Annotated in this window: 40 protein-coding genes and 1 pseudogene; 18 read left to right on the top strand and 23 right to left on the bottom strand. The window is 72.5% G+C overall.

Annotated elements, in window-relative coordinates:
* Window positions 1-64 precede the first annotated feature (64 nt).
* Window positions 65-889 carry a MerR family transcriptional regulator gene (locus ADK60_RS04200; RefSeq protein ID WP_053643317.1) on the top strand — a complete coding sequence of 275 codons (825 nt, stop codon included), beginning with the start codon at window positions 65-67 and terminating at the stop codon, window positions 887-889.
* Between the two features lie 215 nt (window positions 890-1,104).
* A complete protein-coding gene (locus tag ADK60_RS04195) occupies window positions 1,105-1,287 on the top strand; it encodes a PspC domain-containing protein (RefSeq protein WP_045937737.1) in 183 nt (60 codons plus the stop codon).
* A gap of 130 nt (window positions 1,288-1,417) precedes the next feature.
* On the opposite strand, the gene ADK60_RS04190 is transcribed toward ADK60_RS04195, so the two are convergent.
* The 3 genes from ADK60_RS04190 to ADK60_RS04180 all read right to left on the bottom strand — a co-directional run bounded on the left by ADK60_RS04190 (window position 1,418) and on the right by ADK60_RS04180 (window position 4,254).
* Window positions 1,418-1,768 (bottom strand): hypothetical protein, encoded by a 351-nt coding sequence (locus ADK60_RS04190; protein WP_045937717.1) that lies wholly within the window; start codon window positions 1,766-1,768, stop codon window positions 1,418-1,420.
* A 211-nt stretch (window positions 1,769-1,979) separates the two neighbouring features.
* Window positions 1,980-3,128 (bottom strand): adenosine deaminase, encoded by a 1,149-nt coding sequence (locus tag ADK60_RS04185; RefSeq protein ID WP_045937718.1) that lies wholly within the window; start codon window positions 3,126-3,128, stop codon window positions 1,980-1,982.
* 196 nt (window positions 3,129-3,324) lie between these two features.
* Complete coding sequence (locus tag ADK60_RS04180) at window positions 3,325-4,254, bottom strand: LysR family transcriptional regulator (protein WP_045937738.1); 930 nt, start codon at window positions 4,252-4,254, stop codon at window positions 3,325-3,327.
* A 131-nt stretch (window positions 4,255-4,385) separates the two neighbouring features.
* Here ADK60_RS04180 and ADK60_RS04175 point away from each other — a divergent pair, with 131 nt between their 5' ends.
* The 3 genes from ADK60_RS04175 (at window position 4,386) to ADK60_RS04165 (ending at window position 7,020) form a co-directional block, all read left to right on the top strand.
* Entirely contained in the window at window positions 4,386-5,660 is a 1,275-nt protein-coding gene (locus tag ADK60_RS04175) for an MFS transporter (RefSeq protein WP_053643316.1), read from the top strand.
* 93 nt (window positions 5,661-5,753) lie between these two features.
* Entirely contained in the window at window positions 5,754-6,425 is a 672-nt protein-coding gene (locus tag ADK60_RS04170) for an alpha/beta fold hydrolase (protein ID WP_053643314.1), read from the top strand.
* Window positions 6,426-6,465: 40 nt separating this feature from the next.
* A complete protein-coding gene (locus tag ADK60_RS04165) occupies window positions 6,466-7,020 on the top strand; it encodes a Uma2 family endonuclease (protein ID WP_053643312.1) in 555 nt (184 codons plus the stop codon).
* Between the two features lie 26 nt (window positions 7,021-7,046).
* On the opposite strand, the gene ADK60_RS04160 is transcribed toward ADK60_RS04165, so the two are convergent.
* The 7 genes from ADK60_RS04160 to ADK60_RS04130 form a co-directional block, all read right to left on the bottom strand.
* Window positions 7,047-8,324 carry a thymidine phosphorylase gene (locus ADK60_RS04160; protein ID WP_045937722.1) on the bottom strand — a complete coding sequence of 426 codons (1,278 nt, stop codon included), beginning with the start codon at window positions 8,322-8,324 and terminating at the stop codon, window positions 7,047-7,049.
* 130 nt (window positions 8,325-8,454) lie between these two features.
* Window positions 8,455-8,862 carry a cytidine deaminase gene (locus ADK60_RS46150; RefSeq protein ID WP_286185250.1) on the bottom strand — a complete coding sequence of 136 codons (408 nt, stop codon included), beginning with the start codon at window positions 8,860-8,862 and terminating at the stop codon, window positions 8,455-8,457.
* The gene (locus ADK60_RS46145) at window positions 8,859-10,124 is read right to left on the bottom strand and encodes an ABC transporter permease (RefSeq protein WP_045937723.1); all 1,266 of its coding nucleotides are present in this window, start codon (window positions 10,122-10,124) and stop codon (window positions 8,859-8,861) included. The genes ADK60_RS46150 and ADK60_RS46145 overlap by 4 nt, the downstream gene beginning before the upstream one ends.
* Window positions 10,121-11,278: an ABC transporter permease gene (locus ADK60_RS04145; protein WP_045937724.1), complete on the bottom strand. Its 1,158-nt coding sequence runs from the start codon at window positions 11,276-11,278 to the stop codon at window positions 10,121-10,123. Before ADK60_RS04145 ends, ADK60_RS46145 begins: the two co-directional genes overlap by 4 nt.
* 4 nt (window positions 11,279-11,282) lie before the next feature.
* Window positions 11,283-12,824, bottom strand: a complete 1,542-nt coding sequence (locus ADK60_RS04140; RefSeq protein WP_053643320.1) for an ABC transporter ATP-binding protein — start codon at window positions 12,822-12,824, stop codon at window positions 11,283-11,285.
* A 348-nt stretch (window positions 12,825-13,172) separates the two neighbouring features.
* Complete coding sequence (locus ADK60_RS04135; protein ID WP_053643311.1) at window positions 13,173-14,234, bottom strand: BMP family lipoprotein; 1,062 nt, start codon at window positions 14,232-14,234, stop codon at window positions 13,173-13,175.
* A 292-nt stretch (window positions 14,235-14,526) separates the two neighbouring features.
* Window positions 14,527-15,780: an amidohydrolase gene (locus ADK60_RS04130; protein ID WP_053643309.1), complete on the bottom strand. Its 1,254-nt coding sequence runs from the start codon at window positions 15,778-15,780 to the stop codon at window positions 14,527-14,529.
* 333 nt (window positions 15,781-16,113) lie between these two features.
* Between ADK60_RS04130 and ADK60_RS04125 the strand changes: the two genes are divergently transcribed.
* Together ADK60_RS04125 and ADK60_RS04120 are read left to right on the top strand one after the other, a co-directional pair.
* Window positions 16,114-16,857 (top strand): SDR family oxidoreductase, encoded by a 744-nt coding sequence (locus ADK60_RS04125; RefSeq protein WP_043468366.1) that lies wholly within the window; start codon window positions 16,114-16,116, stop codon window positions 16,855-16,857.
* 299 nt (window positions 16,858-17,156) lie between these two features.
* Window positions 17,157-17,702 carry a 2-oxo-4-hydroxy-4-carboxy-5-ureidoimidazoline decarboxylase gene (locus ADK60_RS04120; RefSeq protein WP_502687394.1) on the top strand — a complete coding sequence of 182 codons (546 nt, stop codon included), beginning with the start codon at window positions 17,157-17,159 and terminating at the stop codon, window positions 17,700-17,702.
* A gap of 34 nt (window positions 17,703-17,736) precedes the next feature.
* Here ADK60_RS04120 and ADK60_RS04115 read toward each other — a convergent pair whose 3' ends face one another.
* Window positions 17,737-18,582 carry a hypothetical protein gene (locus ADK60_RS04115; protein ID WP_053643307.1) on the bottom strand — a complete coding sequence of 282 codons (846 nt, stop codon included), beginning with the start codon at window positions 18,580-18,582 and terminating at the stop codon, window positions 17,737-17,739.
* Between the two features lie 264 nt (window positions 18,583-18,846).
* On the opposite strand from ADK60_RS04115, the gene sdhC reads away from it, so the two are divergent.
* Genes sdhC through ADK60_RS04095 form a run of 4 tightly spaced genes read left to right on the top strand, consistent with a single transcriptional unit; the run spans window position 18,847 to window position 22,297 of the window.
* On the top strand, window positions 18,847-19,227 hold the full coding sequence (sdhC, locus tag ADK60_RS04110) for a succinate dehydrogenase, cytochrome b556 subunit (protein WP_037779669.1): 381 nt from the start codon (window positions 18,847-18,849) through the stop codon (window positions 19,225-19,227).
* 8 nt (window positions 19,228-19,235) lie between these two features.
* The gene (locus ADK60_RS04105; protein ID WP_045937728.1) at window positions 19,236-19,727 is read left to right on the top strand and encodes a succinate dehydrogenase hydrophobic membrane anchor subunit; all 492 of its coding nucleotides are present in this window, start codon (window positions 19,236-19,238) and stop codon (window positions 19,725-19,727) included.
* 54 nt (window positions 19,728-19,781) lie between these two features.
* Window positions 19,782-21,524, top strand: a complete 1,743-nt coding sequence (gene sdhA / locus ADK60_RS04100; RefSeq protein WP_053643305.1) for a succinate dehydrogenase flavoprotein subunit — start codon at window positions 19,782-19,784, stop codon at window positions 21,522-21,524.
* Complete coding sequence (locus ADK60_RS04095; RefSeq protein WP_053643303.1) at window positions 21,524-22,297, top strand: succinate dehydrogenase iron-sulfur subunit; 774 nt, start codon at window positions 21,524-21,526, stop codon at window positions 22,295-22,297. The genes sdhA and ADK60_RS04095 overlap by 1 nt, the downstream gene beginning before the upstream one ends.
* 71 nt (window positions 22,298-22,368) lie before the next feature.
* On the opposite strand, the gene ADK60_RS04090 is transcribed toward ADK60_RS04095, so the two are convergent.
* Window positions 22,369-22,626: an SCO4848 family membrane protein gene (locus tag ADK60_RS04090; RefSeq protein ID WP_053643301.1), complete on the bottom strand. Its 258-nt coding sequence runs from the start codon at window positions 22,624-22,626 to the stop codon at window positions 22,369-22,371.
* Window positions 22,627-22,773: 147 nt separating this feature from the next.
* Here ADK60_RS04090 and ADK60_RS04085 point away from each other — a divergent pair, with 147 nt between their 5' ends.
* Window positions 22,774-23,988 carry a D-alanyl-D-alanine carboxypeptidase family protein gene (locus ADK60_RS04085; RefSeq protein ID WP_053643299.1) on the top strand — a complete coding sequence of 405 codons (1,215 nt, stop codon included), beginning with the start codon at window positions 22,774-22,776 and terminating at the stop codon, window positions 23,986-23,988.
* Window positions 23,989-24,019: 31 nt separating this feature from the next.
* Here the strand turns inward: ADK60_RS04085 and ADK60_RS04080 are convergent, their stop codons facing one another.
* On the bottom strand, window positions 24,020-24,985 hold the full coding sequence (locus ADK60_RS04080; RefSeq protein ID WP_234370934.1) for a YihY/virulence factor BrkB family protein: 966 nt from the start codon (window positions 24,983-24,985) through the stop codon (window positions 24,020-24,022).
* 143 nt (window positions 24,986-25,128) lie between these two features.
* A complete protein-coding gene (locus tag ADK60_RS04075) occupies window positions 25,129-26,127 on the bottom strand; it encodes a glycosyltransferase family 2 protein (RefSeq protein WP_045937744.1) in 999 nt (332 codons plus the stop codon).
* A gap of 158 nt (window positions 26,128-26,285) precedes the next feature.
* Here ADK60_RS04075 and ADK60_RS04070 point away from each other — a divergent pair.
* The 4 genes and pseudogenes from ADK60_RS04070 to ADK60_RS04055 form a co-directional block, all read left to right on the top strand.
* A pseudogene (locus ADK60_RS04070) lies at window positions 26,286-29,084 on the top strand (glycosyltransferase family 2 protein); the annotation flags it as partial.
* 10 nt (window positions 29,085-29,094) lie between these two features.
* On the top strand, window positions 29,095-29,619 hold the full coding sequence (locus ADK60_RS46140; RefSeq protein WP_079008033.1) for a CDP-glycerol glycerophosphotransferase family protein: 525 nt from the start codon (window positions 29,095-29,097) through the stop codon (window positions 29,617-29,619).
* Window positions 29,532-29,918 (top strand): CDP-glycerol glycerophosphotransferase family protein, encoded by a 387-nt coding sequence (locus ADK60_RS41470; protein ID WP_234370935.1) that lies wholly within the window; start codon window positions 29,532-29,534, stop codon window positions 29,916-29,918. The genes ADK60_RS46140 and ADK60_RS41470 overlap by 88 nt, the downstream gene beginning before the upstream one ends.
* Before the next feature lie 201 nt (window positions 29,919-30,119).
* The gene (locus tag ADK60_RS04055) at window positions 30,120-32,654 is read left to right on the top strand and encodes a CDP-glycerol glycerophosphotransferase family protein (RefSeq protein ID WP_053643292.1); all 2,535 of its coding nucleotides are present in this window, start codon (window positions 30,120-30,122) and stop codon (window positions 32,652-32,654) included.
* Here the strand turns inward: ADK60_RS04055 and ADK60_RS04050 are convergent.
* From ADK60_RS04050 to ADK60_RS04025, 6 genes are all read right to left on the bottom strand, one after another.
* A complete protein-coding gene (locus ADK60_RS04050) occupies window positions 32,639-33,193 on the bottom strand; it encodes a 2'-5' RNA ligase family protein (protein WP_234325793.1) in 555 nt (184 codons plus the stop codon). The genes ADK60_RS04055 and ADK60_RS04050 overlap by 16 nt on opposite strands.
* Window positions 33,190-34,230: a tryptophan--tRNA ligase gene (gene trpS / locus ADK60_RS04045; protein ID WP_045937750.1), complete on the bottom strand. Its 1,041-nt coding sequence runs from the start codon at window positions 34,228-34,230 to the stop codon at window positions 33,190-33,192. Before trpS ends, ADK60_RS04050 begins: the two co-directional genes overlap by 4 nt.
* A gap of 30 nt (window positions 34,231-34,260) precedes the next feature.
* Window positions 34,261-35,586, bottom strand: coding sequence for a hemolysin family protein (locus tag ADK60_RS04040; RefSeq protein ID WP_053643290.1), 1,326 nt, complete (start codon window positions 35,584-35,586; stop codon window positions 34,261-34,263).
* A gap of 79 nt (window positions 35,587-35,665) precedes the next feature.
* A complete protein-coding gene (locus ADK60_RS04035; protein WP_053643289.1) occupies window positions 35,666-36,658 on the bottom strand; it encodes a malate dehydrogenase in 993 nt (330 codons plus the stop codon).
* A gap of 202 nt (window positions 36,659-36,860) precedes the next feature.
* Window positions 36,861-37,280 carry a DUF3017 domain-containing protein gene (locus ADK60_RS04030; protein WP_053643287.1) on the bottom strand — a complete coding sequence of 140 codons (420 nt, stop codon included), beginning with the start codon at window positions 37,278-37,280 and terminating at the stop codon, window positions 36,861-36,863.
* A gap of 79 nt (window positions 37,281-37,359) precedes the next feature.
* Window positions 37,360-38,214, bottom strand: a complete 855-nt coding sequence (locus tag ADK60_RS04025) for a bifunctional methylenetetrahydrofolate dehydrogenase/methenyltetrahydrofolate cyclohydrolase (protein WP_045937754.1) — start codon at window positions 38,212-38,214, stop codon at window positions 37,360-37,362.
* Window positions 38,215-38,730: 516 nt separating this feature from the next.
* On the opposite strand from ADK60_RS04025, the gene ADK60_RS04020 reads away from it, so the two are divergent.
* The gene (locus ADK60_RS04020) at window positions 38,731-39,477 is read left to right on the top strand and encodes an RDD family protein (protein WP_045937755.1); all 747 of its coding nucleotides are present in this window, start codon (window positions 38,731-38,733) and stop codon (window positions 39,475-39,477) included.
* 135 nt (window positions 39,478-39,612) lie between these two features.
* Here the strand turns inward: ADK60_RS04020 and purH are convergent, their stop codons facing one another.
* Complete coding sequence (purH, locus tag ADK60_RS04015; RefSeq protein WP_053643285.1) at window positions 39,613-41,193, bottom strand: bifunctional phosphoribosylaminoimidazolecarboxamide formyltransferase/IMP cyclohydrolase; 1,581 nt, start codon at window positions 41,191-41,193, stop codon at window positions 39,613-39,615.
* Window positions 41,190-41,849 (bottom strand): phosphoribosylglycinamide formyltransferase, encoded by a 660-nt coding sequence (gene purN / locus ADK60_RS04010; RefSeq protein ID WP_053643283.1) that lies wholly within the window; start codon window positions 41,847-41,849, stop codon window positions 41,190-41,192. Before purN ends, purH begins: the two co-directional genes overlap by 4 nt.
* Before the next feature lie 365 nt (window positions 41,850-42,214).
* Between purN and ADK60_RS04005 the strand changes: the two genes are divergently transcribed.
* Window positions 42,215-42,868, top strand: coding sequence for a DUF308 domain-containing protein (locus ADK60_RS04005; protein ID WP_053643281.1), 654 nt, complete (start codon window positions 42,215-42,217; stop codon window positions 42,866-42,868).
* Window positions 42,869-42,874: 6 nt separating this feature from the next.
* Here ADK60_RS04005 and ADK60_RS41465 read toward each other — a convergent pair.
* Window positions 42,875-43,375 (bottom strand): cell division protein PerM (locus tag ADK60_RS41465; protein WP_353651725.1); only part of this gene is annotated, 501 nt, incomplete at its 5' end.

Genomic DNA, 43,375 nt, shown 5'->3' with positions numbered 1-43,375 from the left:
CCCGCCTCCTCCCCCTCCCCCCGCCGCTTGCCCCTGCCCCAGGGGCAGGCCCCAGAGTGGAGCCGTGCACGAGGACTTGATCACCATCGGGGAGCTGTCCGCCCGGACCAGGCTCAGCCCCAAGGCGCTGCGCCTCTACGGGGACCGGGGGCTGCTGGCGCCCGCCCGGGCCGACCCGGACACCGGGGTCCGCCGCTACGGCCTCACCCAGGTCGAACGGGCGCGCCGGATCGCGCTGCTGCGCGCCGTCGGCATGCCGCTGGCGCGGATCGCGGCGGTACTCGACGCGGACGGCGGGGCGTCGCCCGGGCTGCTGGACGCCTACTGGCGCGAGCAGGAGTCCTCGCACCGGGCCCGCCGACAGGCAGTGGGCCACGCCCGGGCCGTACTCGCGGGGAGGACCTCGACCATGTACCGGATCGCGGAACGCGACGTGCCTGAACAGAAGGTGGTCTGCGTGCGGCGGCAGGTGACGGCCGCCGAACTCGCCGGCTTCCTCGCCGAGGCCGGCGAACTGCTGCTCGCCCATCTGGGCTCGACCGGCGCGCGCCTCTCCGGCCCGCTGTTCAGCGTCTTCCACGGCCATGTGAGCGAGGAGTCCGACGGCCCGGTCGAGGTGTGCGCGCCGACGCCGGACGCCGTGGAGCCGACCGCCCTGATCTCGGTGCGGATCCACCCCGCCCACCGCGAGGCGTACGCCGAACTGACCGGGGAGCAGCGGGACTTCGCGGCGGTGGCGGCCGTCCACGACGCCGTCGGCGGCTGGGTCGCGGAGCGGGGGCACGAGCGCTGCGGCGGCAACCGGGAGGTGTACTACCCGAACTTCGGGACCGCCGGGCCGCGCGAGCACAGCTCGGACGTCACCGTCCCGTTCCGTCCCCGCGGGTAGCGGCCACCCCGCGCGGCGGTTCCCGGTTCCCGCCCCCGTCAATCTCCGGGGCGACCCTGAGCGGAACCCCGAGAGCGACTACCGCCCACCGATGACGCAGGTCAGGGACAGGATCGGCTTGCGGGCTGAGGACTCGGGCGGCCCGAGGACGGAGCATGGAGGTACGCCAGCCGGAGGGACCGGTCACCGGCGCCACCAGAGCAACGGAGTTCACCATGAGCCGCCTCGCCCGCCCCCGCCACAACCGCGTCATCGCCGGCGTCTGCGCCGGGATCGCGGAGCGCTTCGGACTCACCCCGTGGACGGTCCGCACCATCTTCCTGGTCTCCTGCCTGCTGCCCGGCCCGCAGTTCCTGATCTACCTGGCGCTGTGGCTGCTGCTCCCCCAGGAGGCGTGACGCCGGAGCCCGGGAGCACCGGGACAGCGCGCCGGGCGACACCGGACCACCCGCGGAACGGCCGGAAGGGGCCGCCCACTCCCGTCGAGGAGTGGGCGGCCCCTTCCGGCCGTGCGGAGCCGGGGCGGGATCAGCCGCCGAGGCCCGGGAGCGGGAGGGTCTGGGTGAGCCCTCCCAGCGGGGTCTTGTCGAGGCCCGGCACGCTGGGCACACCGGCCCGGTTGCCCGCGGCCGGGGCGGCGGCCTGGCCCGCGCTGGGGGCCAGGGTGCCGAGCGTGCCGCTGACCTTGTCGGCGACCGGCAGCTTGCCCGCGGCCTCGGTGACGGCGCTGGTGGCCGCCGGGTTGGTCAGCAGGGAGGTCGGGAGCCCGAGGCCACCGGTGGCGGCCGCGGGGGCGGCGGACGCGCCACCGGCGCCGACCGCGGCGATGGCGATGCCGAGCGCGGCGGTGCCGGCGGCCTTGAGAGTGGCCTGCTTCATCTGGTTAGTCCCCTTGGGTCCTCGTCGGTGGCCGACCCGCGCGACTGGCGCAACGGGGGCCCGTCCACCACAGCCGGTCAGCAATGACTGGCACACCGTAGTGATTGGATCGCACGAGGATCAACGGCGGTTCACCCACTAGAGGGAGTAGTCGGATGAACGCCGATTTCCTTGGCGGAAAAGGGCGTTCATCCGACCACCGAGAAGCGGTTCAGACGCCGTTGCTGAACAGCCACTCCGCCTTGAGCTCGGCGTAGCCCGGCTTGATCACGTCGTTGATCATCGCGAGCCGCTCGTCGAACGGCAGGAACGCCGACTTCATCGCGTTCACGGTGAACCACTCCATGTCGCCCAGCGTGTAGCCGAAGGCCTCCACCAGGTGCTCGAACTCGCGGCTCATGCTGGTGCCGCTCATCAGCCGGTTGTCGGTGTTCACGGTGACCCGGAACTTCAGCCGGCTGAGCAGCCCGATCGGGTGCTCGGCGTACGAGGCGGCGGCGGCCGTCTGGAGGTTGGAGGTGGGGCACATCTCCAGCGGGACGCGCTTGTCGCGCACGTACGCGGCGAGGCGGCCCAGCTTGACGGTGCCGTCCTCCTCGACGGTGATGTCGTCGACGATCCGCACGCCGTGGCCGAGGCGGTCGGCGCCGCAGCACTGCAGGGCCTCCCAGATCGACGGCAGGCCGAAGGCCTCGCCCGCGTGGATGGTGAAGTGGTTGTTCTCGCCCTTGAGGTAGTCGAAGGCGGCCTGGTGGCGGGTGGGGGGGTAGCCCGCCTCGGCACCGGCGATGTCGAAGCCGACGACGCCGCCCTCGCGGTGGCGGTTGGCCAGCTCGGCGATCTCCTGCGAGCGGGCGGCGTGCCGCATCGCGGTGATCAGGGTGCCGATCCGGATCCGGTGGCCGGCCGCGCGGGCGTTGGCCTCGCCGAGGCGGAAGCCCTCCTGGACGGCCTCGACGACCTCGTCGAGGGTCAGGCCGCGCTCCAGGTGCTGCTCCGGGGCGTAGCGCACCTCGGCGTAGACGACGCCGTCGGCGGCGAGGTCCTCGGCGCAGTCGGCGGCGACCTTGATCAGCGCCTCACGGGTCTGCATCACGGCGCAGGTGTGGGCGAAGGTCTCCAGGTAGCGGACCAGCGAGCCGGAGTCCGCGGCCTCGCGGAACCACTCGCCGAGCTCCTTGGCGTCGGTGGTGGGGAGGCCCTCGTAGCCGACGGCGGCGGCCAGCTCGACCACGGTCTCGGGGCGCAGGCCGCCGTCGAGGTGGTCGTGCAGGAGCACCTTCGGGGCGCGGGCGATCTGGTCGGGGGTGGGAATCCGGGGGCCGGTGCCCGCGGTGGTGACGGGGATCTGCTTCTCCATTGCGGGAGTGTAGCTCCTACGCGCGTAGACAGGCCACCGTTCACAGGGCCGAATCGTCCAATGTCCACCGGGAATTCCATCGAACGGACTATTCGGGCCATCTGCCCGCAGGACACCCGTCCCGACCGCCCGGCCGCACCCCGGCACCGCCGCCCCGACCGCCCGGCCGCACCCCGGCACCGCCGCCCCGCCGACCTCAGTCGTGCGCCAGCAGCCGCCCGCGCCTCGACAGCACGAAGTCCCGGAACGCCGCCACCGGCGGAGTCACCGGCCGACCCGCCGCCCAGGCCAGCCCGATCGCCCGCCGGGTGCGCGGCGCCGTCACCTCCAGCTCCACCACCCCCGGCCGCGGCACCAGCGCCGGCGGCAGCAGCGCCACGCCCAGCCCGGCCGCGACCAGCCCGCGCAGGGTCTCCGTCTCCTCCCCCTCGAAGGCGAGCCTCGGCACGAACCCGGCCTCCGCGCAGAACCCGTCGGTGATCGCCCGCATCCCGTACCCGCGCTCCAGCCCGACGAACGGCTCCTCCGCCACCTCCGCCAGCCGGATCCGGCGCCGCCCGGCCAGCCGGTGGTCCGCCGGGACGGCCAGGTACAGCCGCTGCTCGTCCAGCCGGCGGGCCACCAGCGCCGGGTCGCCGTCCGGCAGCGGCGAGACCAGGCAGAGGTCCAGCTCGCCCGCGCGCAGCCGGTCCAGCATCGCGCCCACGTAGTCCTGCACCAGCTGGAACCTGACCTGCGGATACGCCCGCCGGAAGTCCCGCAGCAGGGCCGGCACCGTGTCCGTCCCCATGGTGTGCAGGAAGCCGAACGCCACCCGGCCGGTCTGCGGGTCGGCCTCCGCCCGCGCCGCCTCGGCGCCGCGCTCGACCTCGGCCAGCGCCCGCTCCACCGAGGCCAGCAGCAGCCGGCCCGCCCTGGTCAGCCGGACCGTCCGGCCCTGACGGGCCAGCAGGTCGACGCCCAGCTCGGCCTCCAACCGGGCCACCGCCCGGGACAGCGTGGGCTGCGGCATGCCCAGCAGCTCCGCCGCCTGCGTCACGTGCTCCAGCCGTGCGACGGCCGCGAACTGGGCCAGCCTCGGGGCCAGTTGAACGGCCGGGAGCTCGGGCCCCAGCTCCGCCGGCAGGGTCGGCTCGGTACCACCGGTCGTCACAGCACCCCGTCCCTCGTCCGTACGCTCCGCTCATGCGTCCAGGTATGGATTATTGCCCGTTCATGCATTGGACGCATCAGTACGACAGTTCTACCTTCGACGTCATGCAGCCCTCCAGTACCGGGGCGTCCGTGGCCACCTCGGACGCCCTCGCCCAGCCGACCCTCCGTCCGGACGACCGCCACCGCCCCGGGCAGCGCTCCTTCCGCCGCGCCAACCTCGCCCTGTTCGCGGCCGGCGTCGCGACCTTCGTCCTCCTCTACTCCACCCAGGGCCTGCTACCGGTCCTCTCCGACGACCTCGGCCTCACCCCCGGCCGGGCCAGCTGGACGGCCTCCGCCGCCACCCTCGGCCTCGCCCTCGGCCTGCTCCCCGCGAGCGCGCTCTCCGACCGCTACGGCCGCACCGCCGTGATGACGGCCTCCACCCTGACCGCCGCCGCCCTCGCCCTCGCCCTGCCGTTCGCGCCGAACCTCACCACCCTGGTCGTACTGCGCGCCCTCCAGGGCGTCGCGCTCGCCGGACTGCCGGCCACCGCGATGGCCTACCTCGCCGAGGAGGTCCACCCCTCCGCGCTGGCCTCGGCGATGGGGCTGTACGTGGCGGGCAACAGCATCGGCGGCATGGGCGGCCGGCTGCTCTCCGGCTGGGTCGCGGCCGGCCTCGGCTGGCGCTGGGGGCTCGCCGCCTCCGCCGCCCTCGCCCTGCTGGCCGTGCTGGCGTTCCGGCTGCTGATCCCCGCCGCCCGGCACTTCACCCCGGCCCCGGTGGACGCCCGCGCCCTGGCCCGCACCGTCGGCCGCCACCTGCGCAACCCGCTGCTGCTGCGGCTGTACACGCTGGGGCTGCTGTTCATGGCCGTCTTCGGCGCCGTCTACAACACCATCGGCTACCGGCTGATCGCCGCACCCTTCCACCTGCCGGAGTCCGCCGCCGCCTCGATCTTCGTGGTCTACCTGGTCGGCACCGCCACCTCGGCCGCGGCGGGACGCCTGGCCGGCCGGCTCGGCCGCCGCGGCGCGCTGTACGTCGCGATCGGCACCACCACCCTCGGGCTGCTGCTCTCCCTCGCCGACTCGCTGACCTTCGCGCTGCTCGGCCTGGTCCTGATCACCGCCGGCTTCTTCGCCGGCCACGCCACCGCGTCCTCGGCGGTCGGCCGCACCGCGACCGAGGGGCGCGCACAGGCCTCCGCGCTCTACCTGATCGCCTACTACCTGGGCAACAGCCTCGGCGGCACGATCGGCGCCGACGCCTACCACGCCACCGGCTGGCCCGGCGCCGCCACCATCGGCCTGACCGCCATGGCCCTGGCCGCGGGCGTCACCCTCTACGCAACCCACCGGGCCCACGCCGGCGCCCTCCGCGTGGCCCGTTGAACTCCACCACCTACGGCGGATACCTGACACTCGTTGTCAGGTATCCGCCGTAGCGTTCCTCGCGTCCCACCGGAACGACCAGAGGAACGCGCGATGGCCACCTTCGTTCTCATCCCCGGCATGCTGCACGGCGGCTGGTGGTACCAGCCGCTCACCGACGGGCTGCGCGCCGCCGGGCACGAGGTGCACCCGCTGACGCTGACCGGGGTGGCCGAGCGCGGCCACCTGAACGACGGCACGGTCAACCTGGACACCCACGTCCAGGACGTGGTGTCCGTCCTGGAGGCCGAGCGCCTCACGGACGTCGTGCTGGTCGCGCACAGCTACGGCGGGATGGTCGCCTCCGGCGTGGCCGACCGGGTGCCGGAGCGGATCGGGAAGCTGCTGTACGCGGACTCGTTCGTCCCGCGCGACGGCGAGTCGGCGTACGGGATCGTCACCGACGTGTGGAAGCAGCGCTACCTGGCCGGTGCGGCCGCCGACGGCTTCACCACGGTCGGCCGCAACCCCGCGCTCGACCCGCGCGCCACCGTCCACCCGCTGGCCACCCTGCTCCAGTCGGCCACCCTCACCGGCGCCCTCGACGCCGTCACCGACCGCAGCTACATCCACGCCACGGGCTTCGAGGAGAGCCCGTTCCTCGACACCGTCGCCCGGCTGCGCGAGGACCCGTCGTGGACGGTGCTCGAACTCCCGGTCGGCCACGACCTCGTCCGCGAGGCCCCCGAGGAGTTCCTCAAGATCGCCCTCACTGCCGCCGGCTGACGGACCCGGAGCGTCGGCGGCAGTCGGTACGCTCCGGCCCATGAGCACCACCCCCACCGCGTACGCCCGGCTGCGCGAGATCGCCGATCGGCTGCCGCGGCTCCCGGGAGCGGGGAAGGTCGAGATCGCCGACGGCGGGATCGTCGTGACGATCCCGCCGGTCAAGCGGCACGAGCTCGCGATCGTCCGCATCGCCCGGCAGCTGAACGCCCAGCTCCCACGGACCCACCCCGGCCACATCGCCCACGGCGGAGCGGACTTGGAGGACGTCGGCCTGGGACTGCTCCGGAATCCCGACCTGATGGTCTTCTCCCAGGAGGCGCTCGACGACGAGCGGCCGGCGTTCCTCCCGCACGAGGTCCTGCTCGTCGTCGAGATCGTGTCCGGGCACAACCCCGAGAACGACTACCGCGCCAAGGTCCGTGACTACGCGGCCATGGGCATCCCGCTCTACCTGCTGGTCGATCCCCGCAAGGGCACCGGCATCGTCCACGACGAGCCCGGCTACACCTCGCGCAAGGAGTTCGCCTTCGGGGACACGATCACCGTGGGCCCCTGGACGCTCGACACCGGCGTCCTGCGCACGTACGCCTGAGCGGCGCACGTGCGCGGGAGCGGTCGTCAGGCGATGCGGTCCAGCACGATCGGGTTCGGGGTGAACGCGGTGCCGGCCGGGGAGACCTCGATGCCGCCGGTCAGGGCCTCGATGGCGTACTCGAAGCGCTCCGGGGTGTCGGTGTGCAGGGTCAGCAGCGGCTGGCCGGCCACCACGGTGTCGCCCGGCTTGGCGTGCATCTCGACGCCGGCGCCGGCCTGCACCGGGTCCTCCTTGCGGGCGCGGCCGGCGCCGAGGCGCCAGGCGCTGACGCCCACGGCGTAGGCGTCCAGGGTGGTGAGCACGCCGGAGGCCGGGGCCGGGATGACGTGCTGCTCGCGCGCGACCGGCAGCGGGGCGTCCACGTCGCCGCCCTGGGCGGCGATCATGCGGCGCCAGTGGTCCATCGCGGAGCCGTCCCGCAGCGCGTCGGCCGGGTCCTTGCCGTGCACGCCCGCGGCGGCGAGCATCTCGCGGGCCAGCGCCAGGGTCAGCTCGACGACGTCGGCGGGGCCGCCGCCGGCCAGCACCTCGACCGACTCCCGGACCTCCAGCGCGTTGCCCGCGGTGAGGCCGAGCGGGGTGGACATGTCGGTGAGCAGCGCCACCGTGTTGACGCCGGCGGTGGTGCCGAGGCCGACCATGGTGCGGGCCAGCTCGCGGGCGTCGTCGAGGTTCTTCATGAACGCGCCGGAGCCGACCTTGACGTCCAGGACGAGCGCGCCGGTGCCCTCGGCGATCTTCTTGGACATGATCGAGGAGGCGATCAGCGGGATGGCCTCGACGGTGCCGGTGACGTCGCGCAGGGCGTAGAGCTTCTTGTCCGCCGGGGCGAGGCCGTCGCCGGCCGCGCAGATGACCGCGCCGGCGTCCCGCAGCACCTGGAGCATCTCCTCGTTGGAGAGCAGGGCGCGCCAGCCGGGGATGGACTCCAGCTTGTCGAGGGTGCCGCCGGTGTGGCCGAGGCCGCGGCCGGACAGCTGCGGGACCGCGGCGCCGCAGGCGGCGACCAGCGGGGCGAGCGGCAGGGTGATCTTGTCGCCGACGCCGCCGGTGGAGTGCTTGTCACTGGTGGGCTGCGCCAGCGAGGAGAAGTCCATCCGGACGCCGGAGCGGATCATCGCGTCCGTCCAGCGGCTGATCTCGCCCGGGTTCATCCCGTTCAGCAGGATGGCCATGGCCAGGGCGGACATCTGCTCGTCGGCGACCTCCCCGCGGGTGTAGGCGTCGATGACCCAGTCGATCTGAGCATCGCTCAGCTCTCCGCGGTCGCGCTTGGTCCTGATGACGGAGATGGCGTCCATGGATGCTCCATTGCTCCAAGAGAGGTTCAACATGCGAGGTGGAAAAGGCGAAGAGTGCCGCGAGTCGACCCCGAAGGGCCCCACTCGCGACACTCTACGCGCGTAACAATCGGCAGTGCCAGAGCCGCGCCTACAGGCGCTCCGGCCCGAACGCGTCGGGCAGGACCTCACTCATCGGCAGCACCCCGGAGGGCAGCTCGACCAGCAGGTCCGGACCGCCGTGCTCGTACAGCAGCTGGCGGCAGCGGCCGCACGGCATCAGCAGCTCGCCCGCCCCGTCCACACAGGTGAACGCGGTCAGCCGGCCGCCGCCGGTCGCGTGCAGCATGGAGACCAGGCCGCACTCGGCGCACAGCGCCAGGCCGTACGAGGCGTTCTCCACATTGCAGCCGGTGACCGTCCGGCCGTCGTCCACCAGGGCGGCGGCGCCGACCGGGAACTTGCTGTACGGCGCGTACGCGTGGCTCATCGCCTCGCGCGCCGCCGCCCGCAGCGCGTCCCAGTCGACCGTCCCGGCCGCCCCGGCCGCGGACGTCACTTGCCCTGGCCCTTGCGGTAGATCTGACCGTCGGCCTTCGGCGGGCGCAGCCGCTGCGAGGCCAGCGCGAGCACCACCAGGGTGATCACGTACGGCGTGGCGACGATCAGCGGACGCTGCACCTCGTCGGTGGTGAAGTACCAGGCGAACAGGCCGCCGGAGACCACCAGCGAGATCAGGGCCGCGGTGTACTTGCGGCGGTACAGGTGCCAGGCCGCCAGCAGCGCCATCGCGATGGCGACCACCAGGATCAGCGCGTGCACCGACTCGGGGTCGCGCAGCTGGAGGCTGTCGGTGAAGCCGAACAGGCCGGCGCCCATGGCGAGGCCGCCCGGCATCCAGTTGCCGAAGATCATCGCCGCGAGGCCGATGAAGCCGCGGCCGTTGGTCTGGCCGTCCTTGTAGAAGTGCGCCGCGACCAGCGAGAGGTACGCGCCGGCGAGGCCCGCGAAGGCGCCGGACATGATGACCGCGAGGTACTTGTACTTGTAGACGTTGACGCCCAGCGACTCGGCCGCGGTCGGGTTCTCGCCGCAGGAGCGCAGCCGCAGGCCGAACACGGTGCGCCAGAGGGCGAAGTAGCTCGCCACGATCAGCGCGCCGGCCAGCAGCACGACCACCGAGATGTTGGTGACCAGACCGCCGAGCACACCGGCGACGTCCGAGACCACGAACCAGTGGTGCGCCTCGATGTCCTTCAGCCCCGAGGAGAGGCCGGGGATGGTGATGTACGGCAGCGGATCGGCCGGCGGGGACTGGTTCGCGCCGGCGCCGGCGGAGATGTAGTCCTTGTAGTAGATCCGGTTGACGTAGGCGCAGATGCCGGGGATCAGCAGGTTGACGCCGACACCGGAGACGATGTGGTCGACGCCGAAGGTCACCGTGATGACGGCGTGCAGCAGACCGCCCAGCGCACCGCCGAGCATGCCGGCCACCAGGCCGAACCACGGGCTGACCAGGTAACCGCCCCAGGCGCCGCAGAAGGTGCCGGCGACCATCATGCCTTCGAGGCCGATGTTGACCACGCCGGCCCGCTCGGACCAGAGACCGCCCAGACCGGCCATGCCGATCGGCACGGCGGCGCTGAGCGCAGCGGTGACCTGACCGGAGGAGGTCAGCGAGTGGTTGCCGGTGATGACGCCGACGACCGAGAAGAGGACCAGGGCGCCCGCGATCAGCAGCAGCACCACCGGCCAGGACATCTTGCGCTTCTTGGCGGGAGCACCCGGCGCCTTGGCGCGGGCTGCGGTGGCCGTGCTCATGCGGACACCTCCTTCTTCTCGGCGGCCGCGGCGGCCTGGGCGGCGAGCTCCGCGCCGACCTTCTGCTGCTGGCGCTTGAGGCCGTAGCGCCGCACCAGCTCGTAGGCGACGACGACACAGATGACGATGGTGCCCTGCATGACCGGGACGATCTCGAACGGGAAGCCGCCCTGGAGCGGCAGCTGGGCGCCGGTCGCGTCGAGGAAGGCGAACAGCACCGCCGCGAAGGCCATGCCGATCGGGCTGTTGCGGCCGAGCAGGGCGACCGAGATGCCCAGGAAGCCGAGGCCGCCCTGGAAGCTCTGGCCGAAGTTGTACGAGTTCTGCAGCAGCTCGGGCAGGCCGATCAGACCGGCCAGCGCGCCGGAGACCACCATCGAGATGACGATCATGCGCTTGACGTTCACACCGGACGCGGTGGCCGCGGTCTCCGAGCGGCCGGTGGCGCGCAGGTCGAAGCCGAAGCGGGTGCGGGTCAGGGTGAACTGGAAGGCGACGCCGACCAGGATCGCGATGAAGAGGAAGCCGTAGAGCGGGCCGCCGTCGGTGTTGATCGCGAAGAAGTGGCTGGACTCCGAGACCGGGGCGGTCTGGATCGCGTTGCCGGTGCCCTTCTTGTCCGGCGCGAAGATGCCCGGAACGAGCAGCAGGCCGACGATGGCGACCGCGATGGCGTTCAGCATGATGGTCGAGATGACCTCGCTGACGCCGCGGAAGACCTTCAGCAGACCGGCGATGCTCGCGTACAGACCGCCGACCAGCATGGCGGTGATCAGCAGCAGCGGGATCTGGATGAACGACGGCAGGTCGAGCTTGCTGCCGACGAAGGCCGCGAACAGCGCGGCGACCTTGTACTGGCCCTCGACACCGATGTTGAAGAGGTTCATCCGGAAGCCGAAGGCGGCGGCCGCGGCGGCCAGGTAGTACGTGGTGGACCGGTTGAGGATGGCCACCTGGCCGTCCGACTTGGTCGCGTACGTGATCATCACGTTCCAGGCGTCGAACGGGTTCTTGCCCGAGGTCGCCAGGAGGACGGAACAGATCACGACGGAGAGCAGCACGGCGAGCACCGGTGCTGCGAGGGCGAGGACGATCTTCTCGCCGTCGAACCGCTTCGCCCGCGCGGGCTTGGCGGCGGGGTTGGGACTGGTCATGTGGCTACTCCCCCGCCTGCTGGTCGTCGGCGGTGTCGGTGGGGGCGGTGTCGGTCGGGGCCGAGGACTGCGCCTCGGTGCCCTCGGCCGCCAGGGCGCGTGCCGCGGCGACCGCCTCCGGCGAGGAATCGATGTGTTCCTGGGTGGCGGCACCGGTCATCGCGGTGCCGAGGTCCTCGGCGGTCACGGTGGCCGGGTCGGCGTCGGCGACCAGCCGGCCGCGGTAGATCACCCGGATGGTGTCGGAGAGGCCGATCAGCTCGTCCAGGTCGGCCGAGATCAGCAGCACGGCGAGGCCGGCCCGCTGGGCGACCCGGATGTGCTCCCAGATCTGCGCCTGGGCGCCGACGTCCACACCGCGGGTGGGGTGGGCGGCGATGAGCAGCTTGGGCTGGTGGCTCATCTCGCGGCCGATGATCAGCTTCTGCTGGTTGCCGCCGGAGAGGGAGGCCGCGGTGACCTCGATGCCGGGGGTGCGGACGTCGTACGCCTCGACGATCCGCTGGGTGTCCTTGCGGGCGCCGGCCGGGTCGAGCAGCACGCCCTTGGAGTTGGGCCGCTCGGTGACGTGGCCGAGGATCCGGTTCTCCCAGAGCGGGGCCTCCAGCAGCAGGCCGTGCCGGTGGCGGTCCTCGGGGATGTAGCCGATGCCGGCCTCGCGGCGGGCCCGGGTGAGGGTGCCGGAGAGGTCCTTGCCGTCCAGGGTGACGGTGCCGCCGTCCAGCGGCAGCATCCCCATCACGGCCTCGACCAGTTCGGCCTGGCCGTTGCCCTCGACCCCGGCGATGCCGAGGATCTCGCCCTGGTGGATGCGCAGCGAGATGTCGTCCAGGACGACGCGCTCGATGCCCTCGGCGTCGGTCTTGGCGATCCGCAGGCCCTCGACGCGCAGCATCTCGTCGGTGGTGACGGTGGACTCGCGGCTCTCCGGGGAGGGCAGCTCGGCGCCGACCATCAGCTCGGCGAGCTGGCGGGCGGTGACGCTCTTCGGGTCCGCGTCGCCGACGGTGGTGCCGCGGCGGATGACGCTGATCGCGTCGGCCACCGAGAGCACCTCGTGCAGCTTGTGCGAGATGAAGATGACGGTGACGCCCTCGGACTTCAGCTCCCGCAGGTTGTCGAACAGGGCGTCGACCTCCTGCGGGACGAGCACGGCGGTGGGCTCGTCGAGGATCAGGATCTTGGCGCCGCGGTAGAGCACCTTGAGGATCTCGACCCGCTGGCGGTCGGCCACGCCGAGGTCCTCGACCAGGGCGTCCGGGCGCACGCCCAGGCCGTACTGGTCGGAGATCTCCTTGATCTTCGCCTTGGCCTTGCCGCCGATGCCGTACAGGTGCTCGCCGCCGAGGACGACGTTCTCCCACACGGTGAGGTTGTCGGCGAGCATGAAGTGCTGGTGCACCATGCCGATGCCGCGCGCGATGGCCTCGCCGGGGGTGTTGAACTCGCACTGCTCGCCGTTGATCGCGATGGTGCCCTCGTCCGGCTTCTGCATGCCGTAGAGGATCTTCATCAGCGTCGACTTGCCGGCGCCGTTCTCGCCCATGAGGGCGTGCACGGTGCCGGTGCGGACGGTGAGGTTGATGTCGTGGTTGGCCACGACGCCGGGGAAGCGCTTGGTGATGCCGCGCAGTTCGACGGCCGGTGTCGCCGTCCCCGCGCTGGGGTTACCGCCCGTGGTCGGGGCGGGGTCGGATGCGGTGATGGCGATCTCCTGGTGGTCTGGAGGCGCGTCGTTGCGCTGGAGGGCCAAAAGCGAAAAGGCTGGGGGGACGGGACGGGGCCCGGGGGTACGCACTGAGCGCACCCTTCCGGGCCCCTCCCTGATGTTGCGTCCATCATCGCGCTGCCGGGCAGGCGGCAGCGGCAGCGACGTCCGGTCGAACCGTGGGCCTTACAGCTTGGACGGGTCGGTCGGGACGGTGATGGCGCCGTTCTTGATGCCGGTGGCGGCCTCGTCGAGCTTGGCCTTGATGTCGTCGATCTTGCCGCCGGTGGTGGCGAGCGAGACACCGTCGACCTTGAGGTCGAAGTTCTTCACACCGGTGAAGACCTGGCCCTTCTTGGCGGACTCGATGTAGGCGAAAACGGCCTTGTCGACGTTCTTGACCATCGAGGTCATGATGCTGTTCTTGTACTTCGCCAGGGCGGGCTGCGCGGCCTGGTCGGAGTCGACACCGATGGCCAGGGCGCCGGCGCCGGCGGCGGCCTCGATGGCACCGTTGCCGGAGGAGCCGGCGGCGGTGTAGATGACGTCGGCCTTCTTGTCGAGCTGGCCCTGCGCGGCTTCCTTGCCCTTGTCGGGGGCGGCGAAGCCGGAGAAGTCCGGCGGGGTGGTCAGGTAGGTGACCTCGACCGGGATGTTCGGGTCGACGGACTTGACGCCCGCGCGGTAACCGGCCTCGAACTTCTTGATCAGCTCGGTCTGCACACCGCCGATGAAGCCCACGTGCTTGGTCTTCGTCTTGAGGGCGGCGGCGACACCGGCCAGGTAGGAGCCCTCCTGCTCGGAGAACGTCAGCGAGGTGACGTTGCTCGGCTGGGTGTCGGACGCCGAGTCGATGATCGCGAACTTGGTGTTCGGGTTCTCCTTGGCGACCTTCTCGACGGCCGCCTGGTAGACGAAGCCGACCGCGATGACCGGGTTGTAACCGGCGGTCACCAGGTTCTTGAGACGGGTCTCCTTGTCGGCCTCGGCCTCGCCGGTCTTGGCGTCGGCCTCGGTGACGGCGACACCGAGCTGGGACTTGGCCTGGTCGAGACCGCGGGCGGCGGAGTCGTTGAAGGACTGGTCGCCACGGCCGCCGATGTCGTAGGCCATACCGACCTTCAGCGCACCGTCGGAGGCGCCGGAGGAGGCGGAAGTGTCATTGCTCTTTGCGCCGCAAGCGGCGAGCGAGGCGATGCCCAGGGAACCCGAGAGCACAACCGCAGCGAGCTTAGTAGAACGGCGCAAGGGAATATCTCCTTCTCACACGCACCCGTTTAGCGTGGTCGGACGCCACCGTAACGCGCGTAGAACACGGTTGGGTTACGGGCCGCCGGAGCATTCGGGTTGTTATCAAACCGTGGTCTCACGGTCCACCCGACACCCCTTTCCCCTTCACTGAGGGTGATTGGAACTGGCCCAGCCCAGTGTACGTAACCCGAAATAAAGGGGGTATTGCGACAAACCGGACACCCTGTGTGGGTGTCCGGTTCAGGTCGGTACGAGGGAGTGTGTCAGGGCGCCCCGGAACCCGGCGCGCTCAGGGCGTCCCGGGCTCCAGCGCCAGCGCGGCGAACAGCTCCACGCCGACCGCGATCGCCCGCTCGTCCACGTCGAAGCGGCCCTGGTGCAGGTCCCGGACGGCGCTGTCGCCGGGGGTGCGCACGCCCAGCCTGGCCAGCGCGCCGGGGGCGTGCTCCAGGTACCAGGAGAAGTCCTCCCCACCGAGCGACTGCTCGGTGTCCTCCACCGCGGTCGCGCCGGGCCCGCCGAAGCGCGCGGTCATCGCGGCGTCCAGAAGGCCCACCGAGCCCGCCTCGTTGACCACCGGCGGCACGCCCCGGTGGTAGTCCAGCGTCCACTTGGCGCGGTGGGTCTCGGCGAGCCGGGCGATCAGCTCGTGCAGCAGGTCCGGCGCCTCCCGCCAGCCGTCCAGCTCCAGGCAGCGGACGGTGCCCTCCAGTTCGGCGTGCTGCGGGATGACATTGGGCGCGGAGCCGGCGGCGATCCGGCCCCAGACCAGCGAGACGCCCCAGCGCGGGTCCATCCGGCGGGCCAGCGCGGCCGGCAGCTCGGCGGCGGTCCTGGCGACCGCGGTGACCAGATCGGTGGTCAGGTGCGGCCGGGCGGTGTGGCCGCCGGGGCCGTCCAGGTGCAGCACCAGGCGGTCGCAGGCCGAGGTGATCGCCCCGACCCGCAGGCCGATCCGGCCCACCTCCACCTTGGGGTCGCAGTGCACGGCGAAGATCCGGCCGACGCCCTCCATGCCGCCGGCCGCGATCACGTCCAGGGCGCCGCCGGGCATGACCTCCTCGGCGGGCTGGAACACCAGTCGGACCGGGCGGCGGAGTTCCCCGGTCCGGGCCGCCTCGGCGAGCACCAGCGCGGTGCCGAGCAGCACCGAGGTGTGCACGTCGTGGCCGCAGGCGTGGGCCCGGCCGGGCACGCTCGACCGGTAGGGCACCTCGGTCTTGGCGTCGTCGATCGGCAGGGCGTCGATGTCGGCGCGGAAGGCGAGGAACTCCGCCCCGCGCGGGGCGGACTCGGGAACGATGTCGACGAGCATTCCGGTGCCGCCCGGGAGGATCCGGGGGGCGAGGCCGGCCGCGACCAGACGGTCGCGCAGTCGGCCGGTGGTACGGAACTCCTGGCGGCCCAGCTCCGGGTGCCGGTGCAGGTCCCGCCGGAAGGCGATCAGCTCGGGCTCCAGCTCGCGTACCCGGTCACGGAGACCGGCGGCGGGGCGTGCAGCAGTGAGGGTGACGGCCGACTGGGCGGACTCACGACGGTTCATCTCAACAAGGGTAGGCCCGTTGGGGGGATTTGGCCTGACTTCCCGAGAATCACTGCCCGGATGGGCGCATACCGGCCGCGCCGGTGGGTATGACATCTTGTTTCAGCCGCCTTCCCCATGGTGCCTGCCCAGTGCAACGACAATCGGCGACCGCGGTAACGACGCTCCCGGCCGGGGCGGTTCGCGAACGCTCCGGGCGGCGGCGCCCGGCTCCCGGCAGTTCGAATCCTGGCTCAAAGTGTTCGACCCGGGCCCCGCGGCCCCGCGCCTGCGCCCCTCGTCGGCGGTCTTGAGATGATCGGCCGAACCGACCGGGCTATCCCAGGAGTGGCAATGACCGAGCAGAAGGTGGCCGTCGTCACCGGTGCGAGCAGTGGGATCGGCGCGGCGACCGCCCGCCGGCTCGCCGCCGAGGGCTTCGAGGTGGTGCTGACCGCCCGCCGGACCGACCGGATCGAGGCGCTGGCCAAGGAGATCGGGGGCCGTGCCCACACCCTGGACGTCACCGACCGGGCCGCCGTGGACGCCTTCGCGGCCGGGCTCGGCCGGGTGGACGTCCTGGTGAACAACGCCGGCGGCGCGATCGGCGCGGAGACCGTGGAGCACGGCGACCCGGCCGACTGGCTCGCCATGTACCAGGTCAACGTGCTCGGCGTGCTGCACATGACCCAGGCGCTGCTGCCGGCCCTGCGGGCGAGCGGCGACGGCACGGTCCTGGTGATGTCGTCCACCGCCGCGCTCGCCGCGTACGAGGGCGGCGGCGGCTACGTCGCGGCCAAGCACGCCGCGCACACCATCGCCGCGACGCTCCGGCTGGAGCTGTGCGGGGAGCCGATCCGGGTGATCGAGATCGCCCCGGGCATGGTGAAGTCCGAGGGCTTCGCGGTGACCCGCTTCCGCGGCGACGAGGAGAAGGCCGCCGCCGTGTACGCCGGCGTCGCCGAGCCGCTCGACTCCGAGGACATCGCCGACACCGTCGCCTGGGCCGTCACCCGGCCCCCGCACGTCAACATCGACCTGCTGGTGGTCCGCCCCCGCGCCCAGGCCGCCAACCACAAGGTCCACCGCGAGCTCTGACCCGGCGCCGGGCTGACGGTCCGGGCACCGGGCCGACGGGCACCGGGCCGGCGGAAACGGCACCGGAGGCGGTGCGTCCTAGCAGACGAAGAAGGGGAGGGCGCTGACACGAAGGTGTCAACGTCACAACTTGATAGCTCGTTCGGATGAAATCCGCGTGCGCCCTCCCCAACTGATGACGGCTCAACTACCGTTGAGCCGCTGCCGGGCGGGCGTTGGACGCCGTTCCGCAGCCTCATACTTCACCTGCCGTCACCGCCACTTCACCGGCCCCTTCCCGCCCTCACGAGGAGGACCCGCTGGCCAGCGACATTCCGCCACCGAGACTCGACCCCCGGGACGAACCGACCCTCCTCGGGTTGCACCGTTTCAACGAGGCCGACGCCGGAGCCGCGGAGGAGGCCCTGCTCGCCTGCTGCGGCAGTCACCGGTGGGCCCTCCGGCTCACCGCCCACCGGCCCTACCCCGACATAGAGTCCCTGCGCGCCGCCGCCAGCGAGGCCTCGTACGACCTGCGTCCGGCCGACCTGGCCGAGGCGCTGGCGGACGAGAGCTGGATGCCGCAGCCGCTCCTCGGCATGCGCGCACCCGGCAGCCAGGCGGCGCACACCGCGCTCCGGGCGGCCCACGCCGCCTACGAGGCACGGTTCGGCCATGTCTTCGTGGTCTGCCTGGAGGGCATCGACCCCGAGGAGATGCTCGACGCCGTACTCAGCTCGATCCGCACCCGCCTCGCCAACGATCCCGACGAGGAGCGCCTGGTCGCCGCCGACGAGCTGCGCCGGATCGCCCTCACCCGACTGGAGCACCTGGTCGCCACCCATTCGGGGGCCGGCGCCCGCTGATCCCCGCCCCGGGCGCCCTCGGCGCCCGGGGCCTTCAGCTTTCCCGGGCCTTCTGGGCCGCGCGCAGCTTGGCCACCTGGTGCCGGACGACCCGCTCGTCCGGCACCGGGGCCGGCTCGGCGCCGACGCCCACCGTGCTGAACACCACCAGGGCCGGTCCGACCCGCGCCAGGACGGCACGCTGCGCGAGCACCACCGCTCCGGATTCATTCGTGAGGGTGAAACCCGTCGCCGCGTCGGCTCCCTCGGGCGTGGGCGTGTCGTTCCGGCTCAGCCGGTGCCCGGTCCGGGTCACCCCCCGGCTCCGGTCCGCCGGGGGCGGCGGCGCGGTCGAGCCGAACTCCGCACACGGACCGAACAGTCCCTCCAGCTCCGCCTGCAGCCGGGCCGCCCGGTCGCCCCGGTAGCCGAGCAGCCCGCCGTACAGGCTCCCCGAGGGGTCGGCGGCCAGGGCCACGCTCAGATCGGTCTCCGCGTACGGCACCGCCGACACCGGCGCCGGGGAGGCGGAGGCCCGGGCGGCCTTCGCCGGGCCCGCCGCCGGCGCCACCGCGTCCAGCAACGGCTGGCAGACCGGCTTGTCGGCGGTCTCCCGGCCGCCGTCCGGGCCGGTCTCGCCGTGGCCGGGGGCGATCACGGTGACGGTGAAGCCGGGCCCCAGCTCGGCATCGGTGACCGCGGCGGCGCGCAGTTCGGCGGCGGACAGCTCCCGGGCCGGGGCGGCGGCCCGGTCGGCCGAGCCGCCCGCCGGGGCGGCGCAGCCGGCGGCGAGCAGCAGTGCCCCGGCCAGCAACGGGGCGGCCAGCAGTGGGGAGGCCGGCAGTGGGACGGCCGACAGCGGGGCGGAACGGCGGGACGGACGCGGGACGCGGTGCGGCACGGGGGCCTCGGCGGGGTGTCGGCGGCGAACGGGTGGGCCACCGTAGCGCGACCCGGAGCACCCGCGCGGTCACCCTGCGTCGTGATTCACGCCCCGGTTCCTGTCCGACTAGGCCAGTCGTGCCTGATTGATCACACCTCGGACCCCCGGAGGCGGTTCCCGACGACGCGTCGATAGGATGCTCGCGGCCGGTGGACCGTACCCGGCCGGGCTGACCGACACCGAAGCCGGCCGAGCCCCCAATCGCTTCCGGAGGGTTTTTCCGTGCCGGCTGGAACGCTGTACCGCGGCCGGGAAGGCATGTGGAGCTGGGTGGCTCATCGAGTCACCGGCGTCCTCATCTTCTTCTTCCTGTTCGCCCATGTCCTGGACACCGCACTGGTGCGGGTGTCTCCCGAGGCGTACGACACCGTCATTCAGACGTACAAGACGCCGCTCGTGAACCTGATGGAGTACGGCCTGGTGGCCGCCATCCTGTTCCACGCCCTGAACGGACTGCGCGTCGTCGCCGTCGACTTCTGGTCCAAGGGCCCGAAGTACCAGAAGCAGATGCTCTGGACCGTGGTCGGAGTCTGGGTCGTCCTCATGGCCGGCGCCTTCTACCCGATCCTGCAGCACACGCTGACCTCCTGGTTCGGGAAGTGATCTGAGACATGTCCACGGAAATCTCCGACGCTGTGGTGGTCCCCTCCGCCCAGGCGCACACCGGCAAGGGTCTCGGCACCGGCAACCCGGCCGACGCGTTCGTGATCGAACCGGCCCGGCAGCGGTCGAAGAAGACCCCGCGCCGCACCCGTACCAACTTCGAGATGCTCGCCTGGCTCTTCATGCGCCTGTCCGGCATCGTCCTCGTGGTGCTGATCCTCGGCCACCTGCTGATCATGCTGGTGCTCGACGGCGGCGTCTCCAAGATCGGCTTCGCCTTCGTGGCCGGCCGCTGGGCCTCGCCGTTCTGGCAGGTCTGGGACCTCACCATGCTCTGGCTCGCCATGCTGCACGGCGCCAACGGCATGCGTCAGGTCATCAACGACTACGCCGAGAAGGACTCCACCCGGCTCTGGCTGAAGGGCCTCATGGGTACCGCCACGGTCTTCACCGTGCTGCTCGGCACCCTGGTGATCTTCACCTTCGATCCCAACATCTGAGCCGACAGCATCCACATCGGACATCGGCAGAGGCCAGAGGCGAGTTAACCCCCCATGCAGATTCACCAGTACGACACCGTCATCGTCGGCGCCGGCGGCGCCGGGATGCGCGCCGCCATCGAGTCGACGCAGCGCAGCCGCACCGCGGTCCTGACCAAGCTCTACCCGACCCGGTCCCACACCGGCGCGGCCCAGGGCGGCATGTGCGCCGCCCTGGCCAACGTCGAGGAGGACAACTGGGAGTGGCACACCTTCGACACGGTCAAGGGTGGTGACTACCTGGTCGACCAGGACGCCGCCGAGATCATGTGCAAGGAGGCCATCGACGCGGTCCTCGACCTGGAGAAGATGGGTCTGCCCTTCTCCCGCACCGAGCAGGGCCGGATCGACCAGCGCCGCTTCGGCGGCCACTCCCGCAACCACGGCGAGGCCCCGGTCCGCCGTTCCTGCTACGCGGCCGACCGCACCGGTCACATGATCCTCCAGACGCTGTTCCAGAACTGCGTCAAGCACGGCGTCGAGTTCTTCAACGAGTTCTACGTCCTGGACCTGCTGATCAACGAGGGCCGCACGGCCGGCGTCGTCGCCTACGAGCTGGCCACCGGCGAGATCCACGTCTTCCAGGCCAAGGCCGTCGTGTTCGCCTCCGGCGGCACCGGCAAGATGTTCAAGGTCTCCTCGAACGCCCACACCCTCACCGGTGACGGCCAGGCGGTGGCCTACCGCCGCGGCCTGCCGCTGGAGGACATGGAGTTCTTCCAGTTCCACCCGACGGGCATCTGGCGGATGGGCATCCTGCTCACCGAGGGCGCCCGCGGCGAGGGCGGCATCCTCCGCAACAAGGACGGCGAGCGCTTCATGGAGCGCTACGCCCCCGTCATGAAGGACCTCGCGTCCCGTGACGTCTGCTCCCGCGCGATCTACACCGAGATCCGCGAGGGCCGCGGCTGCGGTCCGGACGGCGACCACGTCTACCTGGACCTGACCCACCTGCCGCCGGAGCAGCTGGACGCCAAGCTCCCGGACATCACCGAGTTCGCCCGCACCTACCTCGGCATCGAGCCCTACACGGACCCGATCCCGATCCAGCCCACCGCGCACTACGCGATGGGCGGCATCCCGACCAACGTCGAGGGTGAGGTGCTGCGCAACAACACCGACGTCGTCCCGGGCCTGTACGCGGCCGGCGAGGTCGCCTGCGTGTCCGTGCACGGCGCCAACCGTCTGGGCACCAACTCGCTGCTGGACATCAACGTCTTCGGCCGTCGCGCCGGCCTCGCCGCCGCGGGCTTCGCCGACGCCAACGAGTTCGTGCCGCTGCCGGAGAACCCGGAGCAGCTGGTCCAGGACCTGGTCGACTCGCTCCGCGAGTCCACCGGCACCGAGTCCGTGGCGCAGATCCGCAAGGAGCTGCAGGAGTCCATGGACGCCAACGCGATGGTGTACCGCACCGGCGCCACCCTGAAGCAGGCGGTCGAGGACATCGCCGCGCTGAAGGAGCGCTACAAGAACGTCTCGATCCAGGACAAGGGCTTCCGCTACAACACGGACCTGCTGGAGGCCATCGAGCTGGGCAACCTGCTCGACCTGGCCGAGGTCCTGGCGGTCTCGGCGCTCGCCCGCGAGGAGTCGCGCGGCGGTCACTACCGCGAGGACTTCCCGACCCGTGACGACGTGAAGTTCATGCAGCACACCATGGCGTACCAGGAGGTCGCCGCCGACGGCAGCACCTCCATCCGCCTCGACTACAAGCCGGTCGTCACGACCCGCTACCAGCCGATGGAGCGTAAGTACTGATGAGCACTCCGACCGTGGAGAAGCACTCGGCCGCTCTGGACGCGGCCGAGGCCGGCGGTACCAAGCTGATCACCGTCACCGTCCGGATCCGCCGGTTCAACCCGGAGGAGCACCCGGACCCGGTGTGGGTCGACTACCAGCTGGAGATGGACCCGAAGGAGCGCGTCCTGGACGCGCTCAACAAGGTCAAGTGGGAGCAGGACGGCACCCTCACCTACCGCCGTTCCTGTGCCCACGGCATCTGCGGCTCCGACGCCATGCGGATCAACGGCCGCAACCGGCTGGCGTGCAAGACCCTGATCAAGGACGTCAACCCGGAGAAGCCGATCACGATCGAGGCCATCAAGGGCCTGACGGTCCTCAAGGACCTGATCGTGGACATGGACCCGTTCTTCCAGGCGTACAAGGACGTCATGCCGTTCCTCATCACCAAGGGGAACGAGCCGACCCGCGAGCGCCTGCAGTCCGCCGAGGACCGCGAGCGCTTCGACGACACCACCAAGTGCATCCTGTGCGCCGCGTGCACGTCGTCCTGCCCGGTGTTCTGGAACGACGGCCAGTACTTCGGCCCGGCCGCGATCGTCAACGCCCACCGCTTCATCTTCGACTCGCGCGACGAGGGCGCGGAGCAGCGGCTGGAGATCCTCAACGACCGTGAGGGCGTCTGGCGCTGCCGGACCACCTTCAACTGCTCCGAGGCCTGCCCCCGCGGCATCGAGGTCACCAAGGCGATCCAGGAAGTGAAGCGCGCCCTGGTCACCCGCCGCTTCTGATCCCGAGCCCCACGCCGAAGGCCCCCGTCCACTCCGGACGGGGGCCTTCGCGTTGCCGATCGGCGCGGAGCTCAGCCGGTGGCCGGTGCGCGGCGGGTGGCGCGGAGGCCGCGGAGGCCGAGGGTGCCGATGGCGAGGCCGAGGGCGAGGGAGGTGAGGGCGAGGAGGAGGTGGACCCAGAAGAAGGCGGTGGGCTGGGAGTGGTCGCCGCCGGTGAAGGCCTGGCCGCCGGAGTCCTTCCAGAGGTTCTTGACGAAGGTGGTCCAGATGACCAGGGACCAGACGCCGAAGGCGGTCAGGAACCAGGAGGTGCGGCGGCTGAGCTTCATGGGGCGGTCCTCGGTGGGGCGGGGAGGTGAAGGCGGTGTGCTTCCCCAGTATGCGCGGGCGTCCGTTCGGCGTACGGCGGCCCCCTCCTGCGGCGGACCGGGGCCCAGGGGCGGACGGCGGGGGTCCCGAGTGGGTACCGTCTCCTGGTGCCCACTAGCTCGAAGCTCGCACGCCTGATCGCCGCGCCCGCCGCGGCCCTTCCGCTCCTGTTCGCCGTCCCGGTGGCCGTCGCGGCCCCGCCCGGGTCGCCGCCGTCGGCCTCGGTCGGGGGCGACCGGATGGGGCTCCCGGGGGTCCAGGTGGATCCGCTGGCGGGCGCCCCGGCGCTGCCGGGGGACCTCACCGGGCAGTCCTGGATAGTCGCCGACGCCGCGTCGGGAGAGGTGCTGGCGGCCAGCAACCCGCATCTGCGGCTCGCCCCGGCCTCCACGCTGAAGATCCTCTTCGCGGACACCGTGCTGCCGAAGTTCGACCGCAACGCCGTGCACCGGGTCGCGGACGAGGAGATCCAGGGGATCGGCGCGGGGAGCAGCCTGGTCGGCATCAAGGAGAACCTGGACTACCGGGTCGAGGACCTCTGGCGCGGGGTGTTCCTGAGTTCGGGGAACGACGCGGTGCACGTCCTCGCGCACATGAACGGCGGCGTGCAGCAGACCGTGGCCGAGATGCAGGCGCGGGCGGAGGCGCTGCAGGCCCGGGACACCCGGGTGGTCTCGCCGGACGGTTACGACGCGGACGGCCAGGTGTCCTCGGCCTACGACCTGACGCTGTTCGCCCGGGCGGGGCTGCGCAACCCGGACTTCCGGAGCTACTGCGCGACCCGCGACGCGGTGTTCCCGGGCGCGGTGGACCGGAACACCGGGCAGCGCGGCAGCTTCGGGATCGCCAACACCGACCGGCTGCTCGGCAAGTACCCGGGCCTGATCGGGGTGAAGAACGGCTTCACCACCAATGCCGGCTCCACCTTCGTCGGCGCCGCCGAACGGGACGGCCGCACCCTGCTGGTGACGGTGATGCACCCGAGCACCTATCAGAAGGTGTACGACGAGACGGCCGCGCTGCTGGACTGGGGCTTCGCCGCGGCCGGCAAGGTGGCCCCGGTCGGGAAGCTGGTGGAGGAGGGCGAGAGCGCCGCGCCGACGCCGACCGGCCAGGCGGGCGGTGCCGCCGGGGTGCCCGCCCCGCCGCCGCACCCCTCGCCGACCGCCACCGACCGCTCCGCGCCGGCGGCCGCCCGGGCGGCGGACTCCGCCGGGGGCGGCCTCGGGCCGGTCGGCTGGGTCGTCCTCGGGGTGGTCCTGACGGCGGGCGGCGCGGGTGCCGTACTGCTGCTGAACCGGCGGCGGGCGGCCGCCCGCTGAGGCCGGTCCGCCGGGGCGCCCCGGTCCGGCCTCAGCCCTCCCCGTCCCGGGAGCGCCGGGGCCGGGGCCGGTCCTCCTCCTCGGCCGCCTCCTTCGGGACGGCGGCCCCCTCCTCGTCGGCCGCCTTCGGGACGGCCGCCTCCTCCTCGTCCGCGGCCGCGACCAGCGCGGCGGCGCGCTCGCGGGCCCGCTCCCGGGCCGCCGCCGGGTCGGCGGTCGCCGTCCAGGCCACGCAGTACATCAGCAGCCGGCAGACGAAGTTGATCCACAGCAGCAGCGCCACCGGCACGCCGAAGGCGCCGTAGAGGCTCTTCCCGGCGACCGAGCCGAGGTACGAGGACAGCAGGATCTTCAGCAGCTCGAAGCCGACCGCGCCGATCAGCGCGGCCCGCAGGACGTCCCGCCGGTGCTGGTGCGCGATCCTCGGGAACGGCGCCAGCAGGTAGGCGAAGAGCAGCATGTCGCAGCCGACGGCGATCAGCAGCCCGGCCGCGGTGAGCAGGTAGCCGCCCGAGCCCAGGCCGATCCAGTCGGCGATCCGGCCGGCCAGCGTCGTCCCGGCGGCCGAGGCGCCGAGCGAGACCAGCGAGACCAGGCCGAGGCCGCCGAGGACCAGGAAGTCCCAGCCCTTGCGCAGCAGCGGGTTGCCCTCCTCGTCGGGCAGCTGCCAGATGTCCCGGATCGAGGTCCGCATGGTGTCCACCCAGCCGAGGCCGGAGAGCACCAGCAGGACGCCGCTGACGAGTCCGACCGCCCCCGCGTTGGCCACCAGCGAGGGCAGGTTGAGGGCGTCCGAGATGCCCGGCAGCTGGTCGGAGATCCGCTTCTGGATGTCGTCGACCCGGCTGTCGCTGAGGGTCGCGACGGCGATCGCCAGCGCGACCGTCAGCAGCGGGAAGAGCGCGAGGAAGCCGAAGAAGGTGACCGCGCCGGCCAGGCGGTTGCCGCGCAGCGCGGTGAAGTGCTCGTAGGCGCGGTAGGGGCGGCTGCGCAGCACCCGTGTCACGATCGGGCCAATCACCGGGAGGCGGGTCAGAAAGTCCACCGTCCGGTTATACCGGCCCGTCCCCCGAACGGCCGTCAGGCCCGCCGTCATACCCGCAGCCAGACCTACTGTCAGACCGGCCGTCAGGCCCGCCGTCAGCGGCGGACCATCCGGCGGGCCCGGGCCAGCGCGCGGACCGCCTGGTAGGCGGTGTACCGGCCGTGGCCGAGCAGTTCGGTGCGCAGTGCGGACACCCCGCCGGACGCCCGGTAGCCGGCCGGGCGCAGCCGGGCGCAGTGCTCGGCGGCCCGGCGGAAGAACTCCCGGCGGTCGCCGGGCGGGACCCGGCCGGGCCGGGAGACCACGGTGTTGAGGTGGTGCAGCATCCGGCCGTAGACCACCGGGCGCCAGCGGTCGAGCTCGGGGCGGTCGTCGAGGAACGCGAAGACCAGGTCGTACTGGCCGAAGACGTCGAAGTGCTTGCGGCTGGCGGTGGCCAGGATGTTGCCGCCCTCCTGGCGCTGCCGGTAGTGGACGCCGACCCGGTCGAGCAGGGTGATGCCGCGGGCGGCGAGCAGCGCCGGGTACGTCCAGGGGGTGTCCTCGTAGTACCCGGCCGGGAAGGTCAGGCCCTGGGCGGTGACGAAGTCGCGGCGGTAGGCCTTGTTCCACACCACCTGGAGCAGTTCGAGCAGCTCGGGGCGCTCGGCGAGGTCGAAGACCTCCCGGGAGGGGGCGCCGAAGACCTTGGCGGAGGCGGCCCGGACGGTCCGGCCGTCCGCGTAGGTGCGGGCGTAGTCGTAGACCAGGACGTCCGGGTCGCCGACGGCCCGCAGCCGGTCGTCGACGGCCGTCAGCAGACCGGGGGTCAGGGTGTCGTCGCTGTCGAGGAAGAGCACGTAGTCGCCGGTGGCGACGGCGAGGCCGGCGTTGCGGGCCCGGCCGAGGCCGACGTTCTCCGGCAGGTGCAGCACCCGCACCCGGGGGTCCTCGGCGGCGGCCGTGTCGAGCAGCGCGCCGCAGCCGTCCGGGGAGCGGTCGTCCACCGCGATCAGCTCGATCTCCGGACCGTCCTGGCCGAGCACCGAGGCGAGGCACTCGGCGAGGTACTCCTCGACCCGGTAGACCGGGACGATCACACTGAAGCGGGGCATGGCCCCAGGGTAGTGGGCCTGCGCAGGGGCCCCCGGACGGCCCCCGGCGGGGCCATGGGCCGGGGGTAGGATCGACGCGCACGTACGCACCGAATCAAAGTGCGGTCAGACCCCGAGGGGGCTGCCACGCTCCTTCCCGAGAAAGGCCTGCGTAGCCGATGGCTCCCCGCCTCTCCATCGTCGTCCCGATCTACAACGTCGAGCGCTACCTCGTGGAATGCCTCGACTCGATCGCCGCCCAGACCTTCACGGACTTCGAGTGCGTCATGGTCGACGACGGTTCGAAGGACGACAGCGCCGCCCTCGCCGAGGCGTACGCTGCCAAGGACTCCCGGTTCCGGCTGGTCCGGCAGGTCAACAAGGGCCTCGGCGCGGCCCGCAACACCGGCATCCGGCACATCGACCCGGACGCCGAGTTCCTGTGCTTCGTCGACAGCGACGACTCGATGCCGCCCAGTGCGTACGAGCTGATGATCAACACGCTGGACGAGACCGGCTCGGACTTCGCCACCGGCAACGTGCTGCGCTTCCGCGCGATCGGCTACTACCAGTCCGGCGGCCACAGCCGCCCGTTCGCCAAGACCGTGCTCAAGACGCACATCACCGAGATCCCCTCGCTGGTCACCGACCGCACCGCGTGGAACAAGGTGTACCGCCGCTCCTTCTTCGACGCGGCCGGGATCATCTACCCCGAGGGCATCCTGTACGAGGACGCCCCGGTCAGCGTGCCGCACCACTACCTCGCCAAGAGCGTGGACGTGCTCTCCGAGCCGATCTACCACTGGCGCGAGCGCGAGGTCGGCGAGATGTCGATCACCCAGATGCGCACCAACCCCAAGGGCCTGGTCGACCGGGTCGCCTCGGTCGAGCTGGTCCGCGCCTGGCTGCGGAAGCAGACCGAGCCGCGTTTCGCCGAGTACCTGAAGACCTACGACGAGAACACCCTCGTCGAAGAGATCCCGATGTTCTTCTGGTCCGTCGTGGACGGCGACAAGGAGTACCGGGACGCGTACATCACCAGCGTCAGCCGGCTGCTGCGGGCGATCGGCCCCGAGCAGGTCAAGAAGCTGCGCGCGCCGCTGCGGCTGAAGTACCACCTGACCCTGCAGGGCCGGATCGACGAGTTCGTCGAGCAGATCAAGTACGAGGGCGAGAGCAACGGCGGTGTCGTCGCCAAGGGCCTGCTGCGCCCGTACGCCGACTACCCGTTCCTGCGCGGCGGCCGCAAGAGCGTGCCGGCCGGCCTGCTCAGCCTGCGCAACTCCACCGTCATCCGCAGCCGGCTCTACGACGCGCGCTGGGAGGCCGGCCGGCTGCGGCTGACCGGCCACGCGTACCCGGAGCAGCTGGGCGCGGCCAACAAGCACGACATGGTGCGCACCCTGGTGCTGCGCGAGGCCAAGGGCCGCCGGGTCATCGCCGTGCCGATGAAGACCCAGTACAGCCCCGAGGCCACCGCCACCAACCACCACGACCTCTACAACTGCGACTGGGCCGGCTTCACCGTCGCGCTCGACCCGGAGAAGCTCAAGCACCGCGGCCAGTGGAAGGACGGCAACTGGCGCGTCCTGGTCGCCGGCGCGGGCAAGGGCGGCGTCTACAAGGGCCGGGTCTGGGCCGGCTGGGCGGACACCGCGCTCTACCAGCCCTCGCACTGGGTCGAGCCGGACGTGCGGATCGTCCCGTTCGTCCGCGACGGCAGCGTCTACCTGCGGGTGGAGAACGCCAAGGTCCGGGTGACCGGGCTGGCCGCGAACGGCGACACGGTCGAGGTGTCCGGCGCCGCCCGCTCCGGCGTCCGGCTGGCCGGGGCCCGGCTGCGGATGACCCATGTGGAGTCCGAGCGCGAACTGACCTTCCCGGTGGCCACCGGCTCCTCGGTCGGCAGCCTCCAGCAGTTCCACGCCGTCGTGCCGATCGCCGAGCTGACCGAGGTCCGGGAGTCCTGGGCCGAGCTGGACCCGATCGCCGAGGAGCGCGCCCGCGACCGCTGGGACACCACCCTGGAGCTGGCCGACGGCACCACCGTCCCGCTCGTCTGGGACGACCGGAACGCGCCGGAGCAGCTCAACCTGGTGCTGAACCCCGACGCCGAGCCCGAGCAGCGGCGCGCCCTCTACTCCAAGCCCTCCCCGGGCGGCTACCTGCAGTTCCTGGACCAGCTGCTGCAGCCGGTCGTGCACGAGGTGACCGCGCGCGGCGCGGACGGCTTCCTGCTCAGCGGCACCTTCCCGCTGCCCGGCACCCACCGCTGGGAGCTGGTCGTGCGCCACCACTGGGGCGAGGAGCAGCACGTCTACCCGGTGGAGATCGCGGACGGCCGGTTCCGGACCGCGCTGCCGGCCGTGCCGACCGCGTCCTTCGCGGGCAACGTGCCGCTGGCCCAGGGCGGCTGGAACGTCTCGTTCCGCCCGGTCGGCGCCGTCTTCCACCCGGACATGGCCTCGTACGCGCTGATCGCGCCCGAGTGCTGGAACGCGCTGCCGCTGGAGGTGGAGGCCCGCGGCAAGCGGATCGTGCTGGAGCGGCGCCACCACGACGGCCTGCAGCTGGAGTCCGAGAACATACTGCATCCGGACGAGCGCAGCGGCTGGCGCCAGCGCAAGCTGCGGACGGCCGACTACCCGGCCGCCCGCCGGCTGCCGCTGCGCGACACGGTGCTCTACAACGTCGCGCTCGGCGGCCTCTACTCGGACTCGCCGCGGGCGATCCACGAGGAGCTGGTGCGCCGCGACCTGCCGCTGGAGCACCTGTGGGGCACCGACGACCTGCAGGCGGACCTGCCGCAGTCGGTGGGCTCGGTCCGGCTCTGGAGCCCGGAGTGGTTCGAGACCCTGGCCACCGCGAAGTACATCGTCACCAGCGCGCACCTGCCGGACTTCTTCGTCCGCCGGCCCGGCCAGATCGTGCTGCAGACCTGGCACGGCTCGCCGCTGAAGCAGATCGGCCACGACTTCGAGAAGGTCTGTGAAGCAGATCGGCCACGACTTCGAGAAGGTCTGGTTCACCGACGCGCACTACCTGAAGGGCCTCGCCAAGGAGGTCCCGAACTGGAGCCTGCTGCTGGCCGGCAGCACCTGGGCCGCCCCGGTGCTGCGCCGCGCCTTCGACTTCAAGGGCGAGATCCTGGAGAGCGGCCTGCCGCGCAACGACGTGTTCTTCGCCGCCGACAAGGAGAAGACCGCCGAGCGGGTGCGTGAGCGGCTCGGCCTGCCCGAGGGCAAGAAGGTCGTGCTGTACGCGCCGACCTGGCGCGAGGACCGGCGCCGCCACTACGGCGGCTACCAGCTGCACCTCCAGCTGGACCTGGAGGCGGCGCAGGCCGCGCTGGGCGACGACCAGGTGCTGCTGGTCCGCCGGCACGCCTGCTGCTGGTCCGCCGGCACGCCAATGTCCGCGAGCAGATCCCGGCCGCCGGCAACGGCTACGTCTGGGACGTCAGCAGCTACCCGGACATGGGCGAACTGCTGCTGGCCGCGGACGTGCTGGTGACCGACTACACGGCGGCGACCTTCGACTTCGCCGTGACCGGCAAGCCGATCCTGTTCTTCACCTACGACCTGGCGCACTACCGCGACAACCTGCGCGGTTTCTCGCTGGACTTCGAGGCGGACGCGCCCGGCCCGCTGCTGGCCACGTCCGAGGAGCTGGTGGCCGCGCTCGGCCGGGTGGACGAGGTCACCGCCGAGTACGCCGGGAAGTACGCGGCGTTCCGCGACAAGTACTGCGACCTGGACGACGGCCACGCCGCCGCCCGGGCGGTGGACGCCATGCTGAGCCGCGAGGCCTGACCGGGAATTCCCGCCCGGTGGAGGGCGCCCGACGCACATTCCGCGTCGGGCGCCTTTCGCATTCCCGGCCTCCGCATTTCCCGGCTTTCGAACTGGAGTTTCCCGAACGAACTCGCCAGCTAATTCACAGTCAATTCTCAAATTGACCTCGGATACTTTTCCGGGTGAGATGGAAATTCTCGCCGAGAAAGGTCCGTGGAAATGGCTGTCCTCACCCGGTTCGTCCTCCCGCACGCCGCCCCCCGGTTCGGCGACCCGCGCTTCGGCACCCCGCTGCCGGGCGAGCAGGAGCACGCCGCCTTCGGACTGCTGCGCGCCCGCTGGTCCTCCCGCGGCCTGGAGCTCACCGGCTTCGCCCGCCCCGACGACCGGTCCACCGCCCGCCCCGGCTCGGCCTGGACCTGGCTGACCCTGCGCCCCGGCGACCTCGGCACGCCCCTCCACCTCCCCACCAGGCCCCGCCGGCTCCCCGAGATCACCGACGACAGCGCCCAGCCCGAGCACAACCACGACTGGGCCGGCTTCACCGCCCTGGTGGAGCCGCGCCGGCTGCGCACCGCCGACGGCTGGCTGCTCGGCGACTGGACCGTCGAGGCCACCCTGTTCACCCTCGCCCGCCCCACCCGGCTGCGCCGCCAGTACGGCGGCCTCGCCCCGCACTGGTGCGGCTCCGGCGAGTACCCGCCCGCCCGCTGGGTCGACCACGACGTGCGGCTCCAGCCGTACTTCGCCGACGGCCGGCTCGCCGTGCGGCTCGAACGCCCCGCCGTCCGCCTCACCCGGGCCGTCCCCGGCCCCGACGGGATCGACCTGCACCTCACCGCCGCCGAGCCGCTCCCGGACCGGACCGCGTTCCGGCTGCGCCACCGCGAGAGCGGCACCGTCCTGATCCGGCCCGCCACCGGAACCGGACGGACCCGCGGCGTCCGGCTGCCGTACGCGCCGTTCACCGCCGACGGGCGCGGCGCCGCCGAACTGGAGCACTGGGACGCCGCGTTGCTCCACCCCGACGGCACCGCCGAGCCGCTCGTGCTGGACGAGCGCGGCGGGCCGGTCTCCGGCCAGCACCCGCTGCCCGGGGCCGAGGACCGGGCCCTGCACCTCAAACACCTCGCCGACGGCCGGCTCCAGCTCTGCGTCCGGCCCGCCGCCGGCTGGGTCGAGCGGCTCACCACCCGGGCCGGCGGCTTCGAACTCACCGGCCACTGCAGCGCCGACGGCCCGCTGGAGCTCGTCCTGCGGCACAACGGCACCGGCGGCGAGGTCCGCCACCCGGTCGAGACCGGCCCGGGCCGGCGGTTCACGATCCGGCTGCCCGCCACCCGCACCGGCTCCGACGGCACCGCGCTGCCCCTGCGCAAGGGCCTGTGGGAAGCCACCCTGGAGCCCGTCGGCCGGCCGGGACCGGCCCGCCCGCTGACCGCCTCGCCCGCCGTCCTGGCCGCGCTGCCCGCCGCCACCCTGGCCGGCGGCAAACGGATCCTGCTGGAGCGCCGCTGGCACGACACCCTGCTGCTGGACTCCACCCCCGTGCTCACCGCCACCGAGCGCAGCGCCTGGACCCAGGCCCGCCAGCGCACCGCCGGCTACCCGGCCGCCTGCCGCGAACCACTGCGCGAGGCCGTGCTCTACGACGTCTTCGGCGGCCGCGGCTACGCCGACTCACCGCGCGCCGTGCACACCGAACTCGCCCGCCGGGGCACGCCGCTGGAGCACCTGTGGGTGGTCGACGACGCCCAGGCCGAGCTGCCGCCCGGGGTCCGCGCCGTCCGGGTCTGGAGCCCCGAGTGGTACCGGGCCCTGGCCACCAGCCGCTACCTCGTCGGCAACACCCACTTCCCGGACTTCCTGCGCCGGCGCCCCGGCCAGGTCGTCGTGCAGACCTGGCACGGCGCCCTGCTCAAGCGGATCGCCCACGACGTCGAGAACCCCTGGCTCGCCGACCACGGCTACCTCGCGGCCCTCGACCGGGAGACCCCGCACTGGAGCCTGCTGCTCTCCCCCAGCCCCTTCGCCACCCCGATCCTGCGCCGGGCCTTCCGCTACCGGGGCGAGATCCTGGAGTCCGGCTACCCGCGCAACGACGTGCTGGCCCGCCCCGACCCGCGCCGGGCGGCCGCCGTCCGGCGCCGGCTGGGGATCCCGGAGGGCCGGCGGGTGGTGCTCTACGCGCCGACCTGGCGGGAGGACCGGCCGCGCCCGGACGGCGACGGCTTCCGGCTCGACCTGCGGCTCGACCTCGACCGGGCCCGGCAGGCGCTCGGCGGGGACCATGTGCTGCTGCTGCGGCCGCACGCGCACGTCCGCGAGCCGCTGACCGGCACCGGGGACGGCTTCGCGATCGACTGCGCCGACTACCCCGACGTCCAGGAACTGCTGCTGATCGCCGACGTCCTGGTGACGGACTACTCGTCGATCCTGTTCGACTTCGCGGTCACCGGCCGGCCGGTGCTGTTCTTCACCTACGACCTGGCGCACTACCGGGACGGCCTGCGCGGCTTCGCCTTCGACTTCGAGGCCCAGGCCCCGGGACCGCTGCTCGACGACTCGGCCGGCCTGGTCACGGCACTGCGCGCACTCGCGGACGACGGTGGCGGGCTGCCGGCCGGGTACGCCGAGCGCTACCGGCGCTTCCGGGACACCCACTGCGTGCTGGACGACGGCGCCGCGGCCCGCCGGGTGGTCGACCGGATGCTGGAACTCGGCGGCCGCCCCGGGGGTCAGGAGAAGGCGTAGGACCGCCAGGGCCGCCAGACCTCGTCGAGGTCGAAGCGGGAGAGGCTGAACCCGGGGACCGGGAACGCCGCGTGGAAGGACCGGGCCTGCTCCTGGGCCCGGTCGAGCACGTCCTCCTCGAGGCCGTGCGCCACCGTCACGTGCGGGTGGTACGGGAAGGCCAGCTCCCTGGCCAGCGGGCCGGAGCGGACGTCCGCCTCCAGCAGCCGGCACTCCCGCTCGCCCTCCTCGACCCGGACGAAGACCACCGGGGAGACCGGGCGGAAGCTGCCGCCGCCGCGCAGCACCATCCGGAACGGCCGGTGCGCGGCGGCCACCGCCGCCAGGTGCTCCTCGATCTTCGGCAGCGCCTCGGTCGGCACCTCGGTGGGCGGCAGCAGGGTGACGTGCGTGGGTATCGACCGGGCCAGCGGATCGCCGTGCCCGGCCCGCGCGTCCTGGATCGCCGTGCCGTGCGGATCCGGGACAGTGACGGACACGCCGATGGTCAGGAACTCGGGGAGCTCCTGACCACCGGGCAGGCTCGTCAGCGGATTCACCGCGCGGAGGCCGGGAGGAAGCCGATCCGGTCGTACACCGTGGCCAGCGTCTCGGACGCCACCGCGCGGGCCTTCTCGGCACCCACCGCGAGGGCGCGGTCCAGCTCGGCCGGGTCGTCCAGGAAGGTCCTGGTGCGCTCCTGGAAGGGCAGCACCCACTCGGTGAAGAGCTCGGCCAGCTCGGTCTTCAGGGCGCCGTACATCTTGCCCTCGAAGTGCGCGACCAACTGCTCGACCGACTGCCCGCTGAGCGCCGAGTGGATCCGCAGCAGGTTGGAGACGCCGGCCTTCTCCTGCTCGTCGTAGCTGACCACGGTGCCGGTGTCGGTGACGGCGCTCCTGAACTTCTTGGCGCTGGCCTTCGGCTCGTCCAGCAGGCTGACCAGGCCCTTGGCGGAGGACGCGGACTTGCTCATCTTGACGGCCGGGTCCTGGAGGTCCTGGATCTTCGCCGTCTCCTTGAGGATGTACGGCTTCGGGACCGTGAAGGTCGGGCTGTAGCGGGAGTTGAAGCGCTCCGCGAGGTCGCGGGTGATCTCCACGTGCTGGCGCTGGTCCTCGCCGACCGGGACGGCGTCCGCCTGGTAGAGCAGGATGTCCGCGATCTGCAGGATCGGGTAGGTGAACAGGCCGACCGTGGTGCTGTCGGCGCCGTACCGGGAGGACTTGTCCTTGAACTGGGTCATCCGGGAGGCCTCGCCGAAGCCGGTGAGGCAGTTCATCACCCAGGCGAGCTGCGCGTGCTCGGGCACGTGCGACTGCACGAACAGGGTGCAGTGCTCCGGGTCCAGACCGGCGCCGAGCAGCTGCGCGGCGGAGATCCGGGTGTTCTGGCGCAGCGTCGCCGGATCCTGCGGCACGGTGATCGCGTGCAGGTCGACGACCATGTAGAAGGCGTCGTTCTCCTTCTGCAGATCGACCCACTGGCGCACCGCGCCCAGGTAGTTACCGAGGTGGAACGAACCGGAGGTGGGCTGGATGCCCGAGAGCACCCGGGGACGGTCCTTGACCGGACCAGTGACCGCTGCGTTGACCATGCGGGCCATTGTTCCAGTTCCACCGACCGGTCAGGAAACCTCCTGCCCCGCCGGTTCCGCCAGTGTGACCGCACTCACCCTCACCCGGGCGATCCGCCGGCCCTCCAGCTTGGCCACCGTCAGCAGCACCTCCTCGCCGGGACCGGCCGGGATCCGCACCCGGTCGCCGTCGGCGGGCAGCCGGCCGAGCGCGGCGACCAGGCAGCCGGCCACCGTCTCGTACGGACCCTCGGGGAGGGTGACGCCGGTCTCCTCGACGAAGTCCGCCAGGTTGAGCAGCCCGTCGAGCTCCACCCCGCCGCCGGCCAGGCGCCGGGTCGGGGAGGACTCCGGGGTGTCGTACTCGTCCCGGATCTCCCCGATCACCTCCTCCACCAGGTCCTCCAGGGTGACGATGCCGGCGGTGCCGCCGTACTCGTCGACCACGATCGCCAGGTGGTGGCCCTCCCGGCGCATCTCCCCCATCGCCTCCAGCACCCGCTTGGTGCCGGGCAGCAGCTTGATCGGGCGGGCCAGGTCGCGGACCTTGGCGGCCCGTTCGCCGCGCACCCCGTACAGGTCGCGGACGTGCACGAAGCCGGTCACCGCGTCGTAGCTGCCCTCGATCACGGGGTAGCGGGAGTGCGGCGAGGACTCCGCCTGGGCGCGGACCTCGGCGAGCGGGCGCTCGGCGTCCAGGAAGGTCACCTCGGTGCGCGGGACCATCACCTCGCGCAGCTGGCGCTCCCCCGCGGCGAACACATCGGCGATCAGCGTCCGCTCGTCGTTCCCGAGTTCGGTGTTGGCGGCGACCAGGCCGCGGAGCTCCTCCGAGCTCATCGAGCCCCGGCCGGCGGTCGGGTCGCCGCCGAACAGCCGGACCATCAGGTCGGTGGAACGGCCGAGCAGCCAGATCGCCGGGCGCAGCACCACCGACATGACGTCGACCACCGGCGCCGCCAGCACGGCGATGGAGTCGGCCCGCTGAAGGCCGATCCGCTTCGGGGTGAGCTCGCCGAGCACCAGCGAGACGTAGCTGATCACCAGGGTCAGTCCGACCAGGGCGGTGGCGTCCGCGACGCCCTCGGACAGCCCGGCCCGGACGAACAGCGGGGCCACCTTGCCGGCCAGGGTGTCGGCGCCGAACGCGGCGGAGAGGAAGCCCATGCAGGTCACGCCGACCTGGACGGCCGCCAGGAAGCGGTTCGGGTCGGCGGCGAGGTGCGCGGCCCGGGCCGCCCGCCGGGTGCCGCGTGCCTCCAGCGTCCGGATCTGTCCCTCGCGCAGCGAGATCAGCGAGATCTCGGCGACGTTGAACAGGCCGCCCAGGACGATGAAGACGAGGACGAGCGCGGCGTCCTCGATGGTTTCGTTCACAGCGGGCCAGTGTAGGACGACGGCCCGCCGCCCCCGTGGAACGGGGACGACGGGCCGTCGTGGAGGCGTCGGGGCCGGCTCAGATGAGGCCGAGCTCCTGGACCGCGTCGCGCTCCTCGGTCAGCTCCTGCACCGAGGCGTTGATGCGGCCGCGCGAGAACTCGGAGATCTCCAGGCCCTGGACGATCGAGAACTCGCCGTCCTTGGTGGTGACCGGGAAGGAGGAGATCAGGCCGGCCGGGACGCCGTAGGAGCCGTCGGAGACGACACCCATCGAGGTCCAGTCGCCCTCGGCGGTGCCGTTGACCCAGGTGTACACGTGGTCGATGGCGGCGTTGGCGGCCGAGGCGGCCGAGGAGGCGCCGCGGGCGTCGATGATGGCGGCGCCGCGCTTGGCGACGGTCGGGATGAAGTCGTTCTCCAGCCAGGCCTGGTCGCTGCCGACGGCCTCGAAGGCCGGCTTGCCGGCGATCTCGGCCTGGAAGATGTCCGGGTACTGGGTGGCGGAGTGGTTGCCCCAGATGGTGACGCGCTTGATGTCCGAGACCAGGGCGCCGGTCTTCAGCGAGAGCTGGCCGACGGCCCGGTTGTGGTCCAGGCGGGTCATCGCGGTGAAGCGCTCGGCCGGGACGTCCGGGGCGTTGCGCTGGGCGATCAGGGCGTTGGTGTTGGCCGGGTTACCGACCACCAGGACCTTGATGTCGTCCGCGGCGTGCTCGTTGATGGCCTTGCCCTGCGGGCCGAAGATGCCACCGTTGGCCTGCAGCAGGTCGCCGCGCTCCATGCCGGCGGTGCGCGGGCGGGCGCCGACCAGCAGCGCGACGTTGGCGCCGTCGAAGGCCTCGGCCGGCTTGTCGGTGATGGTGATGTCACGCAGCAGCGGGAAGGCGCAGTCCACGAGCTCCATGGCGGTGCCCTCGGCGGCCTTGAGGCCCTGCGGGATCTCCAGGAGGCGCAGGTTCACCGGGACATCGGCGCCGAGCAGGTGGCCCGAGGCGATGCGGAAGAGCAGCGCGTAGCCGATCTGGCCGGCGGCTCCGGTGATGGTGACATTGACGGGGGTGCGGGTCATTTCTACCTTCTCCAGCAAATCGCCAGGTGCCCCAGGCACGTCGGCGCGCTGGAGCCGAGGACGGTCTCTCGACATCGAGAGAACCGGCGTCAGGGTATCGCAAAGGGAAGCGTACGCCTCGGCCGCGGTCGTGACTGCTCGGTCACAGACGATGACGGCCCCCCGCCCGGACGTCGGGCGGGGGGCCGGCGGCGGGTCCCGGTCAGCGCCGCGGACGGCCGATCAGCTGGCCGATGTTGTCCAGCAGCGGGAACTCCAGCCACGGGTTGGGCTGGGCCATCAGGGTCAGCAGCACGATCGACAGGCCCAGGAACGTCAGCACGATCACATCGGTGAAGCGGCTGCGCACCGCCAGCATGCCGACCTCCGGCAGCACCAGCCGGAGCAGCGCGCCGAGCAGCACACCGCCGCCGACGATCAGCAGCCCGTACTTGAAGCCGTCCTGGAAGTCGGCGAACCAGGTGACCGCGAGACCGGCGGCGACCACCAGCAGGACCACCGTTATCGGCCACTGCCGGACCGGCAGCGCGTGGTCGCGCCCGAGCGCGGCCGCCGAGCCCTCGGGGGGCAGGGTGCCGGTGGTCTTCACCGGCCTGCGCCGGGTCCGGCGCGGTTCGCTCATGGCTTCCCGTCCTTCGGGATCGTCGATCGGATGGGTCGGGGCCGGGCGGGCCCGGTGGACCGGCGGCCGGACGCGGCGGTCAGGCGCCGGCGCGGCGCTCGGCCGCCACCACGATGTTGTTGAGCAGCATGGCGCGGGTCATCGGGCCGACACCGCCGGGGTTCGGGGAGATCCAGCCGGCCACCTCGGCCACGCCGGGGTGCACGTCGCCGACGATCTTGCCCTCGCTGCGGCTGACGCCGACGTCCAGCACGGCCGCGCCGGGCTTGACGTCCTCCGGCTTGACCAGGTGCGGCACACCGGCGGCGGCGACGATGATGTCGGCCTGGCGCAGGTGGTGGGCGAGGTCGCGGGTGCCGGTGTGGCAGAGGGTGACGGTGGCGTTCTCGCTGCGGCGGGTGAGCAGCAGGCCGATCGAGCGGCCGACGGTCACGCCCCGGCCGACCACGACCACCTCGGCGCCGTCGATCGGCACGCCGTGGCGGCGCAGCAGCTCGACCATGCCGAGCGGGGTGCAGGGCAGCGGGCCCTCGATGCCCAGGGCGAGGCGGCCGAGCGAGGTCGGGTGCAGGCCGTCCGCGTCCTTGTCCGGGTCCATCAGCTCCAGGACCGGGTTCTGGTCGAGGCCCTTGGGCAGCGGCAGCTGGACGATGTAGCCGGTGCAGGTCGGGTCGGCGTTGAGCTCCCGGACGACGTTCTCGACGTCCTCCTGGGTGGCGGTGGCGGGCAGCTCGCGCTGGATCGAGGCGATGCCGATCTCGGCGCAGTCCTTGTGCTTGCCGTTGACGTACCAGCGGCTGCCCGGGTCGTCGCCGACCAGGACGGTGCCGAGGCCGGGCGTGATGCCCTTGGCCTTGAGGGCCGCCACGCGGGCGGCGAGTTCGGACTTGATCGCGGCCGCGGTCGCCTTGCCATCGAGAATCTGCGCAGTCATGACCCCATTCTCCCGGATCGGGGCGGGTACCCGTGCCACCGGTCCCGGGCCGCGGACGGGGGCCGCGGGGGCGGTCCGGGCGGGGGCCGGACGGATGCGGAACGTTCGGCTCTTATTGCGGTTGCGCCACAGTCCGGCCCGAGGCGCGAACGCGGCTGGACACGGTACTGCCGTCCGGTCGACGATAAGCAGGCATTCCCCGCCGCATCCGGCCCGGTGACGGGCCGACGGACAGACCCGGCGGGGCGTACTCGGGGGAAGAACGAAGTGAGCCGACCAGACCGCACCGCGCCGACGACCGACCGCCGACGCGGGTTGCCGCGCGCCACCGGGCCGTTCCGGCTCCCGTTCGCACGCTTCCCACGGCCCTGAGCGGGCGCGCGCACCGGTCGGCACACGCCCCCGGTGTCAGCGTGCTCCGCTAACGTCCCGTCCGACCGGCTACCCGTCCAGCCGGCCCGTTCCGGGGCCTCCGCTGTCCCGTCCCCACTTGTCCCCATCTGCCCGGAGGCATCGATGAGCTACCCGCCCGACCCCAACAACCCGTACAACCAGCCCCAGCAGCCCCCGCAGCAGCCCGGCTACGGCTACCCGCAGCAGGCTCCGCCGGCCGCCGGCTACGGCTACCCGCAGCAGCCCCCGCAGCAGCCTGGCTACGGCGTGCCGCAGCAGCAGGCCTACGGGTACGCGCCGATGCCGGGCACCATCCAGGCGAACAACGGCTACATCAACATCGCCCAGATCGGCACCGTCAAGCTGGCGACCATGGGTCAGCGCTTCCTGGCCCGGCTGATCGACGGCCTGGCCGTCGGCGCGATCATCGCCCTGGTCATGGCCCTCGGCCTGGCCGGTGCACTCGGCATCGTCAAGGACACCGACGACTGCTCGCAGTACACCTACCCGAGCGCGGCCTACAGCGACTGCCTCCAGCAGCAGACCGACGCCGCGGGCGGCATCGTCGCCACCATGATGATCATGATCGGCGTGCTGGCCGTGTTCAACCTGCTCTACGAGTGGCTGCTGGTCTCCTTCGCCGGCGCCACCCTGGGCAAGATGGCCATGGGCCTGCGCGTGGTCAAGGAGAGCACCGGCCAGAACCCGGGTCTGGGCGGCGGCTTCATCCGCTTCATCATCCCGATCGTCGGCGCGTTCCTCTGCTACATCGGCGCGCTGCTGGTCTACCTGTCGCCGTTCTTCGACAACTCCGGGAAGCTGCAGGGCTGGCACGACCGTGCCGCCGGCACCCTGGTGATCAAGAAGTAACGCGGCACCGCGCACGACGGAACGGCCCGGCCCCCTCGGTGAGAGGGGGCCGGGCCGTTCCGTCGTTCCGTGCCGTGCCGTTCAGCGCCGTGCCGTCCGGCATCGTTCAGTGCCGGACGGCACGGCGCGGACGCGTCAGTGGAAGAAGTGGCGGGTGCCGGTGAAGTACATGGTCACCCCGGCCTCGGTGGCGGCCGCGACCACCTCTTCGTCCCGGATCGAGCCGCCGGGCTGGACGATCGCCCGCACGCCGGCCGCGATCAGGATCGCCGGGCCGTCCGCGAACGGGAAGAAGGCGTCGGAGGCCGCGTACGAGCCCTTGGCCCGCTCGCCGGCCCGCTCCACCGCGAGCTTGCAGGAGTCGACGCGGTTGACCTGGCCCATGCCGACGCCCACCGAGGCGCCGTCCTTGGCCAGCAGGATCGCGTTGGACTTGACGGCCCGGCAGGCCCGCCAGGCGAACGCCAGCTCGGCCAGCTCGGCCGGGGACAGCGCCTCACCGGAGGCCAGGGTCCAGGTCGCCGGGTCGTCGCCCTCGGCGTGCACCCGGTCGGCGTCCTGGAGCAGCACGCCGCCGGAGACCGGGCGCACCTCCTGACGGTTGGCCGGGGCCTCGGGGGCGAGCAGCACCCGCAGGTTCTTCTTGCGGGCCAGCACCTCGACGGCGCCGTCCTCGTAGCCGGGGGCCACCACGACCTCGGTGAAGATCGGGGCGATCTGCTCGGCCAGCGCCACCGTGACCGGGCGGTTGACCGCGATCACGCCGCCGTACGCGGACACCGGGTCGCACTCGTGCGCCTTGCGGTGCGCCTCGGCGACGTCGACGCCGGTCCCGATGCCGCACGGGTTGGCGTGCTTGATGATCGCGACGGCCGGCTCGGTGTGGTCGTAGGCGGCGCGGCGGGCGGCGTCGGTGTCGACGTAGTTGTTGTACGACATCTCCTTGCCGTGCAGCTGCCGCGCGCCGGCCAGGCCACCGCTGCCGTCGGTGTACAGCGCGGCGCCCTGGTGCGGGTTCTCGCCGTAGCGCAGCACGTTCTGGCGCTCGAAGGCCGAGCCCAGGAAGGCCGGGAACGCGTCCTCGGTCTCCGTGTAGCCGGACTCCCCGAACCAGTTGGCCACCGCGACGTCGTAGGCGGCGGTGTGGGCGAAGGCCTGGGCGGCCAGCCGCTTGCGGGTCAGCAGGTCGAAGCCGCCGCCCTGGACGGCCGTCAGCACGTCCTGGTAGCGGGCCGGGTCGACCACGACCGCCACCGAGGGGTGGTTCTTGGCGGCGGCGCGGACCATGCTCGGGCCGCCGATGTCGATCTGCTCGACGCACTCGTCCGGGGTGGCGCCGGAGGCGACGGTCGCCTTGAACGGGTAGAGGTTCACCACGACCAGGTCGAAGGGCTCGACGCCCAGCTCGGCCAGCTGCTCGCGGTGCGACTCCAGCCGCAGGTCGGCGAGGACGCCGGCGTGCACGCGGGGGTGCAGGGTCTTCACGCGCCCGTCCAGGCACTCCGGGAAACCGGTCAGCTCGGAGACCTCGGTCACCGGGACGCCCGCGGCGGCGATCCGGCCGGCGGTCGAGCCGGTGGAGACGATGGCGACCCCGGCGGCGTGCAGGCCCTGGGCCAGCTCCTCCAGACCGGTCTTGTCGTACACGCTGATCAGCGCGCGGCGGATCGGCCGGACGTTCTCGGAGACAGGGGGCGTGGTGGGAGCGGCGCTCATGCCGGAATCCATACCTTTCGGTCCTCGATGCGGTGACCCTCGCGGGCCAGCCGGCCCACGACGTCGACGAGCAGCTTGCGCTCGACAGTCTTGATGCGTTCGTGCAGCGCCTCGCCGCCATCGGCGTGGTCGGCGTCGTGGACCTCCACGACGCCCTGCGCGATGATCGGCCCGGTGTCGACGCCGGCGTCGACCAGGTGGACGGTGCAACCGGTGACCCTCACCCCGTACGCCAGCGCGTCGGTGACGCCGTGGGCGCCGGGGAAGGAGGGCAGCAGCGCGGGGTGGGTGTTGACGATCCGTCCGGCGAAGGCCTCGATGAACCCGGGGCCGAGGATCTTCATGAACCCGGCCGTGACGACCAGGTCGGGCTCGTACCCGGCGACGGAGGCGGTCAGCGCGCGGTCCCAGTCCGCCCGGTCCCCGTGGTCCTTCACCCGGTGCACGAAGACCGGCAGGCCGGCCTGCTCGGCGCGCTCCAGCCCGGCGATGCCGTCCCGGTCCGCGCCCACGGCGAGGATCTCCGCCCCGTACGCGGGGTCGGCGACGGCGTCGATCAGTGCCTGGAGGTTGGTGCCGGAGCCGGAGACCAGCACCACCAGACGGGCCGGTCCGGGCGTGCGGGGCGGGAAGAGCTGAGCGGGGGCGGCGGCCACTGCGCGATTCTCCGTAGGTCGGGCGCCGCCCGCTGGTACATCCACCGGCGGTGGGGCCACTACGAACGGCAGGTCGAGCGAGGAGGAACTCCAGGAGAACCCGCCGCGACGCGGGCCCCGGGGAACCCGTGGGAGCTGCTGACCGTCACCACCATAACGGCTGGTCGGACGGCCTCCGAAACACCGCCCGGGGCTACGCGCGTAGCTGAGACCGGGATCTCGCCGGCCGTCCGGAGCCGGGCCCGGGCGCCGGCCGACCGCCGACTCCCCGGCCGCAGGACGTGCCCGGACCCCCCACAGGGGCCTGCGGGAACATAGGGTGGCGCGGGCACCCGCCCCACCGACCGAGAAGGAATGGCCGAACCATGAGCAGCGGTGACGACACCGGCGAGCGCAACCCCTTCGCGCCGCCGCCGGCGGATGCCCCCGAGCAGCCGTGGCGCCCGCGCGCTCCCCACCCCACCGGCGACCCCGACCGGCCCGAGGGCCAGGAGGGCGGTCCGGAGGACCGCCCGCTCGTCCCGCCGCCCCACCCGTGGAGCCCCGGCCACCAGGGCGGCGGCTGGAACCCCCGCCCGCCCGCGCCGCAGCCGCCCCGGCTCGACCCGAACGACCCCGCCCAGCGCAAGGCCCGCAACGCCGCGCTGGCCGGCATGGCCGCGCTGGTCTGCGCGTTCGCCGCGCTGCACTACGTCGCCCTGTTCGTCGGCGCGCTCGCCATCGTCTGGGGCGTCTCCGCGATGCGCGCGCCCCGGCCCTCCGCCACCGACGGCGGCACCCCCGCGCCCACCGGCGTCGGCACCGGCACCGGCACGCAGAACCCGCTCACCCCGGCCGCGCTGGCGGGCATCCTCACCGGCGCGATGACGGTGGTCTTCGTCTCCTCCGTGCTCGGCCTCGCGCTGTACTACAACGACTACGTGACCTGCGTGCAGGACTCGCTGACCTCCAGCGGCGCCGACGGCTGCGACCGGCTCGCCCCGCAGTGGTACGTGGACATCACCAAGAAGAGCGACTGAGCCGGATCACCGCGCCGGGCCGCCGGGGGCGCCGGGAGCCGTGGGTGCGGGGGTTCCGGGAGCCGTCGGGGCGGGGGCTCCGGGAGCCGTCGGGGCACCGGGGGCTCCCGCCAGGCGGGTGACCACCCCGTACACGCGAGCGCGCAGCAGGAGTGCGCCCCGGCGGGCGGTCACGGCGAGCGCCCCCGGGACGAGGGGGACGCCGGACCGCCACGACCTGGCCGGGCCGCCCGCCGCCGCCCGCAGCGCCCGGGACCGCGCCAGCACCGCGACCGGGGCGGACACCACCGCGACCCAGCCCGCCGCCGACGGCGCCGTCCACCACGGCACCGGACCCAGCTCCGCCATCCGGCCCGCCCCCAGCGCCCCGCCGGCGAGCCACCCCAGCCCCGCCGCCGCACCGCCGACCAGCAGCCCGGACGCCAGCGCCGCCACCCCCGTCGCCGCCACCGGCCACGGGGCCCCCGGCCGCACCGGCCCGGCCGCCCGCCCGCCGCCCGCCGAGGC

The organism is Streptomyces sp. XY431 (assembly GCF_001279805.1).
GTDB lineage: Bacteria > Actinomycetota > Actinomycetes > Streptomycetales > Streptomycetaceae > Kitasatospora > Kitasatospora purpeofusca.
The sequence above is the reverse complement of the archived record's forward strand: the minus strand, read 5'-3'. Positions and strand labels throughout refer to the sequence as shown.

Coding starts and splice junctions, on each gene's coding strand:
- ADK60_RS04025 (WP_045937754.1), bottom strand. CDS start 38,214: ATGACTGCGCAGATTCTCGATGGCAAGGCGACCGCGGCCGCGATCAAG.
- ADK60_RS04020 (WP_045937755.1), top strand. CDS start 38,731: ATGAGCTACCCGCCCGACCCCAACAACCCGTACAACCAGCCCCAGCAG.
- ADK60_RS04185 (WP_045937718.1), bottom strand. CDS start 3,128: ATGGAGAAGCAGATCCCCGTCACCACCGCGGGCACCGGCCCCCGGATT.
- ADK60_RS46145 (WP_045937723.1), bottom strand. CDS start 10,124: ATGAGCACGGCCACCGCAGCCCGCGCCAAGGCGCCGGGTGCTCCCGCC.
- sdhA (WP_053643305.1), top strand. CDS start 19,782: ATGCAGATTCACCAGTACGACACCGTCATCGTCGGCGCCGGCGGCGCC.
- ADK60_RS04125 (WP_043468366.1), top strand. CDS start 16,114: ATGACCGAGCAGAAGGTGGCCGTCGTCACCGGTGCGAGCAGTGGGATC.
- ADK60_RS04195 (WP_045937737.1), top strand. CDS start 1,105: ATGAGCCGCCTCGCCCGCCCCCGCCACAACCGCGTCATCGCCGGCGTC.
- ADK60_RS04145 (WP_045937724.1), bottom strand. CDS start 11,278: ATGACCAGTCCCAACCCCGCCGCCAAGCCCGCGCGGGCGAAGCGGTTC.
- ADK60_RS04075 (WP_045937744.1), bottom strand. CDS start 26,127: ATGCCCCGCTTCAGTGTGATCGTCCCGGTCTACCGGGTCGAGGAGTAC.
- ADK60_RS04175 (WP_053643316.1), top strand. CDS start 4,386: ATGCAGCCCTCCAGTACCGGGGCGTCCGTGGCCACCTCGGACGCCCTC.
- ADK60_RS04190 (WP_045937717.1), bottom strand. CDS start 1,768: ATGAAGCAGGCCACTCTCAAGGCCGCCGGCACCGCCGCGCTCGGCATC.
- ADK60_RS04170 (WP_053643314.1), top strand. CDS start 5,754: ATGGCCACCTTCGTTCTCATCCCCGGCATGCTGCACGGCGGCTGGTGG.
- ADK60_RS04005 (WP_053643281.1), top strand. CDS start 42,215: ATGAGCAGCGGTGACGACACCGGCGAGCGCAACCCCTTCGCGCCGCCG.
- ADK60_RS04165 (WP_053643312.1), top strand. CDS start 6,466: ATGAGCACCACCCCCACCGCGTACGCCCGGCTGCGCGAGATCGCCGAT.
- ADK60_RS04095 (WP_053643303.1), top strand. CDS start 21,524: ATGAGCACTCCGACCGTGGAGAAGCACTCGGCCGCTCTGGACGCGGCC.
- purH (WP_053643285.1), bottom strand. CDS start 41,193: ATGAGCGCCGCTCCCACCACGCCCCCTGTCTCCGAGAACGTCCGGCCG.
- ADK60_RS04130 (WP_053643309.1), bottom strand. CDS start 15,780: ATGAACCGTCGTGAGTCCGCCCAGTCGGCCGTCACCCTCACTGCTGCA.
- ADK60_RS04035 (WP_053643289.1), bottom strand. CDS start 36,658: ATGACCCGCACCCCCGTCAATGTCACCATCACCGGAGCCGCCGGCCAG.
- ADK60_RS04140 (WP_053643320.1), bottom strand. CDS start 12,824: ATGGGCGAGAACGGCGCCGGCAAGTCGACGCTGATGAAGATCCTCTAC.
- ADK60_RS04055 (WP_053643292.1), top strand. CDS start 30,120: ATGGCTGTCCTCACCCGGTTCGTCCTCCCGCACGCCGCCCCCCGGTTC.
- ADK60_RS04030 (WP_053643287.1), bottom strand. CDS start 37,280: ATGAGCGAACCGCGCCGGACCCGGCGCAGGCCGGTGAAGACCACCGGC.
- ADK60_RS04090 (WP_053643301.1), bottom strand. CDS start 22,626: ATGAAGCTCAGCCGCCGCACCTCCTGGTTCCTGACCGCCTTCGGCGTC.
- ADK60_RS04105 (WP_045937728.1), top strand. CDS start 19,236: ATGTCCACGGAAATCTCCGACGCTGTGGTGGTCCCCTCCGCCCAGGCG.
- trpS (WP_045937750.1), bottom strand. CDS start 34,230: ATGGTCAACGCAGCGGTCACTGGTCCGGTCAAGGACCGTCCCCGGGTG.
- ADK60_RS04160 (WP_045937722.1), bottom strand. CDS start 8,324: ATGGACGCCATCTCCGTCATCAGGACCAAGCGCGACCGCGGAGAGCTG.